62 protein-coding genes and 5 pseudogenes are annotated in these 51,746 nt (G+C 42.6%); 37 read left to right on the top strand and 30 right to left on the bottom strand.

Features of this window, described 5'->3' with window-relative positions; genetic code table 11:
* Nucleotides 1–226 (top strand): sigma-70 family RNA polymerase sigma factor (locus tag HP401_RS08165; protein WP_173604688.1); only part of this gene is annotated, 226 nt, incomplete at its 5' end.
* 271 nt (nucleotides 227–497) lie between these two features.
* Nucleotides 498–909, top strand: a pseudogene (locus HP401_RS29850) (DNA cytosine methyltransferase); the annotation flags it as partial.
* Nucleotides 910–915: 6 nt separating this feature from the next.
* Here HP401_RS29850 and HP401_RS08160 read toward each other — a convergent pair.
* Both HP401_RS08160 and HP401_RS08155 read right to left on the bottom strand, forming a co-directional pair.
* Complete coding sequence (locus tag HP401_RS08160; RefSeq protein WP_173604687.1) at nucleotides 916–1,464, bottom strand: hypothetical protein; 549 nt, start codon at nucleotides 1,462–1,464, stop codon at nucleotides 916–918.
* 1,057 nt (nucleotides 1,465–2,521) lie between these two features.
* The gene (locus HP401_RS08155; RefSeq protein WP_173604686.1) at nucleotides 2,522–2,992 is read right to left on the bottom strand and encodes a hypothetical protein; all 471 of its coding nucleotides are present in this window, start codon (nucleotides 2,990–2,992) and stop codon (nucleotides 2,522–2,524) included.
* A 147-nt stretch (nucleotides 2,993–3,139) separates the two neighbouring features.
* Here HP401_RS08155 and HP401_RS08150 point away from each other — a divergent pair, with 147 nt between their 5' ends.
* From HP401_RS08150 to HP401_RS08145, 3 genes and pseudogenes are all read left to right on the top strand, one after another.
* The gene (locus HP401_RS08150; protein WP_254457029.1) at nucleotides 3,140–3,460 is read left to right on the top strand and encodes a hypothetical protein; all 321 of its coding nucleotides are present in this window, start codon (nucleotides 3,140–3,142) and stop codon (nucleotides 3,458–3,460) included.
* A gap of 111 nt (nucleotides 3,461–3,571) precedes the next feature.
* Nucleotides 3,572–3,932, top strand: a pseudogene (locus tag HP401_RS29845) (ArpU family phage packaging/lysis transcriptional regulator).
* A gap of 1,051 nt (nucleotides 3,933–4,983) precedes the next feature.
* A complete protein-coding gene (locus HP401_RS08145) occupies nucleotides 4,984–6,864 on the top strand; it encodes a S8 family peptidase (protein WP_173604684.1) in 1,881 nt (626 codons plus the stop codon).
* Between the two features lie 450 nt (nucleotides 6,865–7,314).
* On the opposite strand, the gene HP401_RS08140 is transcribed toward HP401_RS08145, so the two are convergent.
* From HP401_RS08140 to HP401_RS08130, 3 genes are all read right to left on the bottom strand, one after another.
* Nucleotides 7,315–7,632, bottom strand: coding sequence for a DUF2834 domain-containing protein (locus HP401_RS08140; protein ID WP_173604683.1), 318 nt, complete (start codon nucleotides 7,630–7,632; stop codon nucleotides 7,315–7,317).
* 114 nt (nucleotides 7,633–7,746) lie between these two features.
* Nucleotides 7,747–7,884, bottom strand: coding sequence for a hypothetical protein (locus tag HP401_RS08135; RefSeq protein WP_173604682.1), 138 nt, complete (start codon nucleotides 7,882–7,884; stop codon nucleotides 7,747–7,749).
* A 778-nt stretch (nucleotides 7,885–8,662) separates the two neighbouring features.
* Nucleotides 8,663–9,043: a DUF1259 domain-containing protein gene (locus HP401_RS08130; protein ID WP_012685641.1), complete on the bottom strand. Its 381-nt coding sequence runs from the start codon at nucleotides 9,041–9,043 to the stop codon at nucleotides 8,663–8,665.
* A 695-nt stretch (nucleotides 9,044–9,738) separates the two neighbouring features.
* Here HP401_RS08130 and HP401_RS08125 point away from each other — a divergent pair.
* The 4 genes and pseudogenes from HP401_RS08125 to HP401_RS08110 all read left to right on the top strand — a co-directional run.
* Entirely contained in the window at nucleotides 9,739–10,164 is a 426-nt protein-coding gene (locus HP401_RS08125; protein WP_012685642.1) for a hypothetical protein, read from the top strand.
* Nucleotides 10,165–10,402: 238 nt separating this feature from the next.
* Entirely contained in the window at nucleotides 10,403–11,593 is a 1,191-nt protein-coding gene (locus tag HP401_RS08120; protein ID WP_173604681.1) for a hypothetical protein, read from the top strand.
* A 213-nt stretch (nucleotides 11,594–11,806) separates the two neighbouring features.
* Complete coding sequence (locus tag HP401_RS08115; RefSeq protein WP_173604680.1) at nucleotides 11,807–13,306, top strand: recombinase family protein; 1,500 nt, start codon at nucleotides 11,807–11,809, stop codon at nucleotides 13,304–13,306.
* 33 nt (nucleotides 13,307–13,339) lie between these two features.
* A pseudogene (locus tag HP401_RS08110) lies at nucleotides 13,340–13,714 on the top strand (sigma-70 family RNA polymerase sigma factor); the annotation flags it as partial.
* A 615-nt stretch (nucleotides 13,715–14,329) separates the two neighbouring features.
* Here HP401_RS08110 and HP401_RS08105 read toward each other — a convergent pair.
* From HP401_RS08105 to HP401_RS08095, 3 genes are all read right to left on the bottom strand, one after another.
* Entirely contained in the window at nucleotides 14,330–14,722 is a 393-nt protein-coding gene (locus HP401_RS08105; protein WP_172143289.1) for a DUF7674 family protein, read from the bottom strand.
* A 105-nt stretch (nucleotides 14,723–14,827) separates the two neighbouring features.
* Nucleotides 14,828–15,313 (bottom strand): HIT family protein, encoded by a 486-nt coding sequence (locus tag HP401_RS08100; RefSeq protein WP_106834073.1) that lies wholly within the window; start codon nucleotides 15,311–15,313, stop codon nucleotides 14,828–14,830.
* Nucleotides 15,314–15,456: 143 nt separating this feature from the next.
* Nucleotides 15,457–15,651 (bottom strand): tautomerase family protein, encoded by a 195-nt coding sequence (locus HP401_RS08095; RefSeq protein WP_012685646.1) that lies wholly within the window; start codon nucleotides 15,649–15,651, stop codon nucleotides 15,457–15,459.
* 122 nt (nucleotides 15,652–15,773) lie between these two features.
* On the opposite strand from HP401_RS08095, the gene HP401_RS08090 reads away from it, so the two are divergent.
* Nucleotides 15,774–15,926, top strand: a complete 153-nt coding sequence (locus HP401_RS08090) for a hypothetical protein (RefSeq protein WP_155801079.1) — start codon at nucleotides 15,774–15,776, stop codon at nucleotides 15,924–15,926.
* Nucleotides 15,927–16,149: 223 nt separating this feature from the next.
* Here the strand turns inward: HP401_RS08090 and HP401_RS08085 are convergent, their stop codons facing one another.
* Both HP401_RS08085 and HP401_RS08080 read right to left on the bottom strand, forming a co-directional pair.
* The gene (locus tag HP401_RS08085; protein WP_173604679.1) at nucleotides 16,150–16,620 is read right to left on the bottom strand and encodes a hypothetical protein; all 471 of its coding nucleotides are present in this window, start codon (nucleotides 16,618–16,620) and stop codon (nucleotides 16,150–16,152) included.
* Nucleotides 16,621–16,887: 267 nt separating this feature from the next.
* Entirely contained in the window at nucleotides 16,888–17,355 is a 468-nt protein-coding gene (locus tag HP401_RS08080; protein WP_173604678.1) for a hypothetical protein, read from the bottom strand.
* Between the two features lie 145 nt (nucleotides 17,356–17,500).
* Here HP401_RS08080 and HP401_RS08075 point away from each other — a divergent pair, with 145 nt between their 5' ends.
* Nucleotides 17,501–17,656 carry a hypothetical protein gene (locus tag HP401_RS08075; RefSeq protein WP_173604677.1) on the top strand — a complete coding sequence of 52 codons (156 nt, stop codon included), beginning with the start codon at nucleotides 17,501–17,503 and terminating at the stop codon, nucleotides 17,654–17,656.
* 125 nt (nucleotides 17,657–17,781) lie between these two features.
* On the top strand, nucleotides 17,782–18,177 hold the full coding sequence (locus HP401_RS08070; RefSeq protein WP_173604676.1) for a DUF5071 domain-containing protein: 396 nt from the start codon (nucleotides 17,782–17,784) through the stop codon (nucleotides 18,175–18,177).
* Nucleotides 18,178–18,240: 63 nt separating this feature from the next.
* On the opposite strand, the gene HP401_RS08065 is transcribed toward HP401_RS08070, so the two are convergent.
* Both HP401_RS08065 and lepB read right to left on the bottom strand, forming a co-directional pair.
* Nucleotides 18,241–18,615: a DUF2500 domain-containing protein gene (locus HP401_RS08065; RefSeq protein ID WP_173604675.1), complete on the bottom strand. Its 375-nt coding sequence runs from the start codon at nucleotides 18,613–18,615 to the stop codon at nucleotides 18,241–18,243.
* A 148-nt stretch (nucleotides 18,616–18,763) separates the two neighbouring features.
* A complete protein-coding gene (lepB, locus tag HP401_RS08060) occupies nucleotides 18,764–19,264 on the bottom strand; it encodes a signal peptidase I (RefSeq protein ID WP_173604674.1) in 501 nt (166 codons plus the stop codon).
* A gap of 131 nt (nucleotides 19,265–19,395) precedes the next feature.
* Here lepB and HP401_RS08055 point away from each other — a divergent pair, with 131 nt between their 5' ends.
* The 11 genes and pseudogenes from HP401_RS08055 to HP401_RS08010 form a co-directional block, all read left to right on the top strand.
* The gene (locus HP401_RS08055; RefSeq protein WP_173604673.1) at nucleotides 19,396–19,872 is read left to right on the top strand and encodes a hypothetical protein; all 477 of its coding nucleotides are present in this window, start codon (nucleotides 19,396–19,398) and stop codon (nucleotides 19,870–19,872) included.
* A gap of 291 nt (nucleotides 19,873–20,163) precedes the next feature.
* The gene (locus tag HP401_RS08050; RefSeq protein ID WP_173604672.1) at nucleotides 20,164–21,048 is read left to right on the top strand and encodes a hypothetical protein; all 885 of its coding nucleotides are present in this window, start codon (nucleotides 20,164–20,166) and stop codon (nucleotides 21,046–21,048) included.
* Between the two features lie 342 nt (nucleotides 21,049–21,390).
* On the top strand, nucleotides 21,391–22,398 hold the full coding sequence (locus tag HP401_RS08045) for a YopX family protein (protein WP_173604671.1): 1,008 nt from the start codon (nucleotides 21,391–21,393) through the stop codon (nucleotides 22,396–22,398).
* 49 nt (nucleotides 22,399–22,447) lie between these two features.
* On the top strand, nucleotides 22,448–22,807 hold the full coding sequence (locus tag HP401_RS08040) for a hypothetical protein (RefSeq protein WP_254457028.1): 360 nt from the start codon (nucleotides 22,448–22,450) through the stop codon (nucleotides 22,805–22,807).
* 354 nt (nucleotides 22,808–23,161) lie between these two features.
* Nucleotides 23,162–23,548, top strand: a complete 387-nt coding sequence (locus HP401_RS35695) for a ParB N-terminal domain-containing protein (protein ID WP_375140430.1) — start codon at nucleotides 23,162–23,164, stop codon at nucleotides 23,546–23,548.
* Complete coding sequence (locus HP401_RS35690) at nucleotides 23,529–24,305, top strand: DNA-methyltransferase (RefSeq protein WP_375140429.1); 777 nt, start codon at nucleotides 23,529–23,531, stop codon at nucleotides 24,303–24,305. Before HP401_RS35695 ends, HP401_RS35690 begins: the two co-directional genes overlap by 20 nt.
* A gap of 517 nt (nucleotides 24,306–24,822) precedes the next feature.
* Nucleotides 24,823–25,073: pseudogene (locus tag HP401_RS08030) on the top strand (hypothetical protein).
* A 730-nt stretch (nucleotides 25,074–25,803) separates the two neighbouring features.
* Nucleotides 25,804–26,415 (top strand): phage terminase small subunit, encoded by a 612-nt coding sequence (gene terS / locus HP401_RS08025; RefSeq protein WP_254457027.1) that lies wholly within the window; start codon nucleotides 25,804–25,806, stop codon nucleotides 26,413–26,415.
* Nucleotides 26,399–26,653 carry a hypothetical protein gene (locus tag HP401_RS29840; protein WP_254457026.1) on the top strand — a complete coding sequence of 85 codons (255 nt, stop codon included), beginning with the start codon at nucleotides 26,399–26,401 and terminating at the stop codon, nucleotides 26,651–26,653. Before terS ends, HP401_RS29840 begins: the two co-directional genes overlap by 17 nt.
* Nucleotides 26,654–26,816: 163 nt before the next feature.
* Entirely contained in the window at nucleotides 26,817–27,173 is a 357-nt protein-coding gene (locus HP401_RS08015) for a hypothetical protein (RefSeq protein WP_012685660.1), read from the top strand.
* A gap of 184 nt (nucleotides 27,174–27,357) precedes the next feature.
* Nucleotides 27,358–27,648 (top strand): annotated as a pseudogene (locus tag HP401_RS08010) (sigma-70 family RNA polymerase sigma factor); the annotation flags it as partial.
* A 165-nt stretch (nucleotides 27,649–27,813) separates the two neighbouring features.
* Here the strand turns inward: HP401_RS08010 and HP401_RS08005 are convergent.
* Complete coding sequence (locus tag HP401_RS08005) at nucleotides 27,814–27,960, bottom strand: hypothetical protein (protein WP_173604670.1); 147 nt, start codon at nucleotides 27,958–27,960, stop codon at nucleotides 27,814–27,816.
* Nucleotides 27,961–28,137: 177 nt separating this feature from the next.
* Nucleotides 28,138–28,536, bottom strand: a complete 399-nt coding sequence (locus HP401_RS08000; RefSeq protein ID WP_173604669.1) for a hypothetical protein — start codon at nucleotides 28,534–28,536, stop codon at nucleotides 28,138–28,140.
* 447 nt (nucleotides 28,537–28,983) lie between these two features.
* On the opposite strand from HP401_RS08000, the gene HP401_RS07995 reads away from it, so the two are divergent.
* Nucleotides 28,984–29,427, top strand: a complete 444-nt coding sequence (locus HP401_RS07995) for a hypothetical protein (protein ID WP_173604668.1) — start codon at nucleotides 28,984–28,986, stop codon at nucleotides 29,425–29,427.
* A gap of 178 nt (nucleotides 29,428–29,605) precedes the next feature.
* Here the strand turns inward: HP401_RS07995 and HP401_RS07990 are convergent, their stop codons facing one another.
* On the bottom strand, nucleotides 29,606–29,899 hold the full coding sequence (locus HP401_RS07990; RefSeq protein ID WP_173604667.1) for a hypothetical protein: 294 nt from the start codon (nucleotides 29,897–29,899) through the stop codon (nucleotides 29,606–29,608).
* Between the two features lie 281 nt (nucleotides 29,900–30,180).
* On the opposite strand from HP401_RS07990, the gene HP401_RS07985 reads away from it, so the two are divergent.
* The gene (locus tag HP401_RS07985) at nucleotides 30,181–30,777 is read left to right on the top strand and encodes a hypothetical protein (protein ID WP_173604666.1); all 597 of its coding nucleotides are present in this window, start codon (nucleotides 30,181–30,183) and stop codon (nucleotides 30,775–30,777) included.
* Between the two features lie 148 nt (nucleotides 30,778–30,925).
* Here the strand turns inward: HP401_RS07985 and HP401_RS07980 are convergent, their stop codons facing one another.
* The 3 genes from HP401_RS07980 to HP401_RS07970 form a co-directional block, all read right to left on the bottom strand.
* Nucleotides 30,926–31,354 (bottom strand): NucA/NucB deoxyribonuclease domain-containing protein, encoded by a 429-nt coding sequence (locus tag HP401_RS07980; RefSeq protein ID WP_173604665.1) that lies wholly within the window; start codon nucleotides 31,352–31,354, stop codon nucleotides 30,926–30,928.
* A gap of 288 nt (nucleotides 31,355–31,642) precedes the next feature.
* On the bottom strand, nucleotides 31,643–31,888 hold the full coding sequence (locus tag HP401_RS07975) for a hypothetical protein (protein ID WP_142495722.1): 246 nt from the start codon (nucleotides 31,886–31,888) through the stop codon (nucleotides 31,643–31,645).
* Between the two features lie 1,282 nt (nucleotides 31,889–33,170).
* Entirely contained in the window at nucleotides 33,171–33,962 is a 792-nt protein-coding gene (locus HP401_RS07970; protein ID WP_173604664.1) for a DUF2935 domain-containing protein, read from the bottom strand.
* Nucleotides 33,963–34,129: 167 nt separating this feature from the next.
* On the opposite strand from HP401_RS07970, the gene HP401_RS30140 reads away from it, so the two are divergent.
* On the top strand, nucleotides 34,130–34,252 hold the full coding sequence (locus HP401_RS30140; protein WP_256435350.1) for a hypothetical protein: 123 nt from the start codon (nucleotides 34,130–34,132) through the stop codon (nucleotides 34,250–34,252).
* A gap of 213 nt (nucleotides 34,253–34,465) precedes the next feature.
* Here HP401_RS30140 and HP401_RS07965 read toward each other — a convergent pair whose 3' ends face one another.
* A complete protein-coding gene (locus tag HP401_RS07965; protein WP_173604663.1) occupies nucleotides 34,466–35,272 on the bottom strand; it encodes a DUF2935 domain-containing protein in 807 nt (268 codons plus the stop codon).
* Between the two features lie 130 nt (nucleotides 35,273–35,402).
* Here HP401_RS07965 and HP401_RS07960 point away from each other — a divergent pair, with 130 nt between their 5' ends.
* The 5 genes from HP401_RS07960 to HP401_RS07940 all read left to right on the top strand — a co-directional run bounded on the left by HP401_RS07960 (nucleotide 35,403) and on the right by HP401_RS07940 (nucleotide 38,279).
* On the top strand, nucleotides 35,403–35,897 hold the full coding sequence (locus HP401_RS07960) for a DUF1648 domain-containing protein (RefSeq protein WP_173604662.1): 495 nt from the start codon (nucleotides 35,403–35,405) through the stop codon (nucleotides 35,895–35,897).
* A gap of 139 nt (nucleotides 35,898–36,036) precedes the next feature.
* Nucleotides 36,037–36,462 (top strand): DMT family transporter, encoded by a 426-nt coding sequence (locus HP401_RS07955; RefSeq protein WP_173604661.1) that lies wholly within the window; start codon nucleotides 36,037–36,039, stop codon nucleotides 36,460–36,462.
* Nucleotides 36,463–36,485: 23 nt separating this feature from the next.
* Entirely contained in the window at nucleotides 36,486–37,184 is a 699-nt protein-coding gene (locus tag HP401_RS07950; RefSeq protein WP_173604660.1) for a Crp/Fnr family transcriptional regulator, read from the top strand.
* A gap of 21 nt (nucleotides 37,185–37,205) precedes the next feature.
* Nucleotides 37,206–37,673 carry a DMT family transporter gene (locus HP401_RS07945; RefSeq protein ID WP_173604659.1) on the top strand — a complete coding sequence of 156 codons (468 nt, stop codon included), beginning with the start codon at nucleotides 37,206–37,208 and terminating at the stop codon, nucleotides 37,671–37,673.
* Between the two features lie 102 nt (nucleotides 37,674–37,775).
* Nucleotides 37,776–38,279 (top strand): CarD family transcriptional regulator, encoded by a 504-nt coding sequence (locus tag HP401_RS07940; RefSeq protein ID WP_173604658.1) that lies wholly within the window; start codon nucleotides 37,776–37,778, stop codon nucleotides 38,277–38,279.
* Between the two features lie 69 nt (nucleotides 38,280–38,348).
* Here HP401_RS07940 and HP401_RS29835 read toward each other — a convergent pair whose 3' ends face one another.
* From HP401_RS29835 to HP401_RS07930, 3 genes are all read right to left on the bottom strand, one after another.
* Nucleotides 38,349–38,777, bottom strand: a complete 429-nt coding sequence (locus HP401_RS29835; RefSeq protein ID WP_309145115.1) for a GNAT family N-acetyltransferase — start codon at nucleotides 38,775–38,777, stop codon at nucleotides 38,349–38,351.
* Between the two features lie 19 nt (nucleotides 38,778–38,796).
* A complete protein-coding gene (locus HP401_RS29830; protein ID WP_254457025.1) occupies nucleotides 38,797–39,330 on the bottom strand; it encodes a hypothetical protein in 534 nt (177 codons plus the stop codon).
* Between the two features lie 150 nt (nucleotides 39,331–39,480).
* A complete protein-coding gene (locus HP401_RS07930) occupies nucleotides 39,481–40,548 on the bottom strand; it encodes a CapA family protein (protein WP_254457024.1) in 1,068 nt (355 codons plus the stop codon).
* 154 nt (nucleotides 40,549–40,702) lie between these two features.
* Between HP401_RS07930 and HP401_RS07925 the strand changes: the two genes are divergently transcribed.
* Both HP401_RS07925 and HP401_RS07920 read left to right on the top strand, forming a co-directional pair.
* Nucleotides 40,703–41,869 carry a UDP-N-acetylmuramoyl-tripeptide--D-alanyl-D-alanine ligase gene (locus HP401_RS07925; protein ID WP_087349568.1) on the top strand — a complete coding sequence of 389 codons (1,167 nt, stop codon included), beginning with the start codon at nucleotides 40,703–40,705 and terminating at the stop codon, nucleotides 41,867–41,869.
* A 281-nt stretch (nucleotides 41,870–42,150) separates the two neighbouring features.
* A complete protein-coding gene (locus tag HP401_RS07920) occupies nucleotides 42,151–42,423 on the top strand; it encodes a hypothetical protein (protein ID WP_173604656.1) in 273 nt (90 codons plus the stop codon).
* Here the strand turns inward: HP401_RS07920 and HP401_RS07915 are convergent.
* The 6 genes from HP401_RS07915 to HP401_RS07890 all read right to left on the bottom strand — a co-directional run bounded on the left by HP401_RS07915 (nucleotide 42,412) and on the right by HP401_RS07890 (nucleotide 46,742).
* Nucleotides 42,412–43,188, bottom strand: coding sequence for a FixH family protein (locus tag HP401_RS07915; RefSeq protein ID WP_173604655.1), 777 nt, complete (start codon nucleotides 43,186–43,188; stop codon nucleotides 42,412–42,414). The two genes, HP401_RS07920 and HP401_RS07915, sit on opposite strands and share 12 nt — an antisense overlap.
* Nucleotides 43,189–43,194: 6 nt before the next feature.
* On the bottom strand, nucleotides 43,195–43,806 hold the full coding sequence (locus HP401_RS07910) for an SCO family protein (RefSeq protein ID WP_012685675.1): 612 nt from the start codon (nucleotides 43,804–43,806) through the stop codon (nucleotides 43,195–43,197).
* 34 nt (nucleotides 43,807–43,840) lie between these two features.
* Complete coding sequence (gene ctaG, locus HP401_RS07905; RefSeq protein WP_012685676.1) at nucleotides 43,841–44,710, bottom strand: cytochrome c oxidase assembly factor CtaG; 870 nt, start codon at nucleotides 44,708–44,710, stop codon at nucleotides 43,841–43,843.
* 174 nt (nucleotides 44,711–44,884) lie between these two features.
* Nucleotides 44,885–45,355 (bottom strand): thioredoxin family protein, encoded by a 471-nt coding sequence (locus HP401_RS07900; protein ID WP_173604654.1) that lies wholly within the window; start codon nucleotides 45,353–45,355, stop codon nucleotides 44,885–44,887.
* A gap of 3 nt (nucleotides 45,356–45,358) precedes the next feature.
* On the bottom strand, nucleotides 45,359–45,787 hold the full coding sequence (locus tag HP401_RS07895) for a disulfide oxidoreductase (RefSeq protein ID WP_142495733.1): 429 nt from the start codon (nucleotides 45,785–45,787) through the stop codon (nucleotides 45,359–45,361).
* A 169-nt stretch (nucleotides 45,788–45,956) separates the two neighbouring features.
* Nucleotides 45,957–46,742, bottom strand: coding sequence for a metallophosphoesterase family protein (locus tag HP401_RS07890; protein ID WP_173604653.1), 786 nt, complete (start codon nucleotides 46,740–46,742; stop codon nucleotides 45,957–45,959).
* A 178-nt stretch (nucleotides 46,743–46,920) separates the two neighbouring features.
* On the opposite strand from HP401_RS07890, the gene HP401_RS07885 reads away from it, so the two are divergent.
* The 4 genes from HP401_RS07885 (at nucleotide 46,921) to HP401_RS07870 (ending at nucleotide 50,993) form a co-directional block, all read left to right on the top strand.
* Entirely contained in the window at nucleotides 46,921–47,676 is a 756-nt protein-coding gene (locus HP401_RS07885) for a cupin domain-containing protein (RefSeq protein ID WP_173604652.1), read from the top strand.
* 101 nt (nucleotides 47,677–47,777) lie between these two features.
* Nucleotides 47,778–48,500: an NAD-dependent deacylase gene (locus HP401_RS07880; protein WP_173604692.1), complete on the top strand. Its 723-nt coding sequence runs from the start codon at nucleotides 47,778–47,780 to the stop codon at nucleotides 48,498–48,500.
* Between the two features lie 264 nt (nucleotides 48,501–48,764).
* Nucleotides 48,765–50,681, top strand: coding sequence for an ABC transporter ATP-binding protein (locus HP401_RS07875; RefSeq protein ID WP_173604651.1), 1,917 nt, complete (start codon nucleotides 48,765–48,767; stop codon nucleotides 50,679–50,681).
* 90 nt (nucleotides 50,682–50,771) lie between these two features.
* Nucleotides 50,772–50,993 (top strand): hypothetical protein, encoded by a 222-nt coding sequence (locus HP401_RS07870; RefSeq protein ID WP_012685683.1) that lies wholly within the window; start codon nucleotides 50,772–50,774, stop codon nucleotides 50,991–50,993.
* Nucleotides 50,994–51,037: 44 nt separating this feature from the next.
* Here HP401_RS07870 and HP401_RS07865 read toward each other — a convergent pair whose 3' ends face one another.
* Entirely contained in the window at nucleotides 51,038–51,403 is a 366-nt protein-coding gene (locus HP401_RS07865) for a L,D-transpeptidase (protein WP_217365989.1), read from the bottom strand.
* Nucleotides 51,404–51,486: 83 nt separating this feature from the next.
* Nucleotides 51,487–51,732, bottom strand: a complete 246-nt coding sequence (locus HP401_RS07860) for a hypothetical protein (protein WP_012685685.1) — start codon at nucleotides 51,730–51,732, stop codon at nucleotides 51,487–51,489.
* Nucleotides 51,733–51,746 lie beyond the last annotated feature (14 nt).

Below are 51,746 nucleotides of genomic sequence, written 5' to 3'. Positions count from 1 at the left end.
GGGCGACCCTTACGCCCGCAACAAGCTGATTGAGCACAATTTGCGTTTGGTGGCGCATATTGTGAAGAAATTCGAGAACACGGGTGAGGACAGTGAAGATCTGATCTCCATCGGTACCATCGGCCTGATCAAAGCAATCGAGAGTTATCAGGTGGATAAGGGCACCAAGTTGGCTACGTATGCTGCGCGTTGTATTGAGAATGAGATAGTAATGTCAAAAGGGTAGCTCATGGGATGTAGTCATATGAGGAAGGGGACCTACATATTGATTGAGTTCACTTTTAGAAATCAGTTTTACTTTTTTTGAAACAGTTAAATTCGGATTTTCGGCAAGTAACAGTTGATCTTTATTAAGTGGATGGATTAAGTACCATTATTCTCCATTTGAACTGTTGCTGACGAATTAGCAGCAATAATTAAAGGTGGAATTGAAGCGGTTAGTTCTATGTAATAAAGCATTTTGGCGACCATCAGCCTGTTTATTATTACTTGTATAATCCCACATCGTTAAGTTCCGAGGCGCAAACTATGGACATGTGTTAAACGAGCCATTGCACACGATAACGGCTGGCGGAACGCATCACGGAGAGGTAAGAGCTTTTCTGATGAAGTATTACAGCTCTGGCGTCGGACAAGAGTGTAGCGAGCCTCTACACACCTTACCCACCAAGGACCGCTTTGGTTTAGTGACAGTCCACGGAGAGGACTATCAAAAATCGTTGATATTGGAATGCCAATGCTAGAGTTAAGAGAGTTGCTCGTTGCGGAAACTCGGTATCACCACCATTCGCGGAAGCGCTGGTCAGAGCGAACCTGCCAGAACATTGTACCGGATCAGGAAACGCAGTAGCATTCGAACGTTACATACAGCTTGCCGGACAGATAGCTCTGACGGTGCAAGCTGATTAAGTACAATCAATTTTTAAAAGGAGTACGTGGTGAAACCATGATGCTATTGTAGTCATTCCGATTATCTGGATCAGTATTCAAAAACATTACCATAAAATCGCCAACTTTATACCAAATCTCAAATCTATATTTTTGATTCCCGTACGTATTTTCACCGAAAATATTAAAAATCTGTTCTTTTGTTAATGATTCAAATTTTGCTTGTATGACAGTTAGACGTTCCTCTCCTTTGTATTTATTAAGCATATATCTATACCCGTTTCGGTCGAAAAAGCGGGTATGCAACCTTACTGAAACATAGTCTTCGTCTTCTATACCAAATTTTGATTTCAGTTCTTCTTTTGTTAGATGAAAAGTGATATCACCACCTAAATTTCCTTCATGGATATTCTCTAGAATGTGGGTAAGAAACTCTTGAGCGTTTGATTGAGATTCTTGGGGTTTGAATCTTTCATAGGCGGTCATAGATGAAACATCTTTTACACTGGAAAATGCCGGAGTAAGAAGATACATTATCAAACCAATTACTAGGGCAATTTGTTGGATCTTATTCATGCAAGGCCTCCAGGATTATTTCACGATCTCGTTCATTAGTAGTACTTTTTCAACAGATATTGGTTCGGCATAAGTGTTTATCTTAAGGTTGTATTGCATCACCTCGTTCGTTGCAAATTACTTCCAAATTATTATTATATCGGATTTAGTGTTTAACACAACGGTAATTGAAAAAAGCCCCCAATAGGAGGCTTATTCAAATTATTTGGGGTCACAGTGGGGAAGGGGTTTTTTGGAACCGCCCCCCCCCCCCATCCGCCTCCACCCCCACCACAATTGGGCTCACTGTATGCAAATACAGCCGTAGAGACTGACATTACCAAAACGGCTGTTAAGGCAAAAGAAAAAAGCTTTTTCATTAGTATCACCCCCTTTACAGAAAGTTACGAAAATAGAATAATCCAATTTCAATTTCTTGTAAAATGGTGATCTTTCAATCATTAGAATTCTTACCTATGGGAACTTAACACACGATCTGTTAGTTGCCTGAAGGGCGAGGGGAGAAATGTCGGTGATAGCATATGTAAAGGTCTGGGATACACGCTTGAAAAGATGGGGGTGTATCGCCGCATATCCCGTATTTTGAGGAAGTCGTCAAAGAACCATGTGAACGTTGCCTAAAGGAGTATGGACTAGATGATTATCCTAATTTCGGATATAAAGCTGAAAGCAAAAAATCATCGTCACTTCTGAAAGGGTACAGCTTTACTGAACGAATGACTGGCCAGTTAATCAAGATCACCTTCCTCAAAAATGAAGGGATCTTCTATGCACACTTGGAATTGCTGCGCAATTTTGACGGCTAGCTTAGAGACGGATTGTACTTTCCTTTTCCAAAAAGCTGATCGTTTCTCTTCTTGCGCCAACAAAAGGGCAGCAAGGACTGTGGAATTGGGAGGAGAACGGGAAGGAAGCATTGCAAGTGATAAAGATACGCTATTTGCGGAACCAACCATCACGACAGCATCAGATGAGAATTTTACATTTGGAAAGCAAAAGATTTAGAGGAGCTGCTTGTAGAACGTTTCTATGCAGCCCTCTAAATCTTATTACAAATCTAGTTCCACCAAGGACGCTCGCTCAAGGCAATGATATATTTCACATTGGGGTCAACTCTTATTGCATCTTGGGAAGAAACATGTACTCTGAGTGTTCCGCCAGCCGGCAAATATATATACCAGGCTTCGCGTCCTGTATCCTTAAATACACGATTTCCTGAACCAGAAAAACTCATATCACGAATCTGATAGTCTAGGCTGCGATTTTGGTAGGTATCGAAATGAAGATAGAATGCTTTTCCTTCGCCTGTATTGTTTGTCCATTGAAAATAGTCATGATCCATTGGTATGTTAGGATCTGGATATGATTTGTAAAAAGTACCTTCAAAACTATCACCAATTCCTTGAAAATAATTCGGTGAGTCAAAACTATCAGGCTCTCTGGCATCACCCATAGCGAATGCTGAAGATGACATGGAAAGTAGGCAGGTCGTAAGTCCAAGCGTTGAAATCAGTTTTTTTAATTTCATAAATGCAACCTCCTAAAATTTTGTAAAATCATCCTTAGATAATTTACGATTATTTCCATAAAATGTAAATACTTTTTTGCTACAAACCAGAGGAAAGAAATCGCATTTTGACATAAGAGAAATTCTATTAATTAGGAGTGAATTTTGATGAAGTGGAAAAATGTAAGTGATTCGAGAGTAACTCATATATATAAGGTAGTTGGAGAGTATGACGTGTGGGCACATGTGTTACTTCCGTTTCCCAAGTTTAAGGTAAAGATCAAAGAAAGTAGCAAAGGTGGTTTCACAGGTCAGGTAAATGTTGCTTTTAAATCTCGCTTGGACGGATCGCCAGATTGGATTGTTGGTTTAGGGAATGCTCCCGATGAAGCTTTAGAAGATGCCATTAATAACTTTATAAACAGTGTCCCAGAAAATGAAAGTCTAACAGAAGAGGACTTTGAGTGGGCTGATCCACACGACTTTTAACATAATATTTAAGGAATAAAAAAGAGACAAAAAAGTAAGCCCCCAAATAGCCCGTATATATGTTAGGAAAAAACATTATAGGATAAGCTGCCACGAGGGGGAATTGGAAAGATGAGCGCACAAGAGCAACTGTCATTTCTGAAAACCAGTAAACGAAAAAGAAGTCAGAAAGGCTGTTGTTAAAGGGTTAAAAGAGTACAAAGCCCTTCGTGTTGCTGTCCAAAATAAAAAGGAGCGACAGGAAAAGGGCATTGATCAACTGTTTCCACGCCTTCAAAAGTCTGAGTCCATTCATGAGTTGAAAGCACGACAGATTGAAAGGGCTTTGCAGTATTCGTTGGATGAAGTAGAGCGGCAGATCATCGAAGAGAACTATCTCAGCACATCATGAGTCAAAGATATCAATGTTTATCTTGATATGGGCCTGACAAAGGACCAATACTATGAGAGAAAAAAAGATACTATACGATAAATTGCTACGGCACCCGGGATGATCTGAATGTCTTTTTTTTTATGCCCAAAATATCGACAAAAACCCAATAAAAAGCTGGATAAAACTCGGACAAAATCAGGGATAAAAGGCAGGACGATTTGAAATGTTGAAATCGGTAATCTTGAGTCAAGAGCAAGCGAGATTCGCTCTTGGGGGATACCGTCTCGTACCTGAGCGAATTTATGGGTGATGAGGTATATGACCTTACGAGAGGCGGATATTCTGAGCCTGAACGAGCTAGTCTTGCGATGATCGTAGCAGGGAACAATACAATTGTTTTTTTCATTGTATGCATAACAGCGGTTTTCAAGTTTTGGGACCTCTTGGAGCTGTGGAAAATCGCGAATTACTCTGCTGGGGTTTACCGGACAAGAGGCGTAAGGCTTCGGCCCCTCGCCTCTTGTCCGGTATCTCTCAAATTCGAATACGCCGATCCTGTCTCAAGAGTGCAGATTTACCAGCTGTACCGCCTCCTCTAACCTATCTATGGCGCAATAAGTATGAGGATTGTCTCGCGGCGGATGCCCCTGCCGAGAATGTGGGGGCTTTAGTATAGACAATCTATTTAAAATACCTCAAAATGTAATTCGAAGGGGGGATTTCAATGTTACAAGGATATATAACTGTTTACACTTCTTGGGCTGGATTAGGTCAATTCATTGATAGTGGCAGTTGTACTGCTAGGTTGGAACAGGAGGGTCCCTGGACTCATCCAATAGTAGTACCGAGAGAAGCGGTAACTAGAGGCGATAACTCTAGTGCAGTAGTTGGTGTGGATCTTAGGGAAATTGCAGGAGAAAAATAAGCACCCACGCGGTGCTTTTTCTTTTGAAAAACAAGATCAATAAGATGGGCTTGCTAGGTTGACAATTAATTACACAAATTTACATTACAGTATGATTCTGTGAGCTAACAAGACTCTTTGATAAAATGGAGACAAGCAAATAAGAAATAAGCCACTCGGAACGCCGGGTGGCTTTTCTGTTTGCCATCTGATCAGATAATTCACAAATCAAAGGAGAGAAATTTTATGAAGAAAAAAATTTACTTGGTTTCGTTTAAGGAGAAAACATCTAAGAGAACGACACTAAAAGAAGTACATGAAAGTAACCTGCAAAAGCTAATTAAGCACGGAGCAAAAGTACAGAAAGAACTCAAGAATTTGCCTCGTACCTTTATTATCAGTGATCCAGATGAAAGTGTACTTGTTTCGTTAAGAAATGACCCAGACATTCTCGTGGTGGAAGAGAATATTGAAGACCAGCCCTTAATGGCACAAAACCCACCAGAATGGCCATCTACATTAATTGGCTTACCAGAATTCGTTTCTAGAGGGTACACGGGTGCAGGTGTAAAAGTGGGTATTATCGACTCAGGTTTCGCAAATCATGAGGACATTGTTTATGCAGGCCGCTATAACGCTTATGCAGCAGTCTATGGATATACAACTCCACCAGAGTCTGACTATCTGGGTCACGGAACATCAGTTGCAGGAATTATTGGCGCACGTAATAATGATAAAGGTTATGTGGGAATTGCTCCTGGAGCGTCTCTTTATTGTGCAAAAATTACCCATGAAACTGGAAATGGTTTGGACGTAGCAGCTCAAATTGAAGCGATAGAGTGGTTGGTTAGGCAAGGAGTAAAAATTATTAATTGCAGCTTTGGTGGAAGGGTAGATGTGGAAAGCCGTAGGATCGCTTTTCGAGATGCTGCATCGTTTTATGATATTTTAATAATTTGTGGTGCGGGTAATGAAGGAAATGTAGGCGGGGCAATGAACGACAACATGATTTATCCAGCGAGATACGATTTTGTATTATCTGTAGGGTGTCTAAAGGCTAATAAAGAACCTGCCGTATATTCAAGTCGTGGTCCTGAATTGGATGTGTCTGCTCCTGGTCATAATGTAATGACAACCATTCCTTCAAGCGCCAATAGAAATGGGATTAATCATTATGATATTTCTAAGGAGTACGGATTATTTACTGGTACTTCTTGTGCAACTCCCCACGTAACAGGACTAGCTGCCTTGTATTGGCAAATGAATCCCTCTTATTCGGCTAATCAAATTAAAAATTTGATTTTGTCAAATGTAGAAGAGTTGGGTAAAGAGGGTATGGATGTCGTCTTTGGAAAGGGAATGGTTATTTCCCCGTGGACCCCACGAAATTCATATTCAGGGAAATTAACGTCTAGCGCTACTACAATTACAGGTTCTCATACTAATAGCAATTTAGTTAATGGTGGTGTAAAACATTTTAAATATGTGGCTCCAACATCCGACAGATACTTGTTTAAAACAACTAATCAAATGAAAACTCATATTCGTGTTTATGATGAAAGCTATAAATTGCTAGGGTTTAGTCCATATGGAACAGTGACAGGAGTAACGAGTGCAGTTGTATTTCTTGATGCTGGAAAAACTGTTTACATTAGCGTTTCTGGAGAAGATGACTCTCAAACAGGTCCTTTTACATTAGAACTGTATAGCGCAACCCCAACTGTAGTTAAGGAGGATTTTGAAGACGCACAATATGCATTTGACTTCTCAGGCGACTGGGTACGTACCAATCTAGAGCGATATGATGGCACATACAGTTTTACCAATAAAGATATTTCTGACGGACAAGAATCTAGAGTTAGTTTTAATATAAATATTCCTTCAACTGTCTCTAGTGCAATTTTGTCTATGGATTATAAAGTCAGCTCAGAAAGTAACTTCGATTTTTTTGAAATTTTCATTGGAGGAATGAAAGTTTTGAGTGTATCTGGTAACGTTTCTTGGACAAAGTTCGAGACTCCGGTTCAATTCGGACCCCATACAATTACTTTGAGGTATAGTAAAGACGGAGGTACGAGTAGTGGATCTGATTCAGCTTTTGTCGATAATATTACACTAAAATGGTAACGTGCGCGTTTTATCATGACATTTTAATCAGTAAGAAACTTTACCTACACTCTGACCCGTCTTTGGACGGGTCTTTTTTATTGGAAGGTTTTCGACAGAATCACGACCATCAATTGATTAGATGCTTGCAAATGTGATTGTTACAATAACTATATGGGAAATTAGATGAGCAATCAGGGAAGCTGGGGGCTCTTCTTTCTTGGTGTAAAACAAACCCAAACAACAGTGGTGATGATCATTTAGTGCGCCAGTTTATTAATACTGGAACCGGAGAAATACTTTATTCGGAAGAAGTGCTACGCCTGTTCAGTTGGTCTCAGCTCAAAGTTCGTTAAGATCAAAGCCAGCCAGTCTTTCAAGAGTCACGATAATTATCCTCTTCATCTATGATGTTATCTAACACATTAGGAATTTTTCAAATGATCAACAGCCGAATTATGTGAAATCAATTCATTTACGACCTTCTATTGTTTTCTGTCTGAAGTAAAGAAACAGAGGAAAAGAAAATGATAGACCAACTGTTAAAGTTGCGGCGATGTAAATCCACCAATGCTTCATGTGATGCTTTCTAACTTCTTGAAAAAGAAATACCCAGAAAATGAAGCATGAGATAAGAAAATCGGTTGCAAAAAACGAAGAAATGTCGTTTGCAAAAAGTTCCGATGTAAAAAGATTGATATCTAATCCATTTGTACGAAGGAACGGAATGAAATAACTGTAAGGCAAGACTGCCCCCAAAATTGCCAGTAATAAATATAGGTTTTTCATCCTCAACTTTCCCCCTTATTTTTGGAGATATTATACAGTAGGTAAAGAGTCCAGTTCAATTAGTTTCGGAGTAAACTATTTACATTTTAGGGAATTTATATGTTCCTCGAAATGCTAAATACCATGGTGAACAATACTGTAGTTTTCATGAAAGGCCTGTTCAGCAATAGCTGCCAATGCAGATAGGGTTTTAGTCAGATCATCTCTGGTGCAATTCCACATCTCATAGTCACCATTCCCATTCTCATCCATAGCAAAGTCTCCGGTGAACTGGAAGGTTGAAGGAGCCAGAGAAAACAACCGTGACCAATTTAAACAAATTAAGGTTTTCGTTCATATAATTACAATGCGTACTTAGTCAATGACGAAGAAATCGTCAAAAATCTCTCCATCAAGATTGAATAGTAGTTTATACCAGCCAAGTTTCTTGTTTTTAAAAACGATTGGAATGTATGAGACAACGTAATCAAATCCGTATGAGATTCCCTTATATGTCATATTTTCATCCCATCTATCGATGAACATGGCTAATGAATCGACCTAGTTTCAACCTCATGTGTGAGGCACCATTGTTTTAAGAATCCACTGTTCAAAAAATCACGACCTTTGGTAACTTTTTACCTTTAATTTACCACAATAGAATAGTTATGTAGGCCAGTAACCATTCCCAGTAATAGGTTGGATGATCAAAGTACCAAGCCCGATCATAACAATTACTTGGGCCATAGTCATTTGAGAAATTGATTTTCTACCAGCAATTCGCAGTAGAAGAGTACCGAGTACAATTACACCTACAGATTGCCATAGCAAAGTCCAACTCAAGTGAATACCTCCGCATTCATGATGATATAGGTTGCCAAATTGCAGGAAAAGTTTACAAGCCACACGATTTGTTAAATGGGGAGGAGAGACGATGCAAATATGTAGTAAGGAGACGACTAGGCAAGACAACAATCAATGTGTGAAACGATAGTGGCAGAGAATGAAAGAGGCGCTAAGGTATTTATACGCTTAGCGCCACGGGGATTGGTTATTTCAGTACATTCAAAGCACGACGTAGTTTCTTTGCAAACTCTATGGGTGGCTCAACAGATTCAATATGCAAATACATGAGACGTGGCTTATCAAAGAGCCAGTGATTGTGCAGGGCAGAAACGATAAACCCTTCTTTACGAACAGCGTCAATAAACTTTTGGACTTCGGTTTGCAGGAGTGTAAATTCACCTGTATTCAAGGTGTTGCCTTCTTTGTCGAGGGATTCAATGGTAATTTCGTGCTCTGTATCATATGGCTTGCCCAAGATTGTTGCATTGAGGTTACGCTGAATGGTGATAGAACAAGTATCATTTGACATGCCTGTCCCACCCAGAATTTTGGCTATACGATCGCATAAACTTTTCGGTATTTTCAAGTGTGATCCTCCTTTTCTTGTTTTCATACATTCTATGTAGAACAGAATAAGAGGTTCTGGACAGGGGGGAAAAAGGGTGCATGTACAAGTGAAAGGATAATAGCAAGGAGATTACTACAAATGATTACACGAGAGTTTGAAAGTGAAGGACCAGATAAACAAATTGCTACGGCACTCGGGACGACCTGAGTGTTTTTTTTATGCCAAAAAGACCGGCACAAACTCTGGATAAAACGCGGACAAAATCATGGATAAAGGCAGGACATTCTGAGCATAAACGCACTAGTTGCGACGAGTGGAGTAGGGGATATGCAATTATTCATTTTATTTTTAAGTTGTACACAGTTACTAAATTTCAGGAACCCCTCAGAACTTTGGAAATTTCGAATAATTCTGCTTGGATTTTAATGAACAGGGAACTACATGCGAGATTTACGGCTCCGGCCACTCGCCCCTTGTCATTATTTTTAGGCGATCTGTAATTACGGAGCAGCCTACCGAAAGAAATCCCAAAGTTTTTAAATAATACACTTGTACTAATTTAAGATTGCGTGTTATGATGTTTTTGTAATAAATGGGAGTAAATGGAAAGGTTATCCGTAACATTTAAATGTCGGCAACAAAGTCCACTCTCCCGTTAACTTGCTTCTCTTCTGAGGGCGGGTAAAAATAAGAGTAAGAAGGAGTGTTTTTCGATGAAAAAGTTTCTGACTAGTTTAGCAACACTGGCACTATTGACTTCAGCTGTACCTGCATTTGCACAGGAGGGACAGCAATCCCCTGCAGCTACTGCAACGGCTCACTATTCATCATCCAAAATATCTTCTAACGAAGATGAAAAGTATGAAGATATGTTTCAAGATATTGGGGTGAAGTTTAATTATATTCCAGGCGCAGATAGATATAAGTGGGTTCGTTACAATGTAACAGATGGATATGAGGATGCGACTGGTACTTCGTACACTACTAGCTCAAAAATTTATAGTTTAAGAATTGGAAAACTATATCGAATACATGCTTATGCGGTAGACGAAAACAATAGAGTACTCGCCGTATCAGCCCCGGTTGAAATTAGAGGGGAAAAAGGTTGGGATACGGTTATTAATTTTTGGTTAAAATAATGCTGACTGAATAGTTAGACGAATAGGCACCCGCGCGGTGCTTTTTCTTTTGAAAAACCACTTAGTAGAAACGAGTCCAGAAATAGGTATAAGGATGCGGGAGAGAACTCTGCCCGAAGGCTGGGTATCTCCAGGGTAATTGTGGGTGAGGTGTAACTTTATTCAAGAGGAGTTCGTCAAACAAATGTATTTGCAAACCCCCGATAAACATGTGCCCCACTGAGGAGGTAACAAGTCCATGAAAAAGGTTGTGCTCATCGCTGCAATGACAGCCGTTCTGTCTGTCGGGCAGATCGCCTATCCCATTCAAGAGGTAGGAGCGGCAACGGCGACCTCCTATCGCATTTCCTACAAAATGCCCACGGTCAATACGCTGGAAGAAAAAGAAGTTTTTCATGCTCTCCTAAAAGATGCGCTTAAGATCAAAAATCCGCATCCGGCCAGCATCCTGGACAAAAACAGAAAAAGTCTCACGGAAATTGTCGGCGATCTTAACGGTACAGACACGCCGCGCGGTTTCATGATCGATCAATTCGTCGTTTCTAAAAACGGGTATTTATTTGCCCTGTACAATGAGATCGGGGTATTGGATCCCGTCTATCCCAAAGGCTACGATCCGGCCGCCATCAGCAAGCAAATATTGGAGCAGGAAGCATCGGGTCAATGGGCAGGCGATCTACGGCGAAAGCGAGGAGAGATGGAACTAAAAGCACGGATAGACGCACTTGTCCAAGCGGGGTACGTACAGCCTGAGGAACTGAAAGACCAACTGCTTACGAAGCAATTTGTTGCGGAGACGTTGTACCGCATGTACAAAAAAGTTAGGCCTTTTAAAGGGAGTGTAGCTCCCAAGGACAGCCAAAGTGAAGCGGTCCGTTGGGCAGTAGAGGTGGGAGTGCCGGAATTCCAGGTCGATGCAAAAGGGTATGTGTATCCGCAAGCGCAGCCGTACTACACAAATTCGCTCGACTTCATCCAGCTGTTTTTGCCGAGTAAAAAAACAGCGGCTGGATGGGAGTATTTTCAATACGAAGTCAATCAAGACATGCTGCTTGAGGCCGTGCACAACTATTCGGGCCAATTACTGTATGTAAACAACAAGCCGTTGTCCTCCCATCCCAACTATGTGATTCTGTCTAAACTTCCAGAGACGAAGAAGGCCGAAACGCAGCTCAGCGCCTCTCTTGAACCTAAAGTAATGGAGATGGTGGAGCAAGTCCGGCAAGAAGTCCAAAAACCGCGTGTGTGGGACTGGCGAACAGACGTAATCCGGCATCCTTCCTTTACCAAACTTGTGAGCGAGTACCGGAAAACGAAGAGCCAAAAAGCGCTGAATCAGGTCTATCAATCAGTCAAGGCGCGCTATAATTTATTCGATCGGCAGGACTCGCTGCAGGTCATAAAAAGCGTCCTGGATCATATTCGGTGAGTTTTCGATAGCACTACACCATTATCAAACAAAAGCACCCGTGTGGTGCTTTTTTCGTGTTTCCTCACTACTTTTGACAAGCCGTTCGCGCATATCTTCTCGACAGGAGGGGATGAACGGTGCATGTAAAGATTATACCGGGTATTGCTACTGACAGTATTCGTTCCGCCTGCTATCAGTATTTATTAGGAAAATACAGGAGGGAGAAGCCGTATGATCGGAATATATGCCAGGGTGAGTACAGAGGAACAAGCCAAGAGCGGATTCAGCCTCGACGATCAGTTAAGGGAATGCAGGAAGAAAGCAGCGACGAGTGAAGCTGCTGAATATGTTGACGATGTATCAGGCGAGTTCTTAGATCGACCGGCTCTCTCAAGGCTTAGACGAGATGCGAAGGAAGGACTCATTACGAAAATCGTTTGTCTGGATCCCGACCGTTTATCACGCAAGCTTATGAACCAGCTGCTAATTACAGATGAATTTGATAAACGCGGGATAGAGCTCGTATTCGTGAATGGCGAATACGCCAAGACTCCAGAAGGACAGCTCTTTTATAGCATGCGTGGAGCAATTGCAGAATTCGAAAAAGCGAAAATCAATGAACGAATGAGTCGTGGAAGAAGAGAAAAGGCAAGACAGGGCCGTGTTCTCCGTGACTTTCAAATATATGGATACAGCTATGATTCCAAGAAGGAACAGATCGTAATAAATGAAGCAGAGGCAGCAGTAGTGCGACTCGTATTTGATCTGTTTACTCAGCCCAACGAGCTCGTTCAGGGAATTAATGGGATAGCTGTTTATTTAACCAATAAAGGGGTTCCTACCAAGCGTGGTGCTAGTGTATGGCATCGTCAGGTGGTGCGACAGATGCTGATGAACGAGGCGTACGTGGGGAGATTTTATCAAAATAAGTGGAATACGGAAGGAATGCTGGGTAATCAGTTTCGCGAGGCAGATGAGAAAGTCCGTATGAAAATGCGCCCAAAAGATGAGTGGATATCCTTGCCCTGCCCATCTATCATTGACGAAGTGAAATTTGAACATGCCCAGCGACTGCTAAAGGAATCCAGAAGGAGATGGGCAGGCCGGAGCTTCAACGAGTACCTCTTAAGTGGCCTAGTACGGTGTGGGTCCTGTGGTAATACGATGTCAGGAAGAAAAGTGAAAAACTGGAGCCAACATGTATTTGAGTATACTGACGTTAAGAATACAGCAGGTGCAAAAAATAAGGGATGCGGTCGCCGTGTAAGATGTGAGCAATTGGACAATCAGGTTTGGGAAACGGTACGTTCATGGTTGAACAATCCAGATGAGATAGCGATAGCGGTTGAAGAAAAGGTGGAGACTCCATTTGAGCAAGTAGAGCTGGAACGTTTGCAAAAAGAACTCGAAAAAACGAAAGCAGGACGCAAAAAATTGCTCAAATTATTTGCATCCGTTGAAGAAGACATAAGCGAAGAAGATATACGGCAAGGGTTAAAAGAGCTGAAGGAAAAGGAAGATAAACTGAATCAGCGCTTGAACGAGCTACATGAACAAGCGAAACTACAGATCGATAACGAATATAGCCGCAACTTGATCCAGGAAGCTGCTGACTATTATTTATCAAAAGCACAGGATGAACTTTCGTTTGAGGATAAGAAAGAGCTGATCCGTCATGTAGTAAGGGAAGTTAGAGTTTATGAAGAGAGCGTGGAGATATACACGTTCTAAATCCGTTTATGCACTTCTTTTGACATTTAGATTGAAATCCTCATGCATCTGAGAAGTCTGAAAAAAACCAAAAAAGATGTTTCCTTGCACGACCCAATCGGGACGGATAAAGAAGGGAATGAAATCACCTTAATCGACGTCCTTGGTACAGAAACCGACGAAGTGGTCGACGCTGTGCAGCTCAAGCTGGAGTCCAATAAAATTTACCAGCACATACACATCCTCGATGAGCGTGAAAAAGAGGTGATCATCGGTAGGTTTGGGCTGGATCAGGACAAAGAAAAAACACAGCGTGAAATTGCGCGGGAGCTGGGCATTTCTCGTTCGTATGTATCCCGTATCGAAAAGCGAGCGTTAATGAAGTTGTTTAATGAGTTTTATCGGACGAAACAGCCGCAGGGTAGATAAAAGGTAAAGGGATAAAGGAAAATCAGTTGAGAAAAGATCACCCGTAAGCGAGGCATTGTTTAAGCCAGCCGTCTTACGGGTGATTGGTGTGCGAATAGCATCGGCAAAAATAACCCCACCCTATAGCACATTCACTAAGGGTGGAGTGGGAATCGTTACCCTGCCTATGGCTCACTCTTTAGGGATTCAATCCAATCAGCATGACAGCTACTGCACAATAGTTCATTGCGGTCCTGCTTACCTTGGAAAAACGTGATTTGGCGAACGCTGTCCGTTTCACATTCACAGTAATAACAGCGATATTTCTCCAATTCGTTCCCTCCTGGAAGAGTTTTTCAAGAGTAACGATAGTTATCCTTTCCATCTATGATGTTATCTAACACACTGGGAATATTTCGAATGTTCAAAAGCTCAATTAAGTTAAATCAGACTAGCGATGTAATATCATTTGGGATACGAGGAGACAGGATTCGTAGGAAGGGTTTAGAGATTCACCGAAGAAGCGAGTAAACACCCGCTCTTTAGTACCATCACCTGATAAGTGATGAAATTGCAAGAGTGGTCGTCCTCTCGAGAAGCGGTGCTTTTTGCATTAAACACAATATGTACTTTGTATTATTGGTCTTCGCCAACATAACGACTTTCTCCAGACATGAATTTATTTAATGAGATCCACCATTTTAGGGAAATGGGCATCAGAAAATATTCAATTGAACTTGAAATTTCACAACCTAGCAATGATTCCAGAAACCCAATTGTCGCTAATTCTCTAACATAGTCGTCACCGTTGATATGCAGCATTTCTAAAACCTCAAATATCATTGGGAACTCGGTTAACTTTTGCTGTTGGTAAAGCTCATCTACATGTTGGGCGAAATCTGAGACATCAATATACGGAAGATGCTCTTCGCTATCGTCGTAAGTTTCACTAACAAAATGGAGCCATCTTTCTTTATAGGATGGACAAGCAGATAAGAATAAGTCGATAACCTCATGTTTTTGTATCATTTCAAAGTTCACTCCATAAAAGGTATATCGAAATTTTATCACATGGACAAATCGTTATTTAACACTTTAGTTACTGTGTACCTAGATACTCAATGCTCATTATGGTTATTCAAGCAATGCTTCTCGTAGTTTATTAATCGAATTGATTATTTGATTAGTTTCTTCAATGGAATTCATATTTGTACGAGCATGTAATAGGGCGGGGCGCAAAGATTCAACGGATCGCCCGAACTGTGTCATCCATTCGTAACGTGGAACCATCCATATATGAAAATGATGGGTAGTATCCTCGTTGTAAAAATAATAGACATGTTCAATTCCTAATACTTCTCGTTGTGCTTTTCTAATCTTCCGAATTAAGAGTATGTAATCGTGTGCTTCTTCCTCGGTTAGTTCATCAAGACATTTAATGTGGCGTTTAGAGGCAACGATTACCTGCCCAGTGATTGGGTAGGCAACATCCTGATGAGCATGAAAATAGTCGGTCTCAATTAGTACACCTCCTTCTGGTATAACTAATCCGCCGACTATAGCACAACTTAAGCATTCAACATTAATTGTTTGACCATCAGCCAAGGTAATTGTACGCAATAGATTTCATCCTCTCATTAGTGGCTTGTGAAAGAGGTATAGCGTGTCAAAAAGAGAATGATCAAGTATAAAATTTCCAATTGTTAACAAAATGTGTAATAAAAAAAGTCCCAGTATCAAACTGGAACTTTTACGAAACATGCTTAAAGTTTTCTGAAATCATCAGTGAGAATGCCCGCATACCCCCAGTTTTCATCGTCAATCTCTTCAATAACGATGTGAGTATGTTCAGGCTTTTTGCCAAGAACATTAACAAGAGTTTCAGTGAACTCTTTCACAATCTGAGCTTTTTGATCACGGGTTGCACCTTTTGTAATTTGAAGGTTGATATATGGCATTTGTCCACATCTCCAATCAGGTTCTTTTATAACGTAGACGGGCAAGTTAGCAAATAGTTTCACTCATATCAACAGTTTGGATGACAAGGATTTTTAACTTAATAGTTAGGGAGGAAAGAGCGATGAATAGACAAGCAATTTTGGATGTTTTGAACAACCTGGAGGTAGTTGAAATAAATGGCGGAGATAGCCCATACATCCTCGTTGAAAACAATGAGATTGTACGCCAGAAACTCAATGCAGTTGGAAAGAGTCTTGCCCTCATTGTGAAATGACACTCTACGGTGAAGGTATTTCATGGGATGAACAGGTACTTGTTCGCATCTATGTAGACCATAAAACTGGTGAATTAAAGGTTTGGGGTTTAGATTCAGATGATTAACAAAACGGTAATTGAGAAGAACGGAGGTGAGACGGTGTACAAAACATTTCGTGCTTCGGTAATGTTCTCAATAAGTAAAAAAGAGCCGCGCTTACACGGCTCCAACTATTATATTCTTATTGACCACCTGTATTTGAAGCCCAGACAGGATACCAGCCTTGATTCAAGTCCGTAGTGTTATAAAGAACTAGATTTCCATCATCTTGCATAATCATAAGGTCGCCTCTAAGGTTTACGGGTGGTTTACCTTGATAATGGATATTACTCCATGCAGCGTTATCTGAATACCAAAGCGGATCACCATTCCCACGGAGTAAAACGAGTTTTCCGCTATAAAAGTCAAGCTTGAGAGAATGTCCAACACCGTTGGTATTCACGCTCCATAAGACGGTATTTGATCTGGTCTTCTTTATCTGAAGAGCCTGACGCACAGTAAAACCTAATTGGTATTTACCGTTAATTGACGTAAGCGAACCAGTCATTTCTTGATTTGGCTTAAGACGGTCATTCCAAAATGCAAATGTTGCAGAAGTGAAATGGAGTTGGATCATGAAAACTGCAAATAACAGCAAAGCAATCTTTTTCATAATAATCTCCTATTGGATTTATTTTACTAATTTTACTAAATTTTACCATAAACTCAATGAAAATGGGCAATTTTCAAAAAATATTTAAATCACACGATTTGTTAAATTTTAGGGGATTTAAGTGATCAAATACAACTTGGAGCAAAGTAACAGTCTAAGAAGATTTAACAGAGGTAGCACAAAATATTGTTGGTTTACTTTTGACTTCAAATATCCGAATCAATAAGAAAAAACCGCCTGCGATGGCGATTTTCTCTAACTGCTTGTTTACAATAGCTTGACTAGGTAGTAATTTCCCGAGGTATCGTAACCAGCGTCGGAGTCTACAGTAAAAGTATAAGTTGTCCCAGCCACAGTAGGAAAGGTAATTGTTCTACTTGCGCCAGTATTTGGTGAACCATATTGCCCCCCACCTGGAGGTGAAAAATTGTCACCAATAATCCTATAGGGAATATGGTTAGGGACCCCAGATAACTCAATAGTTACTGATCCCGATGAATATGCTGTGAACTTATAATAATCAACTGTATCCGAAGTAGATAATTGACCAAATCTACCAAAACCTAATTCATTTGCCGAGGATCTCTTGTTGTTTGGCTCAACTTCCATTTGATACCCATTAAGCTTAATAGCTCTACCAATTTCTTTTTCCGCGGTGGTTTCTTCCGCAAATGTTGAGCTAGTCATCCCTAAAACTAAAGTCAAACCAAGTAAACTAGTTACAAATTTTTTCATACTTTTACCTCCTATATTGGGATTAACCTGATATTACCATAATAAGGATATATAGCAATTAAATAGTAGAAATTAATATAATATTCACATTTCTTGCGTTTTTTTATTTACTATAAGGAAGTGATGTGGTATGCGGGGTGATGAAATGAATACGCAGAACGTCGGATATAAAATCATATGCCAGCCTTGCGTCGCTGAGGTAATCATGACGAACGGCTATAACGGAGTTGAGCCAATAGAGGTATATACGAGCCATAAGGATAGCTGGGCTGGAGCCTCAAGTATTGAATTGAACATCTAATGCAAGTGTGGGCAAACTGTTGGGTTCTACACATGGTAACTTTACAAAACATTACTGGAGAATAGCTTGCTGAATAAAGAATTGATTACAATAAGTTCTTTGAACGATAGGAGGATGAATCGGTTGTGGAGGATATAAGATCATTACTACCTCGGGACAAACATGACATGGAAAACGTGGAGAAATTAAAGCGTTTAGATAAAGCTTCTTTAAGGTCGATCTTACCGGAATTGTTTGAATGGATACAGGATATTAATTGGCCGATAGCTCCCGAACTTGCCAAAATACTCATTTCATGTGGGAAAGATATCGTGCCTGAATTAAAAAAGGCGTTGGAATCTGGTGATGATGATTGGAAGTTCGCCTGCTTTGGTTGGATTATAACCGAGCTACCACGGGATATTATCAAAGAACTAGCACCCGAGTTAAAACGGATAGCTTATCAACCAAGTTCAACTGAAAGAAACAGTGAGTTAGACGATAACGCCAAAGAAATTTTAAAAACACTAGCGATAATTTAACAAAAGAGAAATTGTGAAGGGGGGTATAGAAAGGAGATAGGAATGCAGAAAGACGACCCTATTTTACAAAGGCCGTCTGCTGAATTCCTTATATCGGGTGCCTTGATAAGTTAATATGCCTGTATCACCTTCGACCAGCAAGCCATACTCACTACCTTTTACATGGAATTCTAGTCTTTCTCCGTTGCTGAGTTCAAAAGTAAGGTAATAGTATGTGGATACACTGGTATCATTACCTCCACCTGAAGTGCTAGTGCGTTTACCAATTATTTTTGCAGGTTGAGTTAAGATTGGGGAGGCATTATTTGACATCCAAATCTTGATACCATTTATAATCGCTCCTAAGATGAAAAGTACAATTATTCCAGCAATCACTAAAAACCACCAGGGCGGACCAAAACCACTAGAGAAAGATGGTCCAAAGTCATTTGTGAACATTCCATAATCACTCCAATATTTTCGGTTACATGTTATACGTAAAAATATGGTTGTTGTTTCCTTTTAAAGTAAAAAGTCTATTTAACATACTATTTCAGGAGTAAAAAAATCCACGCTCCTTAAACGGAGCGTGGAAAATAAAGAATAATTAATTTGGGGGTAACTTGTTTGTCATCTTGCCTAATATTTTACTGACATGAACTGGACCGATTACTCTGCTATCTAGACTATTTAAACGATTATCACCTAAAACAAATATTGTATCTTCGGGGATAGTTATAGGCCCGAAGTCCTCAGTCAGATAGTGATTTTCTTTTTTGGCTACATTTTTAGCTGAAGCCAAGTATGGTTCGTCGACCACTTTGTTATTGATGTAGAGAATATCACTTTTATATTCAAGCGTTTCTCCAGGCAACGCAATGACCCTTTTAACGTGTTTTCGATCTTCTTCTACTTGAAAAATAACGATATCCCCACGTTGGATAGGATTGGAGTCATAGAAGGTTTTATCAACAAGAAATTGATCATTACTACTCAAGGTAGGGGCCATACTCTCACCTTCAGAAACAAAGACACTCTTGGATTGGTCAGGGTGGACAGGGGGAAAACTTGCGAAAATAAAAGACAACATGAGGAAGAGCGTTTTCATTCGTATCACCTTATTTTTTTACCTAATTTTATCCAATTGATTTCAAAAAGAAAAGCCCCCAGCCAGGAGCCCGAATATGTGTTCGTCAAACCATATTATAGCTTGGGTTGCCACGAGGGGGAATTGGAAAGATGAGCGCACAATTAGATTTGTTCGTTAATGCTAAAGACAAAGAGAGAGCTCGTTCGCTATTAAAAGCCTACCCATCGATGAAAGCTGCCGTGGAGATTTACACAGTTGAGAAATACTTCCCTGAATATTACGACTTCATGGAAATAGATATGGTAAATATCGAGGGTAATGGCACGAGAGGGGATATTGATGGGGGTGGAACTCGACGTGACGTTGTCGGCAACACAATCATTCTTAGGGAAGAACGTCCATTGATGATCCGCAACTATGAACAAAAGTGCATGGCAATTGAAAGAGCAATTGGAGCACTCCATGTAGTAGGACGGGAGATCATCCAGAAATGCTTCTTCGAACAAAAAAGGGACAAGCATATCTATGAGTTTGAGCTACGCTTGCCAAAGAGCACCTATGACTTTCACAAGAACAGAGCAATTGATAGGGTGACATTCATCCTTAAGGCGGCTGCCATTATCTGAGCCGTCTTTTCTATTGGGCGTTTTTCGTACAAAACCTGCACCTTTCTTGTACCAAAACTAGGCTTCACCCCTGTTATTATGAGAACATGAAAAATTGTGAATGAGCCATCCGGTGATAATGCTGGGTGGCTTTTAGTATGGTAAGTGTCAAACCTTGCACAGTTTTAAAATTCAGAACATAACTTTTTGCGTTTTTCCAGTTGAGATAATTTTAGGAAATTAAGACTATATACCTAAAAATATGGATACATTACTATTTTATTGAAATTAAATAATATAGGAGTTGATTCTATGAAAAGAAAGCTACTTAGTTTCCCCATTCTGGCTCTTAGTACTCTTAGTTTGCTATTTTCTCCAAATGTTTCTTACGCAGTTACAGATCAAAATGAAAACCAGAGTGTATCTACTCAATCAGTTAACGACGTTGAAGACAAAGGAGATGGTTTTCGTTCTGCAATAAAACAATCAGAATTTGGTGAAACCGTAGTAGGTGGTGAAGCGAATTTAAAGGTCCCAGGCAACTCATATATTAATGCAATTGCCGAAAAAATATATCCGGAATTTTTCATCACTATTAACTCTGAGGATGGCTCTACGTTTGATGGTGGGGTTATCCTAGAAGGAAAACAATGGAAAGCAGTTATTTTTGGAGGGGGTGTTTGGAAAGAAATTAAACTCCCGAGCATAACTGGAAAAACGGTAAAATTAAAGTTTGGAGGTGAAATAGATGAACGTGGCGAGTATATAGTTAAACTACATGTTATAAACACCTCTGGAAAAACTCTTGGTTCTGTATTCGTTGACAAGGATACTCCTACATATGATAAAAATGGTAATTTAACGGGTAAACTTGGTTGGCTAGCAGAGAATCCTTATTGGAGAGGTTTAAAAACAGTAGGCTTTGAGTTGAATATGGTTCCTAAAAGTGATAAGGGATATTATCATCAAACTACTGACAGTTATGGAAAACGAGCCTTTTTTCAAGGAGCTGAATTTTCCATTGCTGTTCCTGTAAAAAAGGCCGGTGGAACATTGTCATTGGACAAATTTAATTGGACACACATAAAAAATTGTGACGACACCCAGTACGATCAATCAGAGGTGGAAAAAATAGTCTATGACGTTTCTAACAAAACGTACTTGTTCACAACAATAAATTTTAATAATTTACCCTAGAGTAAAAATCTCTAAGTTGTATAATTGGGCCCTTTCTCGTAAATGAGTGGGAGGTCTATAAGCGTCAAACTTGGCACACCTTCAAGATGTATGGACCTCTTTCACTTGTCGTCCGCATTGGACAAGCAAGTGTTGAAATTCGGTCAGGATTTGATCCGAACTTACTTCGCTAAATCGTGCAAACACTGTAGACACCCTGTTGACGTTGCCAATCATCCAGTGTGCTTATCTTGCTTGTGGCCCAACAGGTCTGCTAATGGATTATTTTTCGCGAAATTGATTCAAATAACTTGGGAAGGATTATTTACCAAAAAAACTATTAAATTAGAGGGAGAGAAAGAAATGAGCTTTAATAAAAAAATAGTAAAGTACCTTGTTTGCACTTTTTTATTAACGATTCCGTTTGAAGCCAGTGCTGCTACATTATCTTCCGTAACAAGTGGGAATTGGGGGCATGGGGGAACTAGGGCCGGCATCGCTGCGGTTGAAAAAACCTCAGATGGAAACATTCTTGCAGTAGGAAATGGAGTTTATGCAATAATAGACGCAAGTACAGGACAAACAATGACAAGGGGAGAGTTAAAACCCACACCGAGCATCTCCGCACATGACGCGCAGACTTTGAAAGATGGAAATACTTTATTGGTAGGTTTAAGTGGAAAATGGATGCTAGTATCATCATCAGGTGTAGAACTAAGAAGAGGTCAGTTAGCTAAGACGACTATAATAAATGCTGTTACGGAACTTAAAAATGGGAATATTGTTATGGTGCAGCATAGTGGTTACTATACCATAATGGATTCTTCACTAAACGTAATTCGGTCTGGTACGTGGTCGCATGGTAACTATAGCAGCTCGATATATGATGTAATAGAACTTGAAAATGGGAATATATTCATGTCGGGGCAACAAGGCAGGTATGCAGTAATAAATGAAAAGGGAAAAACAATTTCCTCTGGTTCTGGTGAATGGGGCGTTATGACTCACATCTACGATTTAACAAGACTTTCTGATGGTAAAATTTTTGCCGTTGGATCTAAGGGTAAATATTTGCTTTTTGATAAAGACGGAAAACAAATTAGTGAAGGGTTAATAGATGATGTCCAATCCCATCACTGGAAGATGGTTGTGGGTGTATCTGATAACTATGCAGTAGTAATTGATCATAATGGCAATGCAAAATTAATCAAGATAAATGAAAATAACAATGTCCAGGTTGCTTCTCAAATGAGCTTAAATTTACAAGTAGGTGAACTTTTTAAAAGTTTTTCTAGAATAGCGGATAACAAAGTATTCGTTGGAGATATTCATGGTAATTTCGAAATGTTAGAGGTTGATACATCAAACTAAGAAAATGCACCCGCGCGGTGCTTTTTTTCATGGAGGTGGGTGAAATGTAGTGGGCCAGTACGTCGACTCCACAACAGGAGAAATATACTACACCGAGGAAGTGCTGCGCCGGTCGGACGAGATTGTAAAAGTATTTCGTCCAGTCGGTCGCAGCTCAAAATTCGTGAAGATCAAAGCCAGCCAAAAGGCAAAGCGACGGCTCAGAAAGCTGTCACTCGCTGAGGCTGGCTTTTTATTGAAGATCGCACCTTATGCCAGTGAGGGAACTAACCTTCTGCAAGGCGACAATGAGCGCGGACAAAAGGGGACGCCACTTACCGTTAAAGACCTTGCCCGCATCGCAGACTGTTCCTATCCAACAGCACGCAAGATTGTGAAGACATTCATTGAGCTGCACATCATGCGTTGAACCGACGTGGAAAGACGGTCAGCATTCGCTATCAACCCACTGTATTCTCTCAATGGGAAGACAGCAGAGGCGTGGCTTCTGCAGCTATTCAGCCAGGAGATCACGGAGGCAGGCGAAGACCCCAATTTGGACTAGGGGGTCGCCAGAAGGCAACAGGCAGCCAAAGCATAAGGCTCTAAGCTTCAACCTCATTTTTTTCGGTGAAACAATACACATACTTTTCTGCTGGAATAGTAGTCGTTTGGTTTCACCTACAAAACACGGCGACAGCCCAACAGCATCAAGGCATACTGCAATTCAAGGGCTGGCAGTATTCTTCATTCTTACTTTATCGCCACGAAGGAGCTGAACAGCATGGACATACGGAAAATACCACTCTCTAAAATCAATCCAGCCCCCTATAATCCGCGAATAGATTTGCAACCGGGCGACATCGAATACGAGAAGCTGAAACGATCGATTGAGGAATTCGGTTGCGTCGAAACGCTCGTCTGGAATGAACGGACGGGTAATTTGGTCGGAGGTCACCAACGGTTTAAGATTCTAGTAAATGAGTTGGGATCCACGGAAGTAAATGTTTCGGTTGTGGACTTGGATGACATCCGCGAGAAGGCGCTCAACATCGCACTGAACAAGATCAGCGTTGCTTGGGATGAGGAAATGCTTGCACAGGTGTTGGCTGAGCTACAGGAGAGCGATTTGGACGTAGAGCTCACAGGCTTTGATTTGGAGGATCAATGAGCACGTCAACATTGAAATAGATGAACCAGTTAAGGAAGATGATTTCGATGTTGAGAAAGCATTAAACGATATCATTGAACCGGAGACGAAGCCAGGGGACATCTGGAGACTCGGGCGGCACATCCTTATGTGCGGAGACGCCACAAGTGAGCAGGATGTAAAACGGCTGATGGATGGACAGCAGGCAGCTCTAGTAGTTACTGATCCACCCTATAATGTTGCTGTCAAAAGTGAATCGGCAGGACTGGCTTTAGACGGAAGAGAGAGCATCTTAAATGATGATATGCCTATGGAACAGTTCGAGGACTTCCTTCAAGCGGTGTTTGCAAATTATGCATCAATCATGGACCCGAAAGCAGCAATCTATGTTTTCCATCCTTCTAGCTATCAGCGAGAATTTGAGAACAAGATGAACGAGGCCGGAATAGTATCGCGCACCCAGTGTATTTGGGTTAAGAACGCTTTTTCGTTGTCGTTTGCTCAATATAAGTTCAAGCATGAACCAGTGTTCTATGCTCATCTAAAAGGGCAGGCTCCAGCATGGTACGGAGGCTATAAGCAGACCACAGTTTGGAAATCAGGATTACCTTCACTCATAGAAGAACCGGAGACAGTCTGGGAGGTATCGCGTGGGGATGTAAGCAAGTACGTCCATCCAACTCAAAAGCCATTGGAACTGTTGACCATTCCAATAGGGAACAGCAGCAAGAAGGATGACGTGGTGGCTGACTTTTCGGAGGCAGTGGATCAACACTGATGACCTGTGAACAGATGGGGCGTATCTGTAGAACAATGGAGCTTGATCCGAAATTCTGTGATGTCATCAAGCGACGTTACTATGAAGTGACGGGCATTGAACCTGTGTTGCTAACGAGACAAAGCGCTAGAAAATAATATCGATTTCGATATCGGGCCACGCTTCTTTTAGTGGCAGCCCATTTAACTTAACAAGAGAGAGCAACTCATCTGGCTGTTTTGTAGTAATGACACTATCCTCGTCATAGTAACGTGTGAATGAATAACCAAACGGAGTGTTTGTTATTGAGTATCTGTTGCTATTATAAATAAACTCGATGTCACGACCTGATCTTATATCTTCAACGAATTGATCATATGAGTAAGGCGCCATAGCAGGCACTTCCTTTCTAAATATAAGCAAAAGGGTCCCCCCATGCAACCAGATAACCCCGGCTGAGATAGTGGAAACCCGTGGCCATGGAAGCTTCAAGCCACTATCTCGTTTTCCATTTTACAGGAAAGCCGAGGGTGCCACAATGAAAACAACTACAGAACAGTCTTCTCCTGAATCTATTGACCTTCTGTTGCAATATCAAATTGAAGTGATGGAAGGCATCATGGAATCGAAGGATCAATACAGGAAAGTCGTGAAAGCAGCCATTGCAAAGTGGGTTAAGGACTTCCAATCAGGCCATATCGAAATAAAGTAGATGACCTGAAAAAGCTGATCGAATTGGATATCGAATTGCAGAAAGACGAGTGTCAATTAATTGCTAATTTTATCTAGGAGGAAGTATTCTTGTGCGCCTGCTATTCCCAGTGCTACACGTTTCTCCTGGACAGTAACCAATCCCTCCATTAGCCGGGGTCACTGGTGCGTTTGGACCTGCTGACATACAAGGTACTGGAACTGGAGAACATACTTCAGTAAATCCTCCCCATGGAATACGATAAGGACCTGAAGTATCTGAACCACCAGACTCTAAAAATTCAGATACAGGACGCTCGCTTTGTTCTGCCATTAAATTTCCCTCCATTTCATTTTTTGATACATTGTTATTGTGTTACACAGAACCAAAGGACACTCAGACAATGCTTGTCAACAATAGAGAAAACAACTCAGACTCTACGGCGTAGGAGGTCGCTTGATACGTTTGGAAGTCGAATGGCTAACACTTGGGTAAATAAACCTAAAAGAGGCAATTCTGACGGTCTGGTGATCACCTGAATTTGCCCTTTAGCTGGAACTTTTCTATGCAAGTTTTTATGCAGTTTCGACACTGGGAAATAAGCGGAAAGCCAATGAAATCAACGGTGCATATTCATACAAGAGGGGTTACAGAGTCAAAATTTATACGGAGCCATTGGGAACTCAACATTTCCATGGCTTCTTTCTTTTTAGCAATGAGTCCGATAGCGGCTATTATGTAAACCCAATTCGGGCACAAATGAATGCGATATACATATTCGACAAGCTATGGTTTCCATCCAAATCAAAGGTGGTGAGGTGAGATGTAATGGCAAGAGAACGAAGCCCAAACCGTGACAAGGCATTCAAGCTGTGGCAGGATAGCGGCGGAGAAATGCCGCTGAAAGAGATTGCTCAAAAGCTGGGTGTCTCTGACTCTCAAGTTCGCAAGTGGAAGAATCAAGCCAAGTGGGACGAGAATATCAAAGGTAACGTTACCAATGAATCGAAAGGTAACGTTACTAATCGTGGCGGAGCGCCGAAGGGTAACAAAAACGCCCTGGGCAATCGCGGCGGACATGGTGCCCCTAAAGGAAACAGGTATGCTGTTGGCAACAATGGCGGCGCACCATTACGGAATCAGAACGTCATTAAAACAGGTGAATATGAAACCATCTGGCTTGATACCCTTGACGATAAGGAGCGCGAACTGTACGAGCAAATTGACCTCGATCCATTGGCTCAAGCAAATGAGCAGATTAATTTTCAGACTGTGCCTAGCTATAGAGATTCATTGACAAGCGTAAATAGTGTACAAGATAAATATAAAACTGGAAAGGAAACTAAATTACAGGTACCGAGTAATAATGTTGACACTGTAGAGATTTCAAACGATGCGCAGTTGATGTTGAGAAGTACTAGAAGTGCTAAAAAAATTTGACGAAGATGTTGCTAAGTTTGTTGATCGTACTCTTTCGGGAAAAGTAAAAGTCGGAAAATATTATGTAGAGTCTCGTATACATGAAGATAGCCTTCTCGTTAGAGAAGCTGAGAAGGCTATGAAAGACTCGAAAATACAGAAGGATGCTGATGCATTATTAAGAAGATACCTAGAAGGGAATAATAATCCTGGGATCGATAATAATAATATTTTTGGAGACATCTTTGAACTCAGATAAAGAAAAGGTGCAAGAGTGTACTTGAGAAAGTCAGGAGATACTGTTGAGGTACTAGCGAAATCTGACAAAAACAATGAGCAAGACGTTATCAACCGTTTGAGAAAACTATACAAATAGAAAATATTGGTTTTAATATTGTCAATTGAGGAGGGAGCCGTTAACTATGAAGAAGCATATTTGGATTAACACAGAATTATCTGAGATCGAGAGTCAGCAAAAAAATGATAATAATGTTGATGTAATCGTAACCTTACCAGATCGAACAAGATGGTGGGGAACATTTTTTACTTATCAAAACATCGAAACATTACGACGGAAGAATAAAAATACTGGTGAGAACCTGTCTGGCACTTATCTATGGTCGATAAATATGGTTATTGTTGAAGATGTGAGTCGTGAAACGATTGAAAAAGTAGTGGATGAGCTTATTCGAGAAGGTGATTTACAAACAATTATGGCGAAGATCGATGATGTTTCTAGTGACTCAGAAGCTGAATATGGTGATGATTTTTTTGAATAGGCTAATCACTCACTCTCTACGAAGTCCTTATTTTTGGCGTTAAAGAAACAACCCGTCCCTGTATTTAGGAGACGGGTTTACACGATTTATAATCAGTTAATGGGTTACACAAGTATATGTACGGTGATCTATCTGTACATTTAATTAAAGATTAAGTCCAGAATACAGATAAAGACTGAGGGTGAATGAAATCACCTTAATCGACGTCCTTGGTACAGAAACCGATGAAGTGGTCGACGCTGTGCAGCTCAAGCTGGAGTCCAATAAAATTTACCAGCACATACACATCCTCGATGAGCGTGAAAAAGAGGTGATCATCGGTAGGTTTGGGCTGGATCAGGACAAAGAAAAAACACAGCGTGAAATTGCGCGGGAGCTGGGCATTTCTCGTTCGTATGTATCCCGTATCGAAAAGCGAGCGTTAATGAAGTTGTTTAATGAGTTTTATCGGACGAAACAGCCGCAGGGTAGATAAAAGGTAAAGGAATAAAGGAAAATCAGTTGAGAAAAGATCACCCGTAAGCGAGGCATTCTTTAAGCCAGCCGTCTTACGGGTGATTGCTGTGCGAATAGCATCGGCAAAAATAACCCCACCCTATAGCCAAATTCACTAAGGGTGGAGTGGGGAACGTTACCCTGCCTATGGCTCACTCTTTAGGGATTCAATCCAATCAGCATGACAGGTGCCGCACAATAGTTCATTGCGATCCTGCTTACCTTGGAAAAACGTGATTTGGCGAACGCTGTCAGTCTCACATTCACAGTAGTAACAGCGATATTTCTCCAATTCGTTCCCTCCTGGAAGAGTTTTTCAAGAGTAACGATAGTTATCCTTTCCATCTATGATGTTATCTAACACACTAGGAATTTTTCAAATGATTAAAAGCGAAAAGGCCCCTGCAGTGTTTTATAAAGTAATAAAAAAACACTTCTCATCGAGAAGTGTAGAAAGTGAAATTAATGATTACTCTTCTACATCAATTTCCCATTCTTCTGACCCTATAATATTTCCTTTCTCTACAGAAAATCGAAGGGTATATTTTCCTGATTCTTGGAAGAAAACTGTCCCTTCATATCCATCCTCATAAGGTTGCATTACAATGCTCACATTTTGGTTATTGTCAAAGTAAGTTACTTTTACTAATGCATTCCGTAACGGCCTACCATTGTAAGACAAACCGCTCGCTACATCAATTGGAGTTTTGGATACAATTCCATTGGCAGAACCAGCTTGTAATTTCCAGTCAAATTCATTTTTTGTGGCTAGTGATGGCCCAAGTAAGAAACTTGCAGGAATTAAAAGTGCAAATAAGAGAGGCAGAACAACTATTAAGTTTCCAGATTTAAAAAGTTTTTTGTTCAAAATGAAATACCTCCGATTCACTTACGATACAGTCTCCTCTATAAGGACGAAAGTGATGGTAATTTGTTACAATCTTGGTTGGATTTTTTTATGTTGAACGGTTAGATGATCCTTGTGCCAGTAAAAGGGAAGCGAAGGCTCTTGACTGGAAAGTATCAGAAGGTGACGGGATCTTCTGCGAAGAGGACGGACATTCAGGGTACGGGTGATGGTGCATGCCGGTGCAGATGTGGACATTCTCATTCTTTCTCCTTTGCGGTCATGGGTTTAAGATGTTCTCCCAGTGAATCGAGGAAGAAAATTACAGGAAGAATCTAAATAATACAATTGTATTGTTTTGAGGTGCATGTTATGATGTCTTTAGAAAATTGTAAATAAGTGGAAGTGTTTGTAGTTTTGATTTGTATCCCGTCGTAGTTGACGAAACATTTTGTAGGAGTGAGGATTATGATGAAAGGTTTAATGACTTTGGGTGCAGTTGTTTCTGCATTAACTTTCGGTTCGCAAGCTGTGTTTGCAAGTGAAATCACACAAAATCAAACTTCATTTAACCAGGGGCAGAGTAAGCTTCAAGCTGAAGTACAAAGTGAGTCTCCTTTCTTTTGGTTTCATCTTTCGAGATTAGATAGGATAGCTTCCTCTGGAACATTCACGATCAATGCAAAAACGTCAGTTAAGGTAGTAGCTTTTACCGGTAGTGTAAGTTATCCAGTGGTCCCGGATTCAAAGGTCTATATCGTTAATCCAAATGGAAAGACTCTATCTATGTCAGTAATTGGGAATCAATATAAAGAAGAATATTTTGAACTGGATCCCGGGACCTATTATTTAGAGTGTGTAAATTATGGAAGCGGTCCTATTTATATGAATGTAAATTTATACGAAAATTAATATTTTCCATTTTAAGATCAAAGCTTGCCAAAAGGCAAAGCGACGACTTGAACTGCACCTCAATTGTTAGGCACATCTAACAGCTGGAGGTGCATTTTTTTTGTCCAAGTTTAGGAATAGAAGCACTTTTTAAAAAACAAAAGAAGGCATGTTGTTTGAACATGTCCCCCCTGTTTTATTAATTATGCTGATGTTGTTTTTTTCGAAATGCAAGTGCTACGTCAATCATTAGTCCAAACAAGAAGTAAGTAATGACATGCAGTAAATACCCAACAGAAAGAATGGTACTGTTAGCATCCTGATGCACTTCTATTATCCAATGTCTGAACGGTTCAATATAAACAAGTTCACAGAGGATGGGGTTCGTCACTGCAAATAAGATGTGTTTTTTATCATTCCCTAAAATATCAAAGAGGCAAATCAAAATACTGACCAAAGTTAGCCAAAAACTAAATTTTTTAAGCAGGGTCAATATGTTCACTCTCCTAAATATGGATTCGGATCATCCAGACTATGGTAATGGACATATTACTTACGTAGCCAATAACCGTCTTGAATCATGCGGCGGTTTTTTATTTGCACGGCACGTGTGAAACAAAAGCGAGAATCGTTCGTCAAAGTAAGGGGAGTTCCATATATTTACAAGCAAAAAGCATTATAGCATTCTACCTTTTGAAAAAATAGAAACAGAGGAGTGAAAATAAAAAAAGCACCTGACGATGATATTGCGGTACGGGAAGGATGAAAAATGTAATGAAGAACACAAGACAAATTATATTATCAACACTTGCATTAGGTTTTCTTGTCGGCGCGGGCTATCTATTTTTAGATTCTCATAAAATCGAAACGAGTCGTGCTTACGACCAAACATCTCATAAACCAGCAAAAAGTGATAAGCAGACGATAAAAAAAGTGGATGTATCGGTGGATGTAGTAGAGGGCTTCGACAGTATCAAAAAGCTTACTGAAAGCGCTGAAGTGATTGCCGAGATTGAAATCAATGAATCGGAGAGCTTCCAGTATAAAAATGTTGTATTTACCCGTAGTGATGCAAAAGTCAAACAAGTGTATAAGGGTGATGTAGAGCCAGAAAATGTGATCAAAATATTAGAGACCGGCGGATATAAAAATGGAACAGAGTATACTACTGAGGGTAATAAGGTATTCGAAACAGGTGAAAAAGCGTATGTATACTTAGAAGAATATGAAGGTCCCGTTGCCGAAGACGCGTACGTAATTAAAGGGGTTTATCAAGGGAAATTCCTCGAAGAAGAAGGTCAGTTGCAGTCTCCTAATGGAGTGGCTAAAGGATTGCAAGTAAATAACGAAAGTCAATTAGGGCTTGATTAAAATGAATGGCACTAGCCACTTAGCCCCGCAAATACGTGATAAACGATATGCTCGAATGTATTCTAGAAATAGCTAACCCGTCCCTGTTTTTACGGAGACGGGTTCTTTCTGCGAAATGTTTATTCGTACCCAGAATGGGCGGGCAACTTTATTTGACCAAGATTTCAACCTTGGTTCCGTCGGGATAATCCTCTAGTTGATTGGAAATCCACGATCCAGCCCCTCGATTATCTGAAGGTGATATGTATTCAATATGTGCCCCTGTGCCTCCTTCAGCACACATAGCCATTGGCCATTCATCTCGATCATATCCCTTTTTTGTAGGAATACCTTTGAGTGATTTTTCGCGATTTCCATCTGCCCCACTTCGGTCAATTGTACATACAGCTGACTTCCCAGAGGCAATCGCTTCTTTGATATGCTTTGCAGTCTGAGGGTATCGATCAGACGGAAAAACAATCGTATGGTCTACGTTCCCGTTGCTGACTGTTTTGTTCTCTATTGGCACAAGTCCAAAGAAATAGGCGGCGCCGATCAGCAGCACCACAATCAACATCAGGATTTTTTTCTGTGTCATGCTTTTGTCCTCCAATATAAGTTCTTGTTCAATAATAACACCGCCAAGGATTATGTCGAGGAGTTGTGAATGCCTATAATCTTCTGTAAGCCTATTTCATAAGGCCAAAGCTTATACATATCCTTGATGAATGCGAAAAAGAAGTGATACAGACAAGTAAATAGAATGAAGCCACTCGGATGCCGAGTGGCTTTTCTATTTACTAGCGGATCAATAAGCTCCACCTCTAAAACGATTTTTACAAGTATCTCACAAGAAAACCAAGTGAACCGTATTTCAACCAGATAGTTATTTTGTAACGGCGACATAAATCATCTCTGCCGACACGAAAACTTGAAAAGCGGCCACACCAAATAGAATAAAGGCCATCTTACGGTTTTTCTTCAATTCAAATGATCCTAAAGAAGCCATGACAACGGCAAGGCATATCATCGTTACGATTCTTAAGAAAGCCACATGGGTAAAAATATTCACTACTGCAATAGCAAGAGCAACTACTGAAAAGATGTTGAACCAAAGAGGTCTATTTTTCATAAACAATCACCAACGATTTCCTTTTTGAAGTAATTTTAACAGATAGGCGATCTAGAAACATTAAAATGGCTCCGGGAATGTAACAAGAAAAACTCCCTAATAAACAGGGAGTGGTAAAAACACAACCAATGTGGTTAGCATGATGTTTCTTGGAATAAGGTCACATTACATCTCGCGTTCTGGACACCACCAACCGCACCCATGACGCATGCATAGCCAGATACAGCCTCCAGATTGTGCTGGATAATAAGATGAATGTTGCACCAATTGACCATTTACTTTCTTGAATTTCTTAGAATGAGATTTCTTCTTTTTCATGGGATCTCTTCTCCTTTAGGATGGATCTAAAATAAGGTATTAACAGAATTTTCCTTTTGATTGTACGAGTGTTCTCAAGTGACGAAAATGGACGATAAAATAGTGTTAGGATGGTCACGGACGTGTGCTCGCCTTATTGAGGATGGAATGAAAAGGCACTCCAATAAGGTTCCAACGTCCCACAGTTTGGCGTTTTGGGAAACCTCGATTGTAATTTCGGGGAATTTCTGAAGAGGAAAATCAAAAGTCTCTGCCCCTAATGTATTGGATATAACATATGTTAAAATAATGGCTATCGGAATTGATAGACTGTGTGCTTTTTTATCGAGGTGGTTGTAATGTCAAGTTTCAATTTAATGAGGTGTCCATGCAGATTTTACGTTTTTTTAGTGCAGCAAGTGTAGCGTTTCTTGTCAGTGCCATGTTGTATATTATTTGTATGCTCTCCTTCCTCTCCTATCAAGGTGAAGGAGTGGTTAATGTTTTCACTTCCTTGACATTTATGTTGAGTTTTTATTTACTACCGTTTTGCTATGTTGGATGCTTGTTAGGAGAATTGGTCTATTCTTTTACATCCAAGATAGTAAACCGTTTTCTTGTAACGTTGATCTTTGTAGTAACGGGCATCATGTATTCATATTTGGTACATAGGTTTTTATTGCAGGGAAATTCTTTTGGATTTTATTTATGTTTGTCAGTGTTGGGGTCAACATCTTTTTACTGGGCGCATTTTATTACCGATAGAAAGACGAATATACAACTTGCAGTAATACCAGGATATGTAATTATTATGTGTTTGGTTGGATTGCTGCTTAACTTGTCCCTATTCTAAAGAGACTTTCTAAGTAAATCATTTGCTTCATGGTTATCAATACGAAGAGGCACCATCCTATTTGGTAGGAGGTGCCTCTTCGCATTATTGAGACGGGTTTAAAAGTATCCGATAGATGTTCCTCCTGCTTCGCTACTTTGCTTGTGTGAGGGATACTTCAAAGGCATCTAAAATTTCAAGAAAATGCGAAGCTTCTCTAAATACATGGTCAGCGAGCAATGGGGGGATTATGCTCTTAATTTTGCATTCCTCAATCAAATCACGAGCTGTTTTTTTGAAGTCACGCAATTGACGAACGGATACGCGATTTTGATCCACAAACTGATTCAGTAGTGGTTGCGTTTGAGACTGGGGACGCATGGAATCAAGGTCCTGAGCTTGAAACAATAATTGATCAAAATCATGGCTGAATTCTCTAGCTTGGTCCACTAGCTTTCTTTCGGAAGGATCGAGCAAATGGTTAATAAATTTCGCATGGTCAGCCATGATTCGCAGGAAAAAGACATTTTCATTAATCACCGCATCAGGTAAGGGATCAAGGTTTCCTGTATTTAATTGTTCTAATCGATTCCGAAAATAAGCAGCCTCCCTGCTCACGTGGTCGACCAACAGCGGAAAGTTGTTACCACCGATTTTGCAATGAATAATGAGTCCGAGTACTTTGCGTTTAAAAGCCCAAATATAGGAAACGGCATTGTGGACGAGTTGATTAAAGTCATAGATTCGTTGAGGGTCTACGTCAGAAGAAAAGGCAAGTGCTTGGCTTTCAATTTCTTCAAAAATGCTGTAAAAGCGATCCGCTTCTTCAATTAATTTTGTGTCTTCGCAGTTAAAGCCCAATTTGAGGAACAGGGAGTGTTCTTTCATGATGCGAGACCAAAACCGTATTTCCTCTAATGATCGATCAACAAAAACATCTGCCATGTTGTACCTCCGCATAAGGATTTGGGCGGATCAAAGCCCATTTCCACTTTTGATCATACATGATGTATGACTATGCGTTTACCCAGTTTCGTGAATGGGCATGAGCACAGAATTAAGAAATTATTGGCTTGTCCCACAAAAAAACTCCCGGTAAAGGGAGTTTTCCCATGTCAAAAACGACGCATCGAATGCATTTGCATTCTGTGGTGATGGGCTCTCATGCGATGGAAGTGTTCTCTTTCTCTAAAGGTATGATGACGCAGTCGGTCATGACGATGTTCAAAAGCTAAAGAGCGAAAACGTTCTGCCTGCCTCATATGGTGATGCATACGCTGTCTATGATGATCAATTGGATCCATAACACTACCCCCTTAACCGTTGGTACTGATAGGATATGAGGACAGCTTTCTGCTTGCTTATGCGTGAGTGGATATCGCGAAAAAGGAATGAAAAAGAGGCGTAAAGCCTCTGGCTTTCGCCCAGTTCTGAATAAGGTTAATCTTTTACTCGGTTCGCGGTCTGGTCGGGAAACAGTCTGGTGATGGCACGTCGGAAACCTCAGATAGCTTCATCAAATAGTAGCATTCTTCTCGGGACATATGGTCGGCCATGAGCGGGGAGAAAACTCCAAGCAATTCATCGCGCATCCGCATCTCTTCCAATTCATGTAAGAATACCTGAAAAAGCTTCATTTCCATTTCTGCTTGATGGTTAAAACGGCGTAGTGCCGGGAAGTTATCCAGGTTTGTTCGGAGATACCCGGCTAATTCCACCGCTTTTAGGTAAAAATGCTCGAACTGTTTGGTAAATTGTTCACTTTTACGCTGATAATCTTTTTCCACCATGTCCAAAAGGGAAGTGATGGTGGCTGCATGCCCGACCGCATCGGATAGCCACAGAAGGTGGAGCTCTACCGGGTGATTGGCAGGTGGCAAGCTTCCGGAGAGGAAGGCATGCAAGATACGTTCATACTCTTCTAGTTCATTAACCATGTGGTTTATAAACGTTGGAGGAAGACTAATCGATATTTTACTGATGAGGTGCCTTTCCAGAATGTGGAGTTTAAATTCGCGCAGCTGTTGCGTGAGTTCACTTGCTTGCTGGTTGAGTGTGTCTAGTTCATCGGAAGATAGATTCTGCCTGGCGATATCCAGTAAGTTATCAAATGACACAATAAAGTATACAGCTTTTTCAATCTCCTCCTCTTCATTCGGAGCGAGTGATTGAAAAATAAAGCGGGCATGATCGCCCAGAATCTGAAGCCAGAAACGGTGCTCAAACAACATACTTTCCTTTATAGGAGCATTCACTGGTGTTCCCTCCTTACTCCACATCAAGATATGTAAAAACGCCCAGAAGTGTGTGACGGATTGACCTTGACTCACAAATGGACATAAATGGTAAAATGCTTGTAGGAGGAGCAGCAGTAGGGGGGAGAATATGAAGAGACCAATCACAAATATACCAAAGACAGGTAGCGAACGGTTATGGGATGTAGTTGGTTGTTTATTTTTTGTGGGATCACTACTCTTTTTAGTCTTTGCATGGAATAAGCTTCCTGACGAGGTGCCTGCCCATTACGATTCCTTGGGGGAAGTAGACCGCTGGAGTTCAAAATGGGAGTTGCTTCTTTTGCCTGGGATTGGCGTCTTTATCATTTTCCTCATGCAGGTACTCGAAAAACATCCGGAGCTACATAACTACCCAGCACGCTTCTCTGAATCGAATGCCGAGCAGTTTTATTTGCACAGTCGAAAAATCGTGAACCAAATAAAAAATAGTTGCTTAATTATTTTTTCCGTAATCTTGTTGGAGTCGGTTTCCATTGCTCTAGGCTGGGGAGGCGGCTTTGGGAAGTGGTTTCTGCCGATCACGATTATTGGGATAATCGTTTTGCTTGTGATAGGAATCGTGAAACAAAAAAAGATTCAATGAGAAGAGTGAGCGAGGGGGCCTTCTAACGGAAAGGGCCTTTTCTTTGTTTTTTGCAACAAAAATCATGAGGACATATGTCCTTCCCTACCCACCTTGCCATCCTTTTTAATTAGGAACAGATCAGTGTGAGGTGAGAGGGATGAAAGGAATTATTTTTGCTATTTTGGGCGGTGTTTTCATTACCTTGCAAGGGGTAGCGAATGCAAGAATCAGTCAAGATATTGGTACTTGGCAAACCGCGACACTTACGCAGTTAACGGGCTTTCTCACGGCTTTTATACTCCTGTTGTTTTTTCGAGATGGAAAATGGCAGGCATATAGGCGAGTGAAACCGTTATATTTGACAGGTGGGGCACTCGCAGCGTTTATCATTTTTAGCAATGTTACGGCTATCCAGCATATCGGGGTAACCATGACGATTTCAGCTGTCTTGATTGCGCAGCTTAGCCTGACTTTTCTCATTGATAGCAATGGGTGGTTTGGTGTCGATAAACAAAAGATGAGGATGCCGCATTTTATTGGGATCGGGATGATGATTCTGGGTGTGCTGATACTGAGATCCTGATAGCGAGAGGGTGAAACAGAGGGATGAAGGAAATCGAAAATCGTGAGCTTTTGCAACAATATCTCCATGAGCATCAGTTAGCGTCTGTTTTTTATGAGCCTCTTCTGCCGTATTTGTCCTTGTACCAATTTGATCAAGGGGAGCTCATTTGTGCCCAGGGTGAAGCGGCCTATCACCTGTATGTTTTGGTGAAGGGAAAAGTAAAGGTTTTTACGACGTCCCCCGAAGGAAAAACGCTGATCCTATCCTTTAAAAAGCCCCTTGAAGTGATCGGAGATATTGAGTATGTAAGAGGAATTTCTTATCTAAATTCGGTAGAAGCGGCCTCGTCTGTTCAGATGATCGGGATTCATTATCGCTGGTTGAAAAAATACGGGACAGACTACGCTCCACTCCTGCAATTTTTACTGCAAATCATTACGAATAAATTTTGTGTGAAGTCCAACACATTAAGCATCAACCTTTTGTACCCAGTAGAAGTACGTTTCGCGCGTTATTTGTTGTCCGTTTCGATAGAGGAGTGGAATTCTGCTAACAGAGAACAGATCAGTACGAGCTATCTCTTGGATGCAGCGAATATGATTGGAACGAGCTACAGACATTTGAATCGGGTCATTCAACAGTTCTGCAAGGAGGGACTGATTGAGCGTGTCAATGGATACCTTCTAATCAAGGATAGGGAAGGTTTAGCTAAAATGGCGAGCGAGACTCCCAACGAATAAGGAGACAGGAGTGTCAAAATCATGGTAGTCGGGCTATTTTTCGCGTTACTGGCTGGCTTGTTGGTCAGCCTGCAAAATATTTTTAACAGGAAAGTAAGTGAACAGGCAGGAACATGGTCTACGACGACTCTTGTGCTTAGGATGGGGTTTCTGTCGTCTTTAACAATGGGTCTCATTTTTGAAGGAAGTCAGTTATTTTCACCTCAAACTATGCAGCCGTGGTACTGGTTCAGCGGCATGATCGGCGTTGGGGTGGTCTTTTGTTTGGTGCAAGGGATGAGACTGCTTGGCCCAACGTATGCCATCTCCATCGTTCTCACTGCTCAGCTCGGTTTTGCTTTATGGTCGGATTCAATCGGCTGGTTAGGGCTGATTCAAGTGCCGATTACTTTTACGCAATTGTTTGGGGTTCTGGTCATTGTGGGGGGTGTGATCGTATTTAAACTAGGCGGCGAATGGCAACAGAAACGCTCAATGAGTAAGATGTAATTTTTTTATTGACTTGATTTTGATCGTCATGATAAAATAAAAAATTTTAAATTCGATTTTTGTGTTATAATGGCTTTAGATTGCTTTGAAGGAGGTGGACGTATGTTTCAAGTTGGAGACAAGGTTTTTTATCCGATCCACGGGGCAGGCGTAATCGAGGCGATGGAGGAGAAAGAGTTTTTGGGTGAAAAACACCTCTATTATGTGCTCAATATGTCGCTGAAAGAGTTAAACATCATGGTCCCGGTTGAAAAGATGTCCGCTCTTGGTATCAGAAAGGTGGTCGAAGCCGACATTCTAGAGAATGTTTTGGCCGCCATGCTAGAGGGGCAACGCGACACCGCCTTGAATGCAGCACAGCGCTACAAGCTTCATACAGAAAAAATGAAGAGTGGCGATATTTACGAGCAATCTGAGGTCATTCGCGATTTGGTTGGTATGAGTAAAGAAAAAGTATTGGGAACGAGTGACAAAGTGATGCTGGATAATGCGCAGCAGCTCCTCATTAGTGAGATTGAATTGGTAAAAGACGTAGATACAGAACAGGCAACAGAAATGCTAAAGCAAGCTGTATGCCCAGAAGAAATGTCTGAAATTGTCCCATAAATATTGTCTATACAAGGGAAGTAAGGGGGAGTGATTGTTACTGCAATCGCCCCCTTTTTTGTTTGTCTGTTAGAACAACAAGCCGCGATCCAGGGAAAATTCTTGGCGACTGGCAAACTGGTGATAACCAGCACGTAAAAAGGCTTTGGCCATTGGCGTGTTTTTTACATCGGTATCTGCGCGGATGTATGTTTCGCCTGCTTGTACAAGAACGTCTGTGGCTTGCTTCAGCAATTGATCAATATAGCCGTGCCCTCTTTGCTCGGGGAGAACACCGATGTATCCAATCGTAGCAAAGGTAGGGCTGACTGTAGGCATCAAAAATCCAATGAGCTCATTTTTTTCAGTATAGGCAAGCTGCCACCATTCCGGTTCGTATTTCATTTGTTGCAAATCTTGGAACATTTCCTGCGCTTGGACTTGAGGGCCTTTTTCCAAGCGCTGTTCTGTTATTTCTTGATCGTGGGTGAATTGCGAGACACGCAGGATGGCATCCACAAATGCAGCCTCACCGACCTCAGGAAGACTGCTCAGGAAGACTGCGGTACAAGATCAGATCATGCGTTCCTTTTGACGGTATACCAGTTCTCTCGTTCGAAGCCTGCCATTCGAATCGGTTTGTTTCCCGGCTAATCCGAAAGCCGAGCGCTTCCAGAACATTTCTTTGCTCTTGGTGATTCGTTTGCCATTGGGGAGAGGAGGAAGGGGAATCCAGAACATAGCCGATTTTCTCCGATAGATTCCCAGCCATAAGTGTAAAGACTTCGCGTAAAAAATGAGCTCCGAGCGAAGGACATTCTGTTTCTTTCCATGGAAGCTCCCACAAAACCAAATCAGTCGCTTGCTTACTGCCAGGCAATGTCCAGAAGGCAAGACGACCAGTGATCTCACCCTGTACCTCCAGAACGAAGCACCAGTCTTGACGCATGGCTCCTTGTGTAAACATTTTATCGAGATAAGCAGCGATATCATCCCGAACGGAAGCAGGGTGATCCGGGAAGGCCAGAAATGCAGGTAAATCCTCCGAGTCGATACGGCGAACAGTGATCATGCAAGGCATCTCTCCTTTGTAACTACCCATATTTATTTTGTTAGTTACAAATGAATTTTACCAAAATGTTCTGTAAATCGTCAATCTTGGTCTATGTAGGAAAAGAGGAAGGGGAGGAGCAAACTGCCCGCTCCCTCGTTTGCTCCTGTGCTATTCAATCAACACGCCCCGCGACCTGCCTATGATGCGGATGGCCCGATTCCACAGCAGCTGGAGCTTTTTTCTCAGCAGGGGTCGCACATATAGATCAGGGCTTTTCAGATAGGAACGCATGGGGATGACACGAAAGCATATACGTCCTTGACTTACATATCGTTGCGAAAAGGTCGGGATGACTGAGATTTGCTCGAGTGAAATCTGATTCCTCTCATCTTTTTCGACAGTAAATCGCAGGATTGCCCCGCACTGGGATTGATCAAACGAAAGCATTTTCTCTGATGTAAAATTGCCCAAAGAATACGCGACTAATGTTTGTCTCTTTGTCCCGTGAGGAGTCATGATACTTGGAGTGACAACAGGCTGCAGAACATGTGGGTGAGCCCCGAGGATGACATCAGCACCATTGTCGAGCAGGCTTTGTACGAGCTGCCGCTGGCGCGTCGTCGGTGTATAGCGGAATTCAATCCCAAAGTGAAGGGAGATGATCACGACATCGACCAGAGGACGAACTTTTCTCAGGTCGGATAATATCGTGTCAAGATGAAGAAGTCGGACGATCCATGGTGTATGAGCGGGGATCACCTGCTTGTTTGTCCCGTAGGTATAAGCAAGCATGGCGATGCGAATGCCGTTTACCTCCTTGATCAGGTAGGTATTTGCCTCGTCGGGGCTTCGATAGGTTCCGGTATGAGCAAGCTTGTATCGATCCAAAACATCAAGGGTTCGGCATAGTCCGGTTACTCCGCCATCCAGACAGTGGTTATTCACTGTAGTCAATACGTCAAATCCAGATGTTTTCAAGTCCCGAGCCAATTCATCTGGACAGTTGAAGCGAGGGTAACCGGTTCGTGCCGAGCCGATTTGATAGGGCTGTGTTTTCCCGGAAAAAGTGGTTTCTAAATTGCCAATCGTGAGATCCGCCGCTGAGAGAATCGGTGCCACGGGATGAAACATATCGGTAAAAGAGAATTGATCTGTACCAGGCAATCTGGCAGTTGCCACCTGCTCTTTCCACATCAGGATGTCGCCTACAGCGGCGATCGTAGCCTTCTTTTTCATGCGCTTCACCTCCCCTTCTACTCTATTCCAGAAGTCGTCCTTCTGATTTGGATAGTAGCGGAACGTTTTTATAGATAATGGTCTATACAGGCTGTCTATGCCGTTCATACAATAGGAAAGCTGATCGTGAGAAGAAGAACGAGGCAAAGGGGTGATGCCCGTGAAAAAGAAGAGAAGAGCAGCTGTACCTGTAAAGACGCTGATTCTCGACAAGCCGGTTATCGCTGTGACAGGAAGCGCAGGGAAGACCACGACAAAGGAAATGATCTACAGTATCTTAAATCTACGCATGCCCACATATAAATCGATGTATAACAAGAACTTCCTGGGAAATACAAGAGCGCATACCAAAAGAATTCGGGACGAGCACAAAGCCGCAGTGCTTGAGTATGGAATTTATCGAAGCGGTCATTTGCGACAGCATTGCAAAATCATCCAGCCGTCTATGGGAGTCATCACGAATATTGGCACGGCTCACATCGGAAATTTTGGCGGTGATGCCAAGCAGCTGGCGTTAGCAAAAACGGAGTTAATTCGTCATATGAAACCCACGGGAACCGTTTTTCTGAATAGAGATTGTCCCTATTCTCGCGAGTTTGTTCAACAGCCTTACTTGGGGTCGTTCACGGGAAAAATCGTGACATTTGGCAAAGAGCAGGAGGCGGACTATAAGGCGGGGCGAACGAAAATAGAAGGCAATGGGTTTCGATTCGAATGTTCTTTGCGTGGAGAAAAGGAGTCATTTTTTGTTCCTATTCCTGGCGAGCATAATTTATACAACGCGTTAGCTGCTATTGCAGTCGCTCATACGATGGGGATTCCCGTCGATGACATTCGTCGCGGGTTAAGCCAGTTTCGCGGACAGAGAAAACGCCTTACCAGTTATCGACTCGCAAATAACATTCAGGTGCTGGATGATACCTTCAGCTCGAATCCCGATGCGGCCAAGGCAGCGATTGATGTGTTAAGCCAGGTCGGGCATACCACAAAGATCGCCGTGCTCGCCAGTATGCTAGAAATGGGAAGATACGACGTGAAAGGTCATGAGGATGTCGGGATATATTTGAGTCAAAAAAATGTAGACTACTTATATACGCTGGGAAATAGTGCGAGGTATATTGCAAGAGCAGCGATTCGCTCCGGATTTCCGGCAAATCGGGTGAGGCATTGCTTGAGTAAGGCAGGCTTGCATCGGCGTCTAGCAAAACAGCTGAAACCAGATACAGCCTTTCTCGTAAAAGGATCGAATCGGTTGAAAATGGGAGAGACTGTACAATTTTTGTGCAGGGTAACTGCCAATCTAGGTGCTCGGAATGGATGAAAGAGTGGGGGCGCCTGCGGATTTATATACAGGCTATTGCGGAAAAAATAGGTGAATGACGGCGGGCAAACGCACATACCATCTGTGCGTTTGCTGCATTTCCTATAGGGAGACTAGTAGGAGGTGACACGTCATGTCATATCAATTTCCCCCTGGCGGCCGAGATGGTTCCCCAGGTTTTCCAGACTCCCCTGGTTCCCCCGGTTCACCGGGAGGTTTCCCCCCGCCACCACCAGGTCCTCCACCCAGCAGGACGCCAAGTGCACCAGGAGCCAGAGGCTATGGGGGAACACGCCGGATTGATGCTGGAGGATTCTATCCCTGCTTATATCGCTACACGTACGTATGGTTGCGAAATGGTCGTTCTTTCTGGTTTTACCCCGTCTATGTCAGTCGTAACTCTGTATCTGGATACCGATGGACTGGATATCGTTGGGAGTATTACGGGACAGACTTGCATCGAATCGCTTATTTTACTTGCTAACCAAATTTACAAGAAAAACGGCCATTCCTTGGGAGGATGGCCGCTTTATTTTGTGTTCTTATTTTATTGAAAGTGAAAAATCCTTATGATCATGAATTTCTCCCTTTTCCACATGGACCTTGACTGTATAATCCCCAGCAGTAGGGAACTGTACGTTGCCGTCATACTGACCAGCTGCAGTTTCCGTTGCATCGACGAAGCTATGCTTTTGGTCAGTTCCCCTCCAGAACTCGAACTTGACTGTCGCTTTGTCCAACGCTTTGTTGTCCTTCATGAGATGAACAGTGAGGGCAGTTGGTGTTGCTACTTTGATATTGTCGGCTGGGGAGAAATGATAATCTACCGTTTCGGCATTCGCGTGGCCTGTCGCTCCATGATCGTGTGAAGGATTTGCACCAGCTTCTGGCACGGGCGTCGCCCCAGGCCCAGAAGTTTCACCTGCTTTGTTCGTTACGGTAAAAGGTGTCTTCTGCATATTATGGAAATCTCGTGCCGTTACATGGTAGTAGACAAAATAAGAACCTGGCTCGTTAATGGTTTGTTGGGCCGTGTAGACACCGTCTCCTTGCAGCGAAGCCGGAATCGTTTCATGCTTTTCTTGTCCATCTTTCCACCATTCGAATTTCACTTCCTTGGCATCATCTACGGGTTGGCCGTCTTGTGTCACTTTAACAGAGAAGGTAACGGTGTCGCCCGCTACAAGCTCCTTTGGTTCCAAAGTAAAGGCAGCCTTAACGGGAGCCCCGGGTTGAAAAGCTTGTTGCTCGTTCTCTTTTCCACAAGCAGCTAAGAGGAGTAGAAGCATGGATAAGAGCAGAATCATCGTACGTTTCATGTTGGATTACCCTTCCTTTTTCAATTTCAACAGTTCCTGATAAATTTGATCGGGATCGAAATCGTCACCCATGCCGAATTTTTGAATGACAGCATTGTTATCATCCACGAGATACGTACTCGATGTATGGGAGATAAATCCATCATCCATCTTATTGGCAAAAAAGCCAAGCGAATTTGTAACCGTTTTGATCGTTTCGTCATCACCCCGAAGCAGGGTCCAACCGTGCTCTTGAATCCCCAACTGCTTGCCATAGTAGCGCATGACATCAGGAGTGTCGTTTTGCGGATCAATCGTGATGGTCAAAAACTCAACGTCTTGCCCCATCAGATTTGCTTCGAGCAAGCGCTTTTGCAGCTGAACCATTTTGATGGTTGTCGTGGGACAAATATCCGGGCAACGCGTATAAATTAGCTCCACCAAGCGAAAGGTTTTCTTTTGCGGTGCTAGCGAATAGGGTTGTCCATCGATGGTTTGCAGTGTTACATCCGGCAATTTTGCCTGGGCGTTTTTTGGCCCGAACCAAACCCAAGAAGCGACAAGAGCAACAAGGACGAGGACGGGTAACAACAAGAGCAACCGTCTGATTCGGATAGCGGTAGCAGGGGCGATATTCACGTGTGAGTAGCGCCTCCTTTCTCATTCTTTTTGGCTATGGCGTTATGAGGCCGTCCTCTTCCTGATTCTTTTCTTTTCGGTACCAGGTAGAGAAAATGTAAGCCAGGACAACTCCGTACGTCAGCTCCTGCATGAGCTTCATTACTATTCCGCCGAGTCGTTGATCATCCAGAGGGAGAAGGGGAACGGCGAACATCGATTTGTCGATCGGCGCTGAAAAGAATGGAGCGCAGAGCATGGAAGGACCGTCTACATATGTCGTATACAAAGGGGTTGCTGAAAAAATAATCAGTGCACAAGCAGGTGTAATCAAAACGCCGTTAGCAAAGATGTAGGCAAGCTTTTGCAGTTCTGACAGACGGTGAATTTCCGGTATCGGTGCGATAACAGGCATCCACATCAAAATCGCAGTCACCAGCAGCAGTAAATGAATCAAATTATGTAGGGCCAGGTTGTTCATTGCCAAGTCTAAAATAACAGGCATATGGTAAAACGAGAACAGGGCATTGAACATGAGAATAGCAGGGATCGGATGACTCGCTATTCGCATGAAAAGCTTGAGCCCTCGGCGATAGAACAGGGAGCGAATCAACCATGACGGGGTACCTGCCAAGAGCAGCAAGGGCATGACGAGATAAAGCAATGATTGCTGTAGCATGTGGGCGCTAAACAAAAAATGCCCAGCTACGTTCAAGGGACTCCCCAAACTAAAGTAAAAACCAAGTAAGCCGAGAGTGAAAAAGGTCTTTTGCTTGCGTGTGACAGGTGTGGAATCTTGAAAGGTTTGGCGTAATGGTCCAGTCAGCGAGAAATAAGCCAGACCAATCAAGAAAGTCAATAGAATCAGTTCTGGATTCCATGTCGCCCGAAAGCCAAAGGTTTCAGTGAAATAGGTGAGGGTCATTCGATTACCTCCGTTTTCAAGGATTATCCCCAGTACCCATTATAGGCAAATAACTGGAAAAGCCTAATGACTCGTTCGGGCTATTTCTTCCAAGGGAACGGAATTCTTCACATATTTGTCACGTATGTCCAATATGAAAAGAGCCTCCCGCAAATCGAGGGAGGCTACCACACGTTATGATTTTTTCTGTTCTTCCAACCAAGTTTTCCATTCGCTCGCTTCGCGTCCACCGACGAGTCGCGCCACTTCCTTGCCGCCCTTGTAATGAACGAGGGTCGGAGTGAATTCGATGTTGTATTCACCATAGCTGGCGTTAAATTCCAGCAAATTGAGCTTTTTCATATCGATGTCCAAGCTTTTCACGATCGGCACTAGGACGGGGGTAGTTGCTTTGCAATGCTCACAAACCGGGCTGTAAAAGTAAACAAACGCGTCCTCCTGATTATCGAGCTTACCTTTAAGCTCATTAGGCATAATGAGATTATCATATAGTGGGTCACTCAATTGTTCGAGAGTAGCGGGGTGCAAATTGGCTTTACCATAAGGGTTTCCTTCCACAAGCTGACGGTTCGAAATGTCAGCGTACACAATCGCACCGATCAGGAGCGCAGCCACAAGGATGGATAGAGCGATGACTTTCTTCATGAATCATTTCTCCTTTGCATTTTTTATAACGATGACAAGCAGGATGCTGATCAAGGTGAAGGCAATGAGAGCAAGGAACGGAATTGTAATAAACCCTAGCCAGTTAATATAGTCCGTGTTGCATGGCACAATGCCGCAAGCGCTGCCGAGATCTTGAAGGGCAGGTATTTTTTGAATCGAGTAATGATACAGCGATGTGAGTCCTCCGATAATGGAGAGAATCAAGGCGTACGACGCGATCTTGTCGTCTTTCTTTGCGGAGGCAACCCCCAGTAAGATGACGAGCGGGTACATCAAGATTCGCTGGTACCAGCACAGGTCACACGGTATGTACTTTAACACCTCTGAAAAAAACAAACTGCCTCCTGTTGCGATGAGGGAGACTCCCCATGCGGCAAACATGGCTTGTTCCACGATTTGCTGACGTTTCATATAAACACCTCGTCCATATCTTAACATATTACAAATCGAAAGTAGATTATAAAAAGTAATAATTTGTTGAAAGTATGGGCTTGTCTCCTGCATCATACTGGCTGCACTACCCGATGCGCTTGCAGCAGGTAGAAACCAGTGCGAAAGATCTCCGTTTTCCCGACCATAATCAGTAGACCCGTACGTGTGGAGAGGATTGCCTTTCCCGAATCGGTACGAAAGTGGTTTGTAGCGAAGGCCATTCGACGAGCATGACGCCTCGCCAATATCCCGCGCCACCATCAATGCCGACCATATTGTCTCTGCGCCAAGGACCGCTGCCATCGTATTGAGGCAATCCTGGAACAGGGGTATGGCCAAAGATGACTGGGAGTTCTCCATCATAATTCAGGTAGAAAGGCTCGCGAATCCATAATAAATCATGCGGATTTTGTTCCTGCAAGGGGACGCCGGGTCGAATGCCTGCGTGTACCAAAAGTGCAGCTGGAGCTCCTGTTCGCGGATCGGCTGGCAGCTCTATATACAAAGGAAGAGACGACAAGGCTGGCAAAATTGCCGGGTAGCGAGAAAGGATAAATTGCCGTGCTTCTTCTTGTTCCTGCAAAGAAGGCACCCGATTAAGAAAAGCTCGCCGAAGCGGGTGATTCTCTAAGAAAGAACGAATGGTGGCATCGCCGCCGTTGTACCGCAGGTATAACTCCGGATTGCCGTTGCCGGATAGCCAATCTACAAGCATTTGCTCGTGGTTGCCTTTTATGAGATAGATTTGGTTCGGATACGTCTGCCGAAGAGCGAGTAAATCGAGCAATACTTCTTTTGATTCAGGTCCTCGGTCGATCATGTCCCCCAATACGAACAGACGATCACCAGCTTGGGGGGAGAAGGAAACGTGCCGTAGCGCCTTTTGAAAAGCCTGATTCTGACCATGTATGTCCGAGACCAAATAAGTAGCCAAACAAGATCACCCTCCTCGATTGCCCGTTTTGCCTATTAGTAGGATATGTTTGTGCAAAGTGGAGGGTGAAAGGGTGTGTCTCTTTCCCAGGTGTATAAATGGGTGCACATCTTTTGTGAATGGGAATAAAGATGCATAATGAGTCAAATACCCATACGGTGGGAGGATCAAACAAAAGATGGCTACTTCCTATCGCGACTATACATCGCCAAATACGCAGTTCACGTACGATATGAGAAATAATCTATTTTTCAAAAAGGACGATCGGAATTTCATCGATGCCTTGGGGATCGCCCAATTAAATACATTGGGCAACAGTTCGCTGCTAGATATTTTCCTGACAACCGGAAATGTTGTCGAGCCACACATTCATCAAAATGCAGCAGAACTGGTGTATTGCATCGCTGGTGAGGCCATTGTGTCCTTGATCAATCCTTTTACCAATCAATTGCTCAACTACCATATAAAACCGAGACAAGTTGCCAATATCCCGCAGGGCTGGTGGCATTATGAAATGGCCTTGACAGACGATACGCATCTACTCGCTATTTTTGATGCGCCTGTACCTGAGGTGATCTTTGGCTCCGATATATTACGATTGACTCCTGCGAGTGTGTGGGCACATACGTATTGTTTAGACGAAGCAAAGGTACAAGAAACATTTGCGCCTCTTACCCAAACAGTTGTGATTGGTCCGCCAGTAGGATGTCAGCAGCAGGGGCCGTTGCCAGAGAGAGCTGCTTCAAGCCAGTACCCGTACTATGGTTACTCGAGTCATTTGCCAGACAGTTACGGTTATTACGATACCAACTACATGCAGCAGGGGGGGTATGGACAGCACCCAGTCTATCAACAGCAGACCAGTTATCCGCAATATGGCACGAATCCCTCCCATATCGGATATCCGCCACAGCCCGTTTATCCATCCTATTAAAGAGAAAGAAAAATCGTGTTCTGATGGGCAGGTCTCCTAAATCTGGTATTCTTCTATTACAATCAGAAGAAGAACATTTTCAAAGAAGAGGGGAGACCATGATGGAACATCTGGCACACTGGTTACGGACATCTTCCTTTACCGTCGTATTCACCGGAGCAGGCATGTCGACAGAGAGTGGCTTGCCTGATTTTCGTTCACAGTCGGGGCTATGGCGTGGCAAAGATCCGATGCAACTCGCGAGTACACGCGCGATGATGGAGAATCGGGAAGCGTTTGTGGAATTTTATCAGATGCGCATTCAAGGACTACTGTCTTGCAAGCCACACGCCGGACACGAATGGTTAGCAGAATGGGAGCGGCGTGGTTTCGTTCATGGGATCATTACACAAAATGTAGATGGCTTTCATCAAGCGGCGGGAAGCTTGGCAGTAGCCGAACTACATGGCTCCCTTGCGAAAATCCGCTGTCTAGACTGCGGGACCGAGTATGCCAATACATGTTATCTGGAGGATCAAGGGACGATTTGCGCATGCGGAGGCTTTTTGCGTCCGGGTGTTGTCCTGTTTGGCGAATCTTTGCCGCAATCCCAAGTCGATCAGGCCGTCTCGTGGACGGAACAAGCCGATTTGTTCATCGTGTTAGGTTCTTCACTAACCGTGAGCCCAGCTAATTGGTTTCCGCAGCATGCAAAAGAAAGAGGAGCCAAACTGGTCATTGTCAATCAGGAACCCACCCCATTGGATGCGTGGGCAGATGAGGTCATCCAAAAGGAACGGATCGGCGACGTGTTGCAAAGAGTAGGACAGTCATTAGGAGAATAAAAGCAGGCGTGCTCGATGAAAAGAGTACGCCTCTTCTGTTTGGGCTCGTTAACCTGCCTTACTGCTGGTGACGCTTCCTATTGTATTTTTGTCTACGAGTCGTTATTACTTAATATTCAATATTTTACCATTAATGAGGTTGTTTTCCAATATTTGGTCCATCCATTTGAATCACCCTAGAGCTTGCGCGAAAAACATGATACCATCGAGTGTAAGATTCATATGGCTTCTCGATAAGCAAATAGAAAAGAACAGGTGACGTTCATGCAAATATTATCAGTAGAAAACCTCTCCAAAGGCTATGGAGAAAAAGAATTGTTTGATAACATTTCCTTTCATATTGCCGAGCAAGAGCGCATTGGTCTGATCGGTGTTAATGGTACGGGAAAATCCTCGCTCTTGAAAATTGTGGCAGGCTTGGATACAGCGGATAGCGGAAAAATTGTTCACGCGAATCATTTCCATGTGGAGTATTTGCCGCAAAATCCTGATTTTGACGAAAACTCCTCCATACTGGAACAAGTATTTTACGGCGATTCTCCACTCATTCAGCTATTGCGTGATTATGAAACAGCACTAGAGGCTGTGCAGGAATCGCCTGACGATGAGAAAAAGCAGGCACGATTGTTTGTTGTTCAAAACCGGATGGATGCGGCTGATGCGTGGGAGAGCAATACGCAAGCCAAAATGATCCTGACCAAGCTTGGCCTGCACAATTTCTCACAAAAGGTAGGCGAGCTCTCTGGTGGGCAAAAAAAGCGTGTAGCCATGGCACGTGCTTTGATCCAACCAGCAGACCTGCTTATTTTGGATGAGCCTACGAACCATATTGACAACGAGACAGTCGAGTGGCTGGAAGAGTATTTGTCCCGATACAAGGGCGCTTTGCTGCTCGTTACCCATGATCGGTACTTCCTGGATCGCGTGACGAACCGCACGTTTGAGCTGGATCGCGGCAACCTCTATAGCTACGAAGGCAACTACGCGATGTTCCTGGAGAAAAAAGCAGAGCGTGAAGAAAATGAAGCGGCCGTAGAGAGCAAGCGGCAAAATCTGCTTCGACGCGAGCTGGCATGGCTTCGTCGCGGAGCAAAAGCGCGGACGACCAAACAAAAGGCGCGTGTGCAACGGGCTGAGGAGTTACGAGATAAAGCTGTAGATGGGCCGGCTGCCAAGATGGAAATGGCACTCGGGGCCAGTCGTCTTGGCAAAAAGGTAATTGAGCTTACAAACATCCATAAAGCGTACGGTGAGCGAAAACTGATCAATGATTTCAGCTATATTGTCCTGCCGGGTGATCGTGTGGGGATTATCGGGCCAAATGGAAGCGGAAAAACGACGCTCTTGAACATGCTTGCAGGAAGAATTCAACCAGATAGCGGTTCATTGGAAATTGGGACGACCGTAAAAATTGCCTACTACACGCAGGATAGTGTCGAGATGGACGAAAAGCTGCGCGTCATCGAATATGTAAAGGAAGCCGCAGAGGTCATTCAGACGAGCAACGGAGAATCGATCACAGCTTCGCAAATGCTGGAGCGGTTCCTGTTTTCGCCGCATATGCAATGGACACCGATTTCCCGCCTGTCTGGGGGAGAGCGCAGACGTCTCTATCTGCTTCGTACGCTGATGGGAGAGCCGAATGTGCTGTTTTTAGATGAGCCGACCAATGATTTGGATATTCAAACACTCAGTATTTTGGAGGATTATCTCGAGCAGTTCCCCGGCGCAGTCATCACGGTATCGCATGACCGCTATTTCCTCGATCGCACCGTAGACCATTTGTTTGCTTTTGAGGGGCAAGGAAACATTCGTCATTACTACGGCAACTACTCCGAGTACCTGGAAGAAAGACGTCAGGAAAAGGCAACACAAGTGCAAGAAGCGGATCAACAGGCAGAAAAGGCGCAAAGCAACAGCGGGGCTAATCGAGGCAACAATCGCACGCGCAAGCTGTCCTACAAGGATCAGAAGGAATGGGATGCGATTGAAGGCAAGATCGCGGCTTTGGAAGAGCGCAGCGTCAAGCTAAAGCAAGAGATTGCAGCGTCTGGCAGCGATTATGGCAAAATTGAAAAACTCTATGCAGAAGAACAGCAAGTGGCGGCAGAGCTGGAGTCCACTATTGAGCGTTGGGCGGAATTATCTGCAATGGTAGAGGAATTGGAGCAAGGGAAATAATTAGTGACGTAGCCAGTAATTGAGGGCTGGGAATCCGACGCATCCACCTGTAGACTAGAGTAGATTACTAGAGTAGAGGAGTCGCTGTCGTTGCCTGCCTATAAGTTAGACCCGGAATGGGTGATGTCTTACCTAGAGCTGCAAGAACATCAGCTCTCTTCCGAAGTGCATCCAGAGGATAAAGAAGTGATCATGAACAAGATCAGGGAAATGACGTTATCGATCATGTACAAGCAAGCGAGAAGATTTCTTGTATACTTGGAATCGGATGAAACGGAAGCAGAAAGAACGAAAAAGACTCATCTTATGTGAAGAAGACCCGCCTTGGTTTAAAAGGGCGGGTCTTTTGTTTCTATTTATTGCTGTCTGATTCGAACGGGCGTACCTATGGGCACGATTTTTGCCAGCGCATTCACGTCCTCATTGAACATGCGAATACAGCCGTGAGATACATACTTGCCAATAGAAGAAGGATCGTTCGTACCGTGAATGCCATAGTGTGGCTTACTTAGTCCCATCCATAAGGTGCCGAAAGCACTCAAACGACCTCCCGGATAGGAATTCGGATAGGGGACTTTGTTGATGATGGTAAAATCCCCTCGTGGTGTCGATGTGGCAATTTTGCCCAAGGCGACAGGATAAGAACGGATGAGCCGGTTCCCATCGAACAGGTCGAGCCGTAGCTTCGCAATCGAGATGCGGATGTTGTAGGACGGCAGCATCTTCACCTCCCCCACAAACGATACGAAATGCCGCTTTTACCATCTTATGAAAACCAACGAAACCGGTACCTTTTCTCTGATGATTAATGTAGTTTGAAATCTAACGAAAACGTATCTGGATAGCGTAGTCCGTCACGATAGAACAAGGTTCGCACCCAGACGTACATCCGTAATGGAATGGAAGGAAAGACAATAGCGAGCTTACCTTCTTCCAAGACAGGCAAATCGAGCGGGGATTGAATTTCATAAGGGACTCCTTCTTGATCAAGCAAGGTTTTGTAATGTTGAGCCTCGCTCCAGCTAACAGGATAATAAAATGATCTCTCCATCCAATTCCAACACC

Source organism: Brevibacillus sp. HB2.2, from assembly GCF_013284275.1.
GTDB lineage: Bacteria > Bacillota > Bacilli > Brevibacillales > Brevibacillaceae > Brevibacillus > Brevibacillus brevis_D.
Note: the sequence above shows the minus strand (reverse complement) of the source record. Positions and strands in the feature narration are given on the sequence as shown.

Excerpts from the sequence above, each read along its gene's own strand:
- HP401_RS08160 (WP_173604687.1), bottom strand. The coding sequence starts at position 1,464 with ATGAATAAGATCCAACAAATTGCCCTAGTAATTGGTTTGATAATGTAT.
- HP401_RS08155 (WP_173604686.1), bottom strand. The coding sequence starts at position 2,992 with ATGAAATTAAAAAAACTGATTTCAACGCTTGGACTTACGACCTGCCTA.
- HP401_RS08150 (WP_254457029.1), top strand. The coding sequence starts at position 3,140 with ATGAAGTGGAAAAATGTAAGTGATTCGAGAGTAACTCATATATATAAG.
- HP401_RS08145 (WP_173604684.1), top strand. The coding sequence starts at position 4,984 with ATGAAGAAAAAAATTTACTTGGTTTCGTTTAAGGAGAAAACATCTAAG.
- HP401_RS08140 (WP_173604683.1), bottom strand. The coding sequence starts at position 7,632 with ATGAAAAACCTATATTTATTACTGGCAATTTTGGGGGCAGTCTTGCCT.
- HP401_RS08135 (WP_173604682.1), bottom strand. The coding sequence starts at position 7,884 with ATGGATGAGAATGGGAATGGTGACTATGAGATGTGGAATTGCACCAGA.
- HP401_RS08125 (WP_012685642.1), top strand. The coding sequence starts at position 9,739 with ATGAAAAAGTTTCTGACTAGTTTAGCAACACTGGCACTATTGACTTCA.
- HP401_RS08120 (WP_173604681.1), top strand. The coding sequence starts at position 10,403 with ATGAAAAAGGTTGTGCTCATCGCTGCAATGACAGCCGTTCTGTCTGTC.
- HP401_RS08115 (WP_173604680.1), top strand. The coding sequence starts at position 11,807 with ATGATCGGAATATATGCCAGGGTGAGTACAGAGGAACAAGCCAAGAGC.
- HP401_RS08105 (WP_172143289.1), bottom strand. The coding sequence starts at position 14,722 with ATGATACAAAAACATGAGGTTATCGACTTATTCTTATCTGCTTGTCCA.
- HP401_RS08095 (WP_012685646.1), bottom strand. The coding sequence starts at position 15,651 with ATGCCATATATCAACCTTCAAATTACAAAAGGTGCAACCCGTGATCAA.
- HP401_RS08090 (WP_155801079.1), top strand. The coding sequence starts at position 15,774 with ATGAATAGACAAGCAATTTTGGATGTTTTGAACAACCTGGAGGTAGTT.
- HP401_RS08085 (WP_173604679.1), bottom strand. The coding sequence starts at position 16,620 with ATGAAAAAGATTGCTTTGCTGTTATTTGCAGTTTTCATGATCCAACTC.
- HP401_RS08080 (WP_173604678.1), bottom strand. The coding sequence starts at position 17,355 with ATGAAAAAATTTGTAACTAGTTTACTTGGTTTGACTTTAGTTTTAGGG.
- HP401_RS08075 (WP_173604677.1), top strand. The coding sequence starts at position 17,501 with ATGAATACGCAGAACGTCGGATATAAAATCATATGCCAGCCTTGCGTC.
- HP401_RS08065 (WP_173604675.1), bottom strand. The coding sequence starts at position 18,615 with ATGTTCACAAATGACTTTGGACCATCTTTCTCTAGTGGTTTTGGTCCG.
- lepB (WP_173604674.1), bottom strand. The coding sequence starts at position 19,264 with ATGAAAACGCTCTTCCTCATGTTGTCTTTTATTTTCGCAAGTTTTCCC.
- HP401_RS08055 (WP_173604673.1), top strand. The coding sequence starts at position 19,396 with ATGAGCGCACAATTAGATTTGTTCGTTAATGCTAAAGACAAAGAGAGA.
- HP401_RS08050 (WP_173604672.1), top strand. The coding sequence starts at position 20,164 with ATGAAAAGAAAGCTACTTAGTTTCCCCATTCTGGCTCTTAGTACTCTT.
- HP401_RS08045 (WP_173604671.1), top strand. The coding sequence starts at position 21,391 with ATGAGCTTTAATAAAAAAATAGTAAAGTACCTTGTTTGCACTTTTTTA.
- HP401_RS35695 (WP_375140430.1), top strand. The coding sequence starts at position 23,162 with ATGGACATACGGAAAATACCACTCTCTAAAATCAATCCAGCCCCCTAT.
- terS (WP_254457027.1), top strand. The coding sequence starts at position 25,804 with ATGGCAAGAGAACGAAGCCCAAACCGTGACAAGGCATTCAAGCTGTGG.
- HP401_RS08015 (WP_012685660.1), top strand. The coding sequence starts at position 26,817 with ATGAAGAAGCATATTTGGATTAACACAGAATTATCTGAGATCGAGAGT.
- HP401_RS07995 (WP_173604668.1), top strand. The coding sequence starts at position 28,984 with ATGATGAAAGGTTTAATGACTTTGGGTGCAGTTGTTTCTGCATTAACT.
- HP401_RS07985 (WP_173604666.1), top strand. The coding sequence starts at position 30,181 with ATGAAGAACACAAGACAAATTATATTATCAACACTTGCATTAGGTTTT.
- HP401_RS07980 (WP_173604665.1), bottom strand. The coding sequence starts at position 31,354 with ATGACACAGAAAAAAATCCTGATGTTGATTGTGGTGCTGCTGATCGGC.
- HP401_RS07975 (WP_142495722.1), bottom strand. The coding sequence starts at position 31,888 with ATGAAAAATAGACCTCTTTGGTTCAACATCTTTTCAGTAGTTGCTCTT.
- HP401_RS07970 (WP_173604664.1), bottom strand. The coding sequence starts at position 33,962 with ATGGCAGATGTTTTTGTTGATCGATCATTAGAGGAAATACGGTTTTGG.
- HP401_RS30140 (WP_256435350.1), top strand. The coding sequence starts at position 34,130 with ATGTCAAAAACGACGCATCGAATGCATTTGCATTCTGTGGTGATGGGC.
- HP401_RS07960 (WP_173604662.1), top strand. The coding sequence starts at position 35,403 with ATGAAGAGACCAATCACAAATATACCAAAGACAGGTAGCGAACGGTTA.
- HP401_RS07955 (WP_173604661.1), top strand. The coding sequence starts at position 36,037 with ATGAAAGGAATTATTTTTGCTATTTTGGGCGGTGTTTTCATTACCTTG.
- HP401_RS07950 (WP_173604660.1), top strand. The coding sequence starts at position 36,486 with ATGAAGGAAATCGAAAATCGTGAGCTTTTGCAACAATATCTCCATGAG.
- HP401_RS07945 (WP_173604659.1), top strand. The coding sequence starts at position 37,206 with ATGGTAGTCGGGCTATTTTTCGCGTTACTGGCTGGCTTGTTGGTCAGC.
- HP401_RS07940 (WP_173604658.1), top strand. The coding sequence starts at position 37,776 with ATGTTTCAAGTTGGAGACAAGGTTTTTTATCCGATCCACGGGGCAGGC.
- HP401_RS29830 (WP_254457025.1), bottom strand. The coding sequence starts at position 39,330 with ATGATCACTGTTCGCCGTATCGACTCGGAGGATTTACCTGCATTTCTG.
- HP401_RS07930 (WP_254457024.1), bottom strand. The coding sequence starts at position 40,548 with ATGAAAAAGAAGGCTACGATCGCCGCTGTAGGCGACATCCTGATGTGG.
- HP401_RS07925 (WP_087349568.1), top strand. The coding sequence starts at position 40,703 with ATGCCCGTGAAAAAGAAGAGAAGAGCAGCTGTACCTGTAAAGACGCTG.
- HP401_RS07920 (WP_173604656.1), top strand. The coding sequence starts at position 42,151 with ATGGGGGAACACGCCGGATTGATGCTGGAGGATTCTATCCCTGCTTAT.
- HP401_RS07915 (WP_173604655.1), bottom strand. The coding sequence starts at position 43,188 with ATGAAACGTACGATGATTCTGCTCTTATCCATGCTTCTACTCCTCTTA.
- ctaG (WP_012685676.1), bottom strand. The coding sequence starts at position 44,710 with ATGACCCTCACCTATTTCACTGAAACCTTTGGCTTTCGGGCGACATGG.
- HP401_RS07900 (WP_173604654.1), bottom strand. The coding sequence starts at position 45,355 with ATGAAGAAAGTCATCGCTCTATCCATCCTTGTGGCTGCGCTCCTGATC.
- HP401_RS07895 (WP_142495733.1), bottom strand. The coding sequence starts at position 45,787 with ATGAAACGTCAGCAAATCGTGGAACAAGCCATGTTTGCCGCATGGGGA.
- HP401_RS07885 (WP_173604652.1), top strand. The coding sequence starts at position 46,921 with ATGGCTACTTCCTATCGCGACTATACATCGCCAAATACGCAGTTCACG.
- HP401_RS07880 (WP_173604692.1), top strand. The coding sequence starts at position 47,778 with ATGGAACATCTGGCACACTGGTTACGGACATCTTCCTTTACCGTCGTA.
- HP401_RS07875 (WP_173604651.1), top strand. The coding sequence starts at position 48,765 with ATGCAAATATTATCAGTAGAAAACCTCTCCAAAGGCTATGGAGAAAAA.
- HP401_RS07865 (WP_217365989.1), bottom strand. The coding sequence starts at position 51,403 with ATGCTGCCGTCCTACAACATCCGCATCTCGATTGCGAAGCTACGGCTC.
- HP401_RS07860 (WP_012685685.1), bottom strand. The coding sequence starts at position 51,732 with ATGGAGAGATCATTTTATTATCCTGTTAGCTGGAGCGAGGCTCAACAT.